Here is a 56,599-nt window from a genome sequence, read left to right as displayed (position 1 = left end):
GTCGGCGTGGACGTCGGAGACGTCCGCCTCGAAGGCGAGCCGCGCCGCGTAGTGGGCGGCGGCCGCGGCCGGGGCCGCCGCGGGGACGCTCAGGACGGCGCTGGTGACGGTAGCGGCGGTGGCGGTGACGTCGGCGGCGGACATGGAGGTGCCTCTTTCTGACGGTGCGGGGTTCCGGGGCCGGGGCTCCGGGTGCTGCTCCGGAGCGGGTTCCGGGGCCGGTGGCCGGTGGCCGTTCCGGTCGCCCGGTCGGCGACGGCTCCAGTCTCGCGGTACGCGCACCCGCCCCACGAGTGGCGTGACCGCCTACGGCCGTCAAGATCCCGCCAGCCCGGCCGCCAGCCCGCGGTGCGCGCTGTCCCGCGCTCACCGCTCACCGCTCCCCGTTCACCGTCTCGCCTCCGTCTCCCCGCGCAGGCGGGCGAGGCCGGTGTCCAGGGCGGCTTCCAGGTGGGTGGTGGCGCCGGTGGCCATCAGGATCAGCACACCGCCCTGGATCCCGGCCAGCAGCGCGGCGGCCTCCCGCTCGGCGTCCAGGGTCGGGGCGGCCGTGCCGTCGTCCTGCAGGTGGCGAACGCCCGCAGCGAGTTGGCGCTGCCACTGGGCGAGTAGTTCGCAGGTGACCGCCCGGGTGGCGTCGGTGGCCCCGCCGAGCTGGGCGAGTGCCGTGTGCAGGGGACAGTTCACGCCCTGGGCGCGGTAGCGGGCGATCACCTTGTCACGCCACCGCCACCAGGCGTCCCAGGAGGTGAGGGAGCCCAGCTCGGGCTGCTGGTCCTCGATCACCCGGGCCGCCTCGTGGCGGGCGACGGCGAGCAGCAGGTCGTCCTTCCCGGCGGGGAAGTAGTGGAAGAGCTGGCTCTTGCTGGTCGCGGTGCGGGCCATCACGTCTTCCAGCCGCACAGCGAACACCCCGTGCTCGCGGATCTGCTCGGCAGCGCCTTCGACGATGCGCTGCCGGGTGGCGGCGCCCTTGCGGGTCAGCGGCACGGTTCTCCTCCGGTGGGGCGGGACGGTGGTTCAGGGCAGCAGGAGCAGTTTGCCGGTGGTGCGGCGGGATTCGAGGTCGGCGTGCGCGCGGGCGGCGTCGGCGAGGGGGTAGCGGCCGGTGATCCGTTGGACCAGCCGCCCGTCCCGGACCAGGTCGAACACCTCGCCGGAGCGCCGCACCAGGGCCTCGCGGGTGGCGACGTGGTGGTGCACGACCGGGTAGCTGAGCAGGATGCTGTTGGGCAGGTCGGTGGGCCGCAGGGTCGGAACGCCCATGAACGGTCCGTAGTAGGCGTGCACGCCGTGCGGGCGCAGCGAGAGCTGGGAGGAGCGGAAGGTGTCCGCGCCGCCGCCGTCGTAGACCACGTCGGCCCCGCGTCCGCCGGTGAGTTCGCGGATCCGGTCCTCGAACCCGGCGCCGGAGTGGACCAGGACGTGGTCGGCCCCGGCCTCCGCCGCCACCACCGCCTTCTCCTCCCGGGAGACCAGGCCGATCACCCGGCCGCCGCGGGCCCTCACCAGTTGGGTGAGCAGCCGACCCACGCCACCGGCCGCCGCGTGCACCACGGCGGTGCTGCCGGGGGTGACCGGGTAGGTCTCGGTGGTCAGGTGGTTGGCGGTCAGGCCCTGCATCAGCAGGCCGCCGGCGACCTCGTCCGACACTCCGTCGGGCACCTTGACCAGCGCCTCCGCCGGGACGGCCAGCAGTTCGGCGTAGCTGCCGGGGTGGTAGAACCAGGCCACCCGGTCCCCGGTGGCCAGGCCGTCGACGCCCGGGCCGAGCTCGGTGACGTACCCCATCCCCTCGACGCCCAGGCCGGTCGGCGCCGCCCAGCCCGGTCCGCCCTGGGCACGGGCGCCGACGTCCATGTAGTTGACCCCGGCCGCGCCCAGCCGCACCAGCACCTCCCCCGGGCCCGGTACGGGGTCGGGCAGTTCGGTCCAGCGCATGGTCTCGGGGCCGCCGTGCTCCTCGATCCGGATCGCGTGCATGGGACAGCCTTCCTGTTCGGGCCCGGTGGCACCCGGGCACGCTCAGCACGCTAGGCAGCGAAAAATGGACCAGCAAGTCCAGAAAAGCGCGCCCAGGTGCGGCTGGCAGCCCCGGGCTGCTCGGCGGGCGCAGCCTGCTCGACGGGCCCGATCTGTTCGGCGGGCTCGGCGGGCTCAGCTTGCTCGGCGGACTTGGGGAGCCCAGCGTGCTCGACGGGCCCGATCTGTTCGGCGGTAGCTTCCACGGCGCGCAACGTACGGAGGAACTCGCGTCCGGCCTCGTGCCGGGTGTGGTCGTGGCGGAGCGCCGGGCGGCCGGTGGGGCCGGCGCCCCACAGCAGGCGTCCGGCCTCGAAGCCGACCTGGGTGCGCCCACCAGCCCGGGTGCGGCTCGTCGCCGTGACCCGCCTCCGGGCGCAGACCACGAACCCGGCGGGTCCGCCGGACTCCAGGACCAGGTGCAGCAGCGGACGGCGGACGGCGGACGGCGGACGGCGGACAGGATCGTGGTATCCGGCCCGTCGCGTGGGCCAGCAGTCGCGCGCGCCCGTCCGGGTCGCGCCCCCGGACGGTCAGCGGGTCGAAACTCTGCTGCAGGTTCATCGCCACCACTTCCCCGAACCAGGCTTCGACTGTCTCCTCCCCTCGTTCCAGGCCGCGCCGCGCAGCAGGAGCGTCATGTGGCTGACGGCGTAGTGCCAGACCCGAAAGCGCCGCCGCACGGTGAACGCCGGTGCGCTACCAGGGATGTGATCACTCGTCTCCCCGTGCTCCTCGCCACCCTCCAGCCGGAGAACCCCCGCACCCTTGCTCGTCCTCTCAGATGCTCCCGGCGCCCCAGCAGGCGTACCCCCGTTCCAGTTCGGCGGCGTACTGCCGCAGGTCGAAGCGGACCTCCTCGATGGCGCCGCCGTCGACCCCGGGGTACATCAGACCGCTCCACACCACGTTCCGCCCCCGCAGCCGGACCCGGATCTCGACCTCGGGCGCGTCGCTCCCGTCCCGCCCCAGCGCGGCCACGTTCACGGTGCGGGCCCGGTCGGTGGGCCAGAGCGGGCCGCCGGGGCGGAGCAGCAGGCCCGGCGGTGCGCCGGCCGCACCGACGTGGCTGCGCGTGATCAGGTCGAGGCCGTCCACGAAGAGGTACGTGTGCACGGCCCCGCACTGCGGCGGCCCCGGGCAGACACCGGTCAGCAGCGTGCTGACCCGGCCCGGTAGCGGGCCCTGCCCTTGCCCCTGTCGCCGCCCGGGACTGCCGGGACTGCCGTCCGCACCCGCCGGGAGGGCGCGCACCGTGCGCGGAGGTCTACGCGGCACCGGGCCTCCCGGGTGCCCCGACCGTCCCGGCCGGCCCGGGTGTCCCGGATCCGTTTCCGGGCTGCGGGGGCGGGGCGGTGACCTGGGCCTGGGCCTGGTGGGCGGACTTCGGGCCGTCCAGGGTCCAGAGGTGCACGACGCCGTCCTGCGCGGACTTGGTGAACCAGGTACCGTCGCCGAGCCCCTGGACGAGGCCGGTCACCGGGAAGGGGTAGTGCACCTGTGCGGTCACCCGGGGTTCGGCGTGGTCCGCGAACTCCGCGAGCCAGTGCCGACCGGTGCCGTGCTCGTCGTCGCTCTCGGCCGTTCCCACGATGGCCGTCTCCTCGTCGAGGAACCCGCCCGTGTAGTCGAAGTAGACCTGTGGTTCCTCCCAGTAGTCGGGAGCGGGGGCGGGATCGGGGGCGGGAGCGGGGTTCGGGGTGGCGTCGGGGTGCGGGGGCAGCAGGTCGGCGGGCAGTGCCGCGCTCACGGCTCCGTCGGAGGTCCGGTGCACGGCGAGGCGGTTCTGGGCGTGCGTCACGGTCAGCAGTCGGTGGCCGGAAGCGCTGACCGCGAGCAGGACGAGATCCTCGTCCTGGAACCGGTCGACCGCGATGCGGGCCCCGCCGTTCCAGCGGCCCCACCGCAGGGGGGTGCCGTCCTGTCCTTCGCCGAGGCTGAGTCCCATCTGCTGCGGGTCGGGATGCGGCACGTGGAACGAGCCGACGGCTGCCGTACCCGTCTCCGTCCGTGCCAGTACCGTGCCGTCGGTGGCGTCGAGGACGAGCCACTCGTCCGTCGATCGGCCCGCCCCCGGGCCGTCCTGCACCAGCGGGCCCCGGACGTGGGCCCACACCAGGGCGCCGTCGGCGGAGAAGGCCACTGATCCGCGGCCCCCGTACCGGTGTTCCCGGCTGCTCAGGTGCTCCCCGTCCGCTTCGTGGCCGTCGCATCCGGCCCAGCAGCGGTGCCGGACCTCCCAGCGGAGCGCCCCGGAAGGGTCTACCGCCCGTAGCGCGTACGGTCCGGCGAAGACGGCGAGGTCACCGGCGGGAGCCACCGCGTACTGGCCGACCCCGCGCGGCCACGGTGTCGGGAACCGGGTCTCCGCGACGACCCGCGCCGGATCGGAGCGGTCCAACTCCCGGACCACCACCTCTGCGTCCCCCCGCTGCACCAGGCGCCGCCGCCCGGCCGTCACTTCCACGGACGGCCCGTCGTCCGGCCTCGCGTAGGGGAAGGGGGCGGCGCAGGTGGCGACCAGACGGGCTGTCACGGTCATGGTGCTGTCACGGTCGTGGTCATGACGGTGTTCCGGAGCGGCGACGGTTTCTTCGGCGCCGTTCCGGGCCCGGGCACCGGCGCCGTCCCCGCCCGGGGCCGCCGGGTTCCCGTCCCCGGCGGCGACCGGGGCGCGGTAGACCAGCAGGTACCGCCAGAACAGGAGCCTCCGCACCCGGGCACCGGGCAGCAGCACGGCAGCCTCCCGCGCCGTCTCCGCGTAGGTCATCGTCGGTGGTTTCACCGGCGCCCGGACCGCACCCGGCCCGACCGGGGCGGTGCCGCGGAGCCGCTCCGTGAGCGCGACGAGGGCGCGCGCGACCGCGTTGACCGGGACGGCGGCCAGGCTCCACAGCCAGTCCGTCCGGGACTTCTCCGGGTAGCAGCCCAGCACGACCAGCACCCCGCCCGGGGCCAGCGACTTCCGCAGCGCCCGGACGGTGTCGAACGGCACGTGGTGGAGGCTGGCCAGACAGGAGACGAAGTCGTAGTGGGCCCTGGGCAGTTCACTCCGGGTCACGTCGGCGTGCCGGAAGTTCGGCGCCCCGTCGCCCGGACCACCGCCCGCCCCGGCGGCGGTCAACTCCCGTGCGGCCTCGATCGCCTCCGCCGAGGGATCGAGCGCGTCCACCTCGATCCCCGACGCGGCCAGTCGCCGGGCGAAGCGGCCCGTCCCGCAACCGACGTCGAGCGCGGTGCGGCAGCCGGACGGGAGCTGGCGCAGCAGGAGGCGGTGGTAGTGGTCGTTGTGGTCGAAGGGCATGGCAGTGACCCTGCCACAGCCCCGCTCCCTCTCCATGGTGGATTCCGCCGTTTCCCCACCACTCCGTCCCCTCCGCCGATCGCCCGTCCGCACCACGCCGTTCACCGTGCCGGGCCGCGTCGTGCTCGGCGACACCGTGCTCGGCAACGCCCTGCTCGGCAGCATCGCACTCAGCAGCATCAGCAGCAGCCGCATCGGGCCCGACCGCGTCTGGGACAGCCGCGCCGGGCCAGGCGGCATCAGGCCCGGCCGCGCACTACGGGAACGGCGGCCGCGCACTCCCGCTCGGCCTTGGCGGCCAGGACGGCCGCAGCCCGCATCACCGCCTGCCTGTCGCGGCCAGGTGATACGGCGCCGGACCTGCCGGACAGGCACACAGCGGTGGCAACGGCCCAGCTCGGCGACGCCCGCGGCCCGGCCGCGCGGGAGGCGATGACGCGGGGCGTCGCCGGCCCGCACCGCTCCGGCGCACGGCAACTCGACGCCGTCCGGCGCGTGTTGGAGTGGCAGGAGCGCGAGAAGGCGTGCCCAGAAGGAGTTTGGACGGCCGAGCCGCACGGGCAGCGGCACGGGCCCACGAGAACTGATCACTTGAGCAAGGATTCGCATGCCCCCAAAGTAACGAGGCGAGCACCGAGCGTCACTCATGCCAAGTACCGTCTTGTTGGTGCACCCAGCCTCACCGAAAAGACGGTAGGAGGCTCCAGAGACAGAGCCCTTGCGATCGGCGAACCTTGGGATCGACGACGCCGGCCAGATGCCGGTGCCGCCCGGACAGGACGACATGACGCCGAGTCAGGAAGTGGAGGAGCCGGTGATGGACGTTCGCGCAGTGCTCAACAGGCCCGGGCTGCGTTGGGGTGCAGCCGTGACGGCGATGGGTGCGGCGGCCTGCTCCTGGTGGGCGCTCGGCCCCGCGCGCTCTCCGTCCACACGACACCGGCGGCTGGAGTCGCCGCCGCGGCCGCAGCCCGGCGAGCGGGTACGGGCCCGGGAGACCGGGCCGGATCCGGGGCAGCAGCCCTCGCGGCCGACACCGCGCCTCGGCCCCGAGGAACGGCTCGCCCCGACCCGTGGCCAGCAGGAGCGGCTCGACCACGTACCGGCCCCCGACAGGTGGGTCGTGGTCGGCGGCTCCTCCGACCGGTGCCGAACCCACCACACCAACTTCACCGCCCCGCAGGCCGCGGATCCGACCGGCCCACCCTTCACCCGCACTACCCATCCGAAGCCGTACCACTCCGCCAGGGGCCGCCACACCCCGCCGTCGGAGGCCCACATACCGGGGGTCTGCGCACCGGGCCGCTAGCTGACCGGGGATGGTTCCGCGACAGCGGTACGGCCGCCAAGCGGGCTGGTAGATTCCCGGACAGGCCGGCTCGCACGTCCCGCGTCCCGCCGCGGCGCGTCACGGTCGGGGAGATCGGGGAGGCACTCTTGGCCGCAGGACGGGTACTCGCCGCGCGCTACCGGCTGGACGAGCTGATCGGCCGTGGCGGCATGGGCCAGGTCTGGCACGGGTGGGACGCGGCGCTGCGACGCCGGGTGGCCGTCAAGCTGCTGCACACCGACCTGCACGACCCGCGCGGCACCGAGCTGTTCCTCAACGAGGCCCGGCTCGCGGCCGGCCTCGGTCACCCCGGCATCGTCACCGTCCACGACCTGGGCCACGAACCGGACGGAACGGCCTACCTGGTAATGGAGTTGCTCACCGGCACCGACCTGGCCGTCCGACTGCGGGCGGACGGCCCACCGCCGCTCGCCGAGGCCGTGGGCTGGACGCTCCAGCTCTGCGACGCGCTCGCGTTCGCTCACGCCGCGCGGGTGGTTCACCGGGACTTGAAGCCCGCCAACCTGTTCCTCGCCCGGAACGGACGGCTGAAGATCCTCGACTTCGGCATCGCCAAGCACCGCGAGGGGCGATCCGACTCGCACAGCCGGGTGATGGGCACCATGGCGTACATGCCGCCGGAGCGCTTCCACGGCCGCTCCGGCGACCACCGCGGAGACCTGTACGCGCTCGGCTGCGTGCTGTTCGAGTTCCTCACAGGGCGCCCACCGTTCGGCGCGGGCGACCCCGTCCCGCTGATGCTGCGTCACCTGTCCGAACCGGCCCGGCCTCCCGGCCACGAAGCCCCCGGCCCGGTCCCTCCGGAACTCGACCGTCTGGTCCTCGACCTGCTCGCCAAGGATCCGGACGAGCGCCCCCGGTCGGCCAGCGAGGTGATCGACCGGCTCCGCCGGCTCTCCGGCTTCCCCGCTCCCGCCCCCGCCCCGGAGGTGCACTTCCCGGCCGACCGGAACACCGTTCGCCTGCTGCCCCAGGCCGATCCAGCCCGGGTCGATCCAGCCCGGGTCGATTCGCCGCCCATCGGCCCACCTCCGGCTGCCCTACCGACAGCCGTGACCGCCCCGTTGCCCGCACCCGCCCCGACCCTCCTGGCGGACACCCTGCCGGCCACCGTCCCGGAACCCGGTCCGCACGCCGAGGAGTCGGTGTACGTCGACTGGATCCGCACCCTGCACGCCGCCGGTCAGCTCCCGTCACCAGAACGGATGCTGGCCCGGCACGGCCGCGGTTACCAGTCCGGCGCCTGGGTCGCCGCGGTGGCCGGGGCCTGGCCGGCCGCGAGCCTCGGCACACTGCTGGCCACCTACGAGAACGCCCGGCTCTCCCGCCTCGCCAACGAGATCGTCCGCAGCATCCCCACCCACCGTGAACCCGCCGAACTCCCCGCCGTCCTGGCCGGACTGCGCGCGGCCGACCAGCAACTCCGGCTCAGCATGCTGACCGCCGCGCTTGAGCCAGGAGCCCCTGGCCCACACATCCCGCCCCCGGCGCCACCAGTGGCATCGTCCCTGACACCACGCCCGGTCGTTCCCGGCACGGCGGGCCGTACCGAGTTGTACGCCAAGCTCGCCCTCCGCACGCGCGCCGTCGAGGCGGAGCGCACCGCACTGCTCGCCCGGCTCGCCCGCGGGGTGCGTACCCTCGCCACCCGGCCCGTGGTGCCGCCGTTCGCGGCAGTGGTCGCGGCGGTGGGCACGCTCACCGCCGCAGGAGACGCGGACGAGGCCGCGTTCCTCGACTGGATCAGGGCGCAACCCTCCGGCCCGGCCCGTTTCCGGGCCGAGTGGCTGCCCACCCTGCACCAGGTCAGGCACTCGGGGATCTCACCGGACGACCTGGTGTCGGCAGTCGCCCGGGCCTGGCCGGCGGCCGAGCTCGGCGCGGTGGTGGCCGCGTTCCACGCCTCCGGACAGTTCGCGGTCGCGGCGCAACTGGTCCGGCTGGCCCCGTCGGTGCGCGCGCCCACGGAGTTCCCCGATCTGGTGACCGGGTTCCGTCGGGCGGGCCAGCACGGTCGGCTGGAGGTCCTGCTCTGGGAAGTCAGCCGGTCGGCCCCGCTGTCCGTGGCGGCCGCCGCAGCGGCTCTCACCCTCGCCAGGGAGCACGACGCCGCGACCGCAGTCCTGCGCCCCCGCTCGATGACACTGGCGGAACACCGGAACCTCCTGCTCAACCGGAGCCCGCACCACTGACCGCACCGCCCCGACCCACCACAACCCGACCCACCCCAGCCCGATTCACCCCAGCCCGACTCGCCCCGCCGGTTCCCCAGCGCGCCCGGTGGTGGACGCTGTCGTCCAGCACAGCCAGCGTCCGTTCGAGTCGAGTCGCCGCTGCTGGGTCTGCGGGTCGCCGCACCCGTCGTTCGAGGCGTACGCGGACGACCCCGGACACCGTTTCCCGGACGGCGGCTCGGTCGCCCCCGGCCCGGACGGCACACTGCTGTGGGCGCACGTGCCGGGGCCGTTGGAGGGCGACGACGCAGCCCCGGCGGACGGTCACGAGCTGTGGCTGGTGCTGGACGCCGCGACCGGGCGGGTACTGGGCCGGGCGGCGACGGAGACCGTGGCCTCGGGGTCTGTCCACCTCGCCGGTCCGGATCCGTCCCGGATGGGGCTGAACATCGGTGTGGGCGAGGAGGGCTCGCCCACCCTGCGGGGGCGGTGGGACGGACGGCAGTTGGTCGTCGAGCGGCGCGCGGAGGAAGAGTTCCTGCTGGCGGTGAACCCGTCCGGACGGCGACTGCTCGAAGTCGACACCGGCCAGTGGTCGCTGCTCCTGCTGGACGCCGACAGCGGGCAGACCCTGGCCCAACTGGACGCCGAAGGCACCGTGCCCCCGCCACCGGACAACGGCAGCAGCGGCAGCAGTGACGCCGGCAACGTCAACGACTGGGTGTACTGGGACTTCGACGCGGCGTTCCTGGACGAGGACACCCTCGTCGTGGGGACGTCCGAGTCCGACCGGAAATCCGGCCGGGCCCGGCACTGGCTGGTCGACGTCCTGACCGATCCGGCCACCGGCCGTCCGTCAGGATTGGCCCTGCGGGGCGAGATCGCCTACCCGACCGACTCCCCCGCCACGGGCCCGGTCCTCACGGCGGGCGGCGGCGCCTGGGCGACGGTCTCGGCGGACGGCGACACGGTGCAGCGGTGGGAGTCGGCCTGACGGGCCTCGCGGCCGGGAGCGGGTCTCGCGGCCGGGGTCAGTCGGCGTCTGCGGCGCCCTGTTCGTAGGCGGCCATGGTGCGGACGAACAGGGTGCGTTCGGCGGGGGTGAGGGGGGCGAACGCGGTGCGCCAGGAGGCGGAGCCGTTGGCGAGCCAGCGTTCGACGGCGGTGCGGGTGGTGGGGTCGGCGGTCAGCGAAACGATGGTGCGCCGCCGGTCGGCCGGGTCGGGGTGGCGTTCCAGGACGCCCTGGCGGGTGAGGTCGCCGATCATCAGGCTGGCGGTGGTGTGGGCGACTTCGAGGCGTTCGGCGAGCGCTCCGACCGGCATCGGTCCGTCGAAGACCAGGTAGGCCAGCAGCGAGAGGTGTCGGGGGGCGAGTTGGAATCCGGCCAGTGCCTCGGGGACGGCGGTCCGCTTGACCCGGGCGGCGACCCGGGGCATCAGCAGCAGCATCGCCCGGACGGCGTCGTCCGCGGACAGTCCGTCTCCGAGGCACTGGCCGGGGCCGTCTCCGGGGCCCCCACCGGGGCTCGCTCCAGGTCCGGACGGGGCGGACGGGCCGGTCATGCGCCCTCCCGGGTCGGTGCGCGTCGAGGTCCGGACCCGCCGTTGCGGGGCCGGACCTCACGGTACCGGACGGCCGGTCAGCGCTCGGGGTGCGGGGCGGACGTGGCGAGCAGGTGTTCCTCCTCGTAGGCGAAGTGCGCCTCCAGGCCGTCGGTGAGCCGGTCGAGTTCGGCGCGCAGCGTGGCGGGGTCGTCGGCGCCGGGGGTGGCGAGGTGGGCTTCGAAGCGGGTGAGGGCCTCGGCGACGGTGCGGTGGTCGGCGCGCAGCCGGGTGAGGGCGGGGGTGAGTTGCGGGTACTGCCGCTGGAAGGCGGTGAACGCGCCTTCCTCCCGGATGTGGTGCATGTCGAGGCCGTGGCAGAAGCTCAGGCAGTGGGCCCGGAGCTGGGCGGCCAGGTCGGGCCCGGACGCGACACCGGCGCCCGTCCCCACTACCGTCCCCGCTCCCGCACCCGCACCCGCACCCGCACCGTCCAACCGGGCGCGCAGGTCGGTGAGTTGGCGGCGCAGGTCCTCGTGGTGGAGCCGGAGCTGTCCGACGATCGCGGCGGGCAGCGCGGGGTCGCCGGAGAGGTCGAGGGGGTGCAGGGCGATGACCGGGATGGTCCGGCCGGCGCGGTCGGCGTACTCGGCGAAGGCGGGCACGCGGCGGGCCTGTTCGGCGTACTGGCGGGCGCGTTCGTCGGGGTCGAGTTCGACGGGGCGGACGGAGTGGGCGACGGTGCCGCCCGCGCCGTCGGGGAGTTCGGCGGTGCCGCCGCCGGCGGCGAGCAGGTTGCGGTACCAGAGCGGGTGCTGCGGGGCGCCGCCGTTGGAGCCGAAGACCAGGTAGCGTCCGGCGTCCTCGCGGTAGGCGAGCGGGGTGGTGCGGGGTTTGCCGGTGCGCCGTCCGGCGGCGGTGAGGAGCAGCAGGTCGGGGAAGCCGTCGACCTGCCCGCCGTTCGCCCTGAACCGTTCGATGACCTGCCGGTTGAAGTCCTCGGCCATGGTGTGCCTCCCCGTTCCGCACGGCCCGTCGCCGGTACCGCGCCCCATAAGCATTTGCAAGCAAATACAATCTAGGCACACCCCGGAACAGCGGTCAACCGCGCCCCGCACCACGCCCCGCCCCGCACCACGCCCCGCGCCGCACCCGGCACCACGGCCAGCCGCCCGCCTGCTCCGCACACGTTCTTCGACTCCTGTACTCACAGGGGTTGACGTGGTCGCGCAGACAGCCCTAACTTCACGTCTTGAAAAAGGTCCAGACCAAAGCCGGCAGGGCTGCTGGCCACCACCATGTTCATCCCCCGTCAGGGGGATGTTCGGCCCTGCCCGGACCACTCCGGACGCTCCCTCAGGCATCGCTTCGCGTTCACTTCATGAACGAGTGAACGTTCTCCCCCACGAGGAGCCGCCTTGATCCGCCCCCGTTCCCGCACGGCCCTGCGCGCCGACTGTCCCCGCACGGCCTCGCGCGCCGCCCGTTCCCGCACGGCCCTGCGCACCGCCGCGGCCGCCGTCGCCCTGCCCGCCACGGTGGCCGGCCTGCTGGTGGCCGGCGCCGGCCCGGCCTCGGCCGCGGCCAACGCCGGGCCGGGCTTCCCGGCGCACTACGCGGCGCCGTACCTGGAGACCTGGAACTCGCCGAACACCCTGGCGGACGCCCGCAACAGCGGCGGGCTGAAGTACGTCACCCTCGCCTTCGTGATCAGCGACGGCAGCTGCAACGCCACGTTCAACGGCAACACCTCGATCACGGACGCCGGTTGGACCAGCGCGATCAACGCGCACCGGGCGGCCGGCGGCGACGTGATCGCCAGCTTCGGCGGCGCCTCCGGCACCGAGCTGGGCCAGGCGTGCACCAGCGTCTCGACGCTCCAGGCCCAGTACAAGCGGGTGGTGGACGCGCTCAACCTGACCAGGATCGACCTGGACATCGAGGGCGGCGCGCTGAACGACACCGCCGCCAACGACCGCCGCAACCAGGCGCTGGCCCAGCTCCAGCAGGCCCAGGCGGCCGCGGGCAAGCGGCTGGACGTCAACTACACGCTGCCGGTCAGCCCTTCGGGGCTCGAATCCAACTCGATCAGCCTGCTGAACAACGCCAAGAGCCGCGGCCTGACCGTCAACGCCGTCAACATCATGACGATGGACTACGGCTCGCCGATGGACATGGGCCAGGCCGCGATCAGCGCCGCCAACGGCCTGCACACCCAGCTGGGCCAGATCTGGACCTCCAAGACCTCCGACCAGCTGTGGGCGATGGAGGGCAACACCCCGATGATCGGGGTCAACGACACCACCTCCGAGGTGTTCTCCACCGCCAACGCGCAGACCCTGGAGTCCTTCGCCGCGTCCAAGGGCATCCAGCTGCTCGCCTTCTGGGCCCTCGGCCGCGACAAGGCGTGCGCCACCAACGGCACCCTCTCCTCCACCTGCAGCGGCACCCCGCAGTCGGCCTACCAGTTCGCGAAGACCTTCAACGCGATCACCGGCGGCTCCACCACCCCGCCCCCGAGCGGCGGCCGCACCGGGCAGATCACCGGCTACGGCGGCAAGTGCGTGGACGTGGCGTCCGCCAGCTCCGCCAACGGCACCGCCGTGCAGCTGTACGACTGCAACGGCACCACCGCCCAGCAGTGGACGGTCGGCACCGACGGCACCATCCGGGCCCTCGGCAAGTGCCTGGACCTGACCTCCGGCGGCACCGCCAACGGCACCCAGGCCCAGCTCTACGACTGCAACGGCACCGCCGCCCAGCAGTGGCAGGCGCAGTCGAACAAGACCCTGGTGAACCCGGCCTCCGGCCGCTGCCTGGACGCCACCGGCCCGTCCTCGGCGAACGGCACCCGGCTGCAGATCTGGGACTGCTTCGCCGGTGCCAACCAGCAGTGGAACCTGCCCGCCTGACCGCCCGTCGGCCCTCGACCTGAGAAAGGAGCCCCCGATGCGCAGCAGTAGAAGAAGGATCCTCCCGCTGACCGCCACGGCCGGCCTGCTCGCCTCCTCCGCGGCGCTGCTCGCCCCCGCCCCGTCCGCGCTGGCCGCCGTCCCGACCGGGGCGACCACCCTGGTGGCGCAGAACTCCGGCAAGTGCGTGGACGCCGCCGCGGCCGCCACCGCCAACGGCACCGCCGTCCAGCAGTACGCGTGCAACGGCACCACCGCCCAGCAGTGGCAGCTGCAGGACCTCGGCAACGGGTACGTCCGGATCAACAACCAGAACGACACGTCGAAGGCGTTGGACGTCGTCGACGTCTCCACCGCCGACGCGGCCAAGGTCCAGCTGTGGACGTACGGCGGCGGCCTGAACCAGCAGTGGCAGGCGGTCGCCGAGGCGGGCGGCGCGTACCACTTCGTCAACCGCAACAGCGGCAAGTGCCTGGACGTGCCGAGCGCCTCCACCGCGGACGCGGTGCAGCTGCAGCAGTACGCCTGCAACGGCAGCGCCGCGCAGTCCTTCACCTTCGGGAGCACCGTCACGAACCCGCCCGGCACGCCCGACTTCGGGCCGAACGTGACCGTCTTCGACCCGTCGACGCCCACCGCGACCATCCAGGCCAAGCTGAACGCGGTCTTCTCGCAGCAGGAGTCCAACCAGTTCGGCACCCAGCGCCAGGCCCTGCTGTTCAAGCCGGGCAGCTACGGCGTGGACGCCAACGTCGGCTTCTACACCCAGGTGGCGGGCCTCGGCCTGTCCCCGGACGACGTCACGATCAACGGCGCGGTGCACGCCGAGGCCGACTGGTTCCAGGGCAACGCGACGCAGAACTTCTGGCGCTCCGCCGAGAACCTGTCGGTCAACCCGACCGGCGGCACCGACCGCTGGGCGGTCTCCCAGGCCGCGCCCTACCGCCGGATGCACGTGCGCGGCAACCTGCAGCTGGACGACGGCGGCTGGTCCTCGGGCGGCTTCATCGCCGACTCGAAGATCGACGGCCAGCTCCGCTCCGGCTCCCAGCAGCAGTGGCTGTCGCGCAACTCGCAGTGGGGCAGCTGGACCGGCTCCAACTGGAACATGGTGTTCGTCGGCGACGTCAACGCGCCCGCCAACTCCTTCCCCAACCCGCCCTACACCACCGTGAACCAGACCCCGGTGGTGCGCGAGAAGCCCTTCCTGTACGTCGACGCGGCGGGCGCCTACAAGGTGTTCGTCCCGGCGCTGCGCTCCAACACCTCCGGCACCACCTGGGCGGGCGGCGCGCAGCAGGGCAGTTCGCTGCCGATCGACCAGTTCTTCATCGTGAAGCCGGGCGCGACCGCGGCCGACATCAACGCGGCGCTGGCCCAGGGCAAGAACCTGCTGTTCACTCCGGGCGTCTACCACCTGAACCAGACCCTGAACGTCAACCGCGCCGACACCGTGGTGCTCGGCCTGGGCCTGGCCACCCTCGTCCCGGACAACGGCATCACCGCGGTGAACGTGGCGGACGTGGACGGCGTCAAGCTGGCCGGCCTGCTGATCGACGCCGGGACGACCAACTCCCCGGTGCTGATGCAGATCGGCGCGGCGGGCTCCTCCGCCAACCACTCGGCCGACCCGACCTCGCTGCACGACGTGTTCTTCCGGATCGGCGGCGCGGGCGTCGGCAAGGCCACCCAGTCGCTGGTGGTCAACTCCAACAACGTGATCGGCGACCACATGTGGCTGTGGCGCGCGGACCACGGCAGCGGGGTCGGCTGGACCAGCAACACCGCCGCCAACGGGCTGGTCGTCAACGGCAACGACGTCACCATGTACGGCCTGTTCGTCGAGCACTACCAGCAGACCCAGGTGATCTGGAACGGCAACAACGGCCGCACGTACTTCTTCCAGAACGAGCTGCCGTACGACCCGCCGAACCAGGCCGCCTGGATGAACGGCTCGACCCGCGGCTACCCGGCCTACAAGGTCGCCGACTCGGTGACCGGCCACGAGGCCTGGGGCCTGGGCTCCTACGCCTACTTCAACGTCAACCCGGCCGTGGTCGAGGAGCACTCCTTCGAGGTCCCGAACCGCTCCGGCGTCCGCTTCCACGACATGGTGACCGTGTCGCTCGGCGGCACCGGCACCATCGCCCACGTCATCAACTCGACCGGCGGACCGTCCAACTCCAGCACCAACGTGGCCAACCTGGTCGCGTACCCGTAGGACCCCGGTAGGCCCGGCCCCCACCGGAAAGCGGCCGCCCCCTCCGTGCGGGAGGGGGCGGCCGTGCGTTCAGCTCCCGGTCGGGGCGGCGTGCGTTCAGCTCCCGGTCGGGGCGGCCGTGCGGTCAGCTCCCGGTCGGGGCGAGCCGCTTGGGCAGTCCGGCCAGGGCGAGCAGCGCGCCGAGGGCGCACAGCACGGCGGTGGTGAGGGCCGCGGTGTGCACGCCGTTCAGGAAGGCGTGGTGGGCGCCCTCGGTGACGGCGGCGCGCAGGTCGGCGGGCATGGTGCCGCTGACGGGGGCGACGCCCATCGCCACCGCGTCCTTGGCGGTGGCCAACTGCCCTGCGGTGTCGGCGGGGACGCCCGCGGCGGTGAGCGCGCCGGGCAGGGTGGAGCCGACCCGGCTGCCGATCAGCGAGACCAGGACGGAGGTGCCGAGCGCGCCGCCGACCTGCAGCGCGGTGGACTGCAGTCCGCTGGCCACCCCGCCGTCGCGCACCGGGGCGCTGCCGACGATGGCGTCCGAGGAGGCCGCCATCACCATGCCGACGCCGAGACCGGTCAGCACGAACGGCGGCCACATCGCCGCGTACGGGGAGTGCGCGTCCCAGCTCAGCAGCCAGAACGCGGCGACGGCCTCCAGCGCCATGCCGAGCGGCATGGTGAAGCGGGGGCCGAGGCGTCCGGTCAGCGCGGCGCCGAGCGGGGCGGCGACCACCGAGGCCAGGCTGAGCGGCAGGGTCCGCACGCCCGCCTGGACGGGGGTCAGACCGCGGACGTTCTGCAGGTACAGCATCAGGAAGAAGATCACGCCGAGCAGCATGAAGAAGTTGACCGCGGTGACCACCGTGCCGATGCCCAGCGCCGGGCTGCGGAACAGCCGCATCGGCAGCAGCGGGTGCGCCACCCGGGTCTCGTGCCGGACGAACAGCGCCAGCAGCACCAGTCCGGCCGCGATCGCGCCGAGCGTGCCGGCCGAACCCCAGCCCCAGCTCTCGCCCTTGACCACGCCGAAGACCAGCGCGACCAGGCCGAGCGCCAGCAGCAGCACGCCGAGCAGGTCGAAACGGTGCCGGCCGGTGGAGTCCTTGCTCTGCGGCAGCACCAGCGCGCCGAAGGCGAGCCCGGCCAGGCCGATCGGCAGGTTGATGAAGAACACCGACTCCCAGCTGACGTGCTCGACCAGCAGCCCGCCGACGATCGGGCCGAGCGCGGTCGAGCAGGACGCGACCATCGCCCACAGGCCCACCGCGGTGCCGAACTGCCGCGGCGGGAAGACCGCGCGCAGCAGGCCCAGCGTGTTGGGGATCAGCAGCGCGGCGCACACGCCCTGCAGGGCGCGGAAGGCGATGACCCCGCCGATCGATCCGACCAGTCCGATCATCACCGAGGCGGCCACGAAGCCCGCGACGCCCGCCAGGTAGAAGGTGCGGCGCCCGAACCGGTCGCCGAGCTTGCCGCCGAGGATCAACAGCGCGGCCATCGCCAGCAGGTAGGAGTTGGTGACCCACTGCAGCCCCGCCGTGGAGGCGTGCAGGTCGCGGCCGATCTCGGGGTTGGCGATCGAGACCACCGAGCCGTCCAGGTTGACCATGAACAGGCCGATCGCGACGGCGACCAGCGTCAGCCACGGATTGGCGCGCAACCCGCCCGCACCGGGAACGGCCGCCGGAGGGGAGTGCGCGGGCAGGACGGGGTGCCCCGCCTGGGAAACGGGCATGGAACTGCCTTGTCTGTACGAGTGACGAGTACGAGGGGAGGGGGAAAGGGGGCGCGCCGGCGGGCGGTCAGCCGACGGGGTCGCTGCTGTCGCCGTCGGCGTACAGCAGCGCGGTGAGCGCCTCCAGCGCGCCGCAGGCCGAGCCGAGCGCGCCGCGCTGGCCGTCGGTCAGGGCGGCGAGCAGCTGGGTCAGGTGCGCTTCCTTGAGCGCCCGCGCCTCGGCGAGGCGGCCCAGGGCGAGGGGCGTCGGGTGCAGGTGGGCGACCCGCTTGTCCGCGGTGTCCGCCCGGCGTTCCAGCAGGCCCTGCTCGGTGAGCTGGGAGACCAGCGCGCTGACGTTGTTCGGCTTCATCTGCAGCACCCGCGCGCTCTCCCGCACCGTGATGCCGGTCCGCTCCTCGACCAGCCACAGCAGGGCGAGCTGCCCCTCGGAGAGCGCCGGGTACGGGAAGTCCCGCGCGAGCCGCCGTTCCAGGGCCCGGTTCAGGGCGGGCAGCAGCGCCACGAGCACGGAGGCCGTGGGGTCCGCGTCGCCGCCGGGGGCGCTGGAGTCGAGCACGGGCTCACTTTAGGTATCCGCAGATACCTATGTCAACATACCCATTACTCGGGGGCCGGGGCCCCGGCCCGCTCGGCCGTGCCGCGCAGCACGCAGAACTCGTTGCCTTCCGGATCCGCCAGCACCACCCAGCCCGTGCCGTCCGCGTTCCGGTGGTCGCCGACCAGGGCCGCGCCGAGGGCCAGCAGCCGTTCCGCCTCCGCGTCGCGCGAGGTCTCCGGGCGCAGGCAGAGGTGGACGCGGTTCTTGCCGCTCTTGGGCTCGGGCACCTGGTTGAAGTACAGCACCAGCCCGTCCGCCAGGGACACCTGCGTCTCCCGGTCCCCCGGCGCGCACTCCGGGTCGACCGGACGGCCCGTCACCGCGCTCCAGAACCGCGCCAGTCCGTAGGCGTCCGCGCAGTCCACCGCCACGTTCTGCACCATCGAAACCATGCCCGCGAGTCTCCCCCACCGACGCGCCGGAAGGCGAACGGGGCACGCCGGACCGGACGCTGGACGGACCGGCATGGGGGCGCCGCCCCGGGGTATCCGGCGCAGGCACGGAACCGGGAGCGGCGGATCGGACGCGTGAAGACGCGTGAAGGGGAGGACTTCGACCGTGGGCAGAGAGCGGACGGCAGCGACGGGCAGCGGGCCGGAGAAGACGGGGACGGTAGAGGCGGGGACGGTAGAGGCGGGGACGGGGACGACGGGCGGGAGCGGCTCCGCCCGGCACTGGAGGCGCTGGAGCACCTGGCGCCCCCGGCCCGCAGCCGCCCCGGCCGTGGCGGAGCGGCCCGGCCCCCGCCCGTTCCTGCACCGGCGCGGGCCGTTGTCGCTGGCCGTCCGGTGGCTGGTCCTGCTGGCCGGGCTGGTGCTGACCGTGGTGTTCGCGGTCGGGCTGGCCCGGGTGACGCTGGTGCCGGAGCCCGGCGCGCGGGACCTGGTGCACCCCAACTTCCACCTCGGCGCCTCACTCCGGGGCTACCTGGACCAGCCCGCCGTCCGGGCCGCGGCCCAGCAGGTCGGCGGGAACCTCCTGCTGGGCATGCCGTTCGGCGTGCTGCTGCCGGTGCTGTTCCCCCGGATGCGCGGCGTCCTGGCCGCGACGGCACTGACCGCGCTGGTGATGGTCACGGTGGAGGCGGCCCAGGGCCTCCTGGTGGAGGGCCGGGCCTTCGACGTGGACGACGTGCTGCTCAACACCCTCGGCGCCCTGCTCGCCCACCTCCTGCTGGGCCGGCGGATCGGCCGCACCCTGCACGAACGGCCCTGACCGCCGGGGCCGGGGTTCAGCGGCGGGCGGCCCAGACCTGGCGTTCGGTGCGCACCGCGAGGTCCTCGCGCAGGGCGATGCTGCCGGGGCCGTCGGCGTCGAGCAGACGGTCCAGGGCGGCGAGGTCGGCGGGGTCGAGCTGCTCGGCGACGGCGGTGCGGATCCGGCGCAGGGTGGCCAGGGCGTAGCGGCCGACCGAGGGGTGCTCGGTGGCGTCGACGTCGACGGTGACGGTGCGTTCGCCGGTGACGGTGAGACCGGCGGCGGTCAGCAGCGGGCCCCAGTCGGCGCCCCGGTGCGGGACGTGCTCGGCGTGCAGGTGGTCGGTCGCGGCGTGGCAGCGCTCCTCCAGGCCGGGCCGTTCGGCGGGGGCGTCGGCGGGCAGGAAGCGCGGGAACCCGGCCAGCTCGACCAGGGCGAACACGCCGCCGTCGCCGAGCAGTTCGCGGACCCGGCCGAGGGCCTGCCCGGGGTCGGCCAGGTGGTGCATCGAGGCGGAGGCCCACACCAGGTCGGGGGTGCCGAGGTCGGGCCAGTGCTCGGCGTCCAGGTCGGCCTGCACGGTGCCGACCCGGTCGTCCAGCCCCAGCGCGGCGGCCTTCTCGCGCAGGCGCAGCAGGTGCCCGGGCGAGGCGTCGACGGCGGTGACCCGGGCGGCGGGGAAGCGGCGCAGCAGGGCGAAGGTGCCGGCCCCGGTGCCGGCCCCGAGGTCGACGATCCGCCGCGGTTCGGCGTCCAGCGGCAGCCAGTCGGTGATGGCGGCGAGGTGCCCGGCCAGCACCTCGGCGTCCAGGTCGAGCACCTCGGCCTGCGCGGCCTCGTCCTCGGCCGGGTGCGGGTGCTGGTGCTGGGCGTGTCCGTCTCCGTGTCCGTGGGTGTGCCCGTGCCCGTGGGCGTCGGCGTCGGCGTCGGCGGGGGCGTCGAAAGGAGCGTGGGCGTGGGTGTGCGGGTGGCTCATGGGCCCACCGTACGGCGGTCATGCGCCTGGAGCACGCACCCTCCCGGAAAGCGCAAGACCTTGCCGTTCCCGCATGCCGCAGGCGCAAGCACGGTCCGTCCAGCGGCCCCGCGCCGCACCCCGCACCCCCGCCGCCCCCGTACCCCCTCGCCCCGCACCCCCGCCGGCCCCGTACCCCCGCGCCCCGCACCGCTCAGCAGTCGCGCGGGCCCGGGTCGGGCAGGTGGCCGCGGCGGGCGTCCCGGTCGAAGATGCCGAGGACCTCGCACGGGCCGCCCTCCGCCCCGAGGGCGTGCGGCATCATCGTGGGGAACTCGGCGGCCTGGTGGGTGGTGAGCCGGATCCGGCGGTGGCCGAGCATCAGGACCGCGGTGCCGGAGAGCACCACCAGCCACTCCCGCCCGGGGTGGGCGCGCATCCGGGCCGGGTTGTCGGGCGGCGGTCCGGTCACCCGCTGGCGCACCACGCTGATCCCCGGGTCGCCCTTGACCGGCCAGCGCATGGTGCCGTGCCGGGCGTCCACCGTCGGGCTGATCACCACGTCCTCGGCGGCGGTCTCCACCAGTTGGTCCAGCGTGGTGTCCAGGGCCTTCGCCAGGGTGACGAGCTGGTCGAGCGCGAGGCGGCGCTGCCCGTTCTCGATCCGGCTCAGCGAGGACTGGCTCAGCCCGGCCCGGGCCGCCAGCTCGTCCAGCGACCAGCCCTGCGCGACCCGCAGCGCCCGGATCCGCTTGCGGACCAGCCCGTCCAGGTCACCGGCGTCTTCCGTCATACCCGGCATCGTAAGCGGGGTCAGAGCAGGTCGGGCCCCGCGTGGTCGAGGACGCGGTCGACGTCGACCAGGCAGGGCACGATCCGCTGGTGGAGGTCGCCGAGCCGGTCCCGGACGGTGACCCGGACGTAGGCGTCCCGGATCACCGCGAGGGCGGGCTCGGTGAACCAGGCGAGCAGGCTGCGCTGCTCCCCGGCGATGACGGCGTTGGAGGTCACCGAGGTGAAGCGGTAGTCCGTGCCGGAGCGCAGCCCGCGCGCGGCCGCGGCGGCGATGATCGCGTCCCGGGTGGTCCATCCGGTGCTGCCGCCCGCCCCGGGCTCCGCAGCGGAAGCGGGATCGACGGAATCGGCCGGGTCGGCCGGGTCGGCCGCGAAGTCGAGGCGGTACTCGACCGCGGTCACCACCACCGCGGCGGAGCCGCCGTTGCACAGGTAGCCGGTCCAGCTGAGCGCCCCGCCGGGCGCGTTGTCGGCCGTGACCCAGCCCGCGGCGCTCAGCATCGGCCGTACGGTGCGGGCGAACTGGGCCCGGGCGACGATCGCACCGACCGCGGCGAGCAGGGCCGCGGTGGCGCTCTGCGCGTCCAGCAGTTGCCAGGACCACGGCCAGGGCCGCCGGTCCGGCTCGGACAGGTTCTGCCGCACCATGGTGTGCACGAACAGCAGGACGGACACCACCGCCAAGCCGTTGAGCACCCAGGCGACGAACGGATTGCGCCGCACCACTCGTTGCCGCAGGTCCATGCGTTCCCCCTCCCCCGCTCCCCCGGAGGCGCCGATTCGAACACCCGGCGCGTCTCCAGCGTCCCCCCGAACGCCCCGCCGCGGAAGGGGGCCGCCCCGGCCGCTCGGCAACGGCGGACGCTCAGCGGCGGCGGTCGAGCAGGTGCCGCACGTCCGGCTTGCGCGGTCCCCGCCGGCGCAGCCGGTTGCCCAGGCCGAGGCCCACCGCCATGACCGCGCACCCGGCCAGGATCAGTGGCGGGTTGCCCAGCCGGATCCCGAGGCCCACCGGTGCCAGCCCGGCCGGCGTCAGGTACTCCCAGCGCGATCCCGACCCGCGCAGGACGATCTCCGCGCACATCAGGAGCGCCAGCAGGCTCAGCACCAGGAGGCCCGCCACGGGCACGCCCTCCGGGTGCGGCAGTGCGATCCGCATCGGTTCCGCCTCCTCCGGGGGGATGCTACTGCCCGTGGTCGTAGACGGTGACGGGCACGCCCCGGTCGGTGAGGCGGGCCGTGATCAGGGGTTCGACGCGTTCCCACTTTCCACCGGCCAGGCCGCAGCCGATCCGGGGCATGTGGACGGAGGCGCCGAGGCGGCGGGCCTCGGGGGCGAGGGCGGCGAGGGCGGTGTCGATGGCCTCGTAGCGGACGGGGACGCCGGTGGAGCGGCCGGTGCGGATGCCGCGCTGGCCGACCAGGTTGGCCACCCACAACTGCGGCCCGACCTGGACGAGTTGCAGGGCGCCGAGGCCGAAGTCGTTGCCGGCCCGCTCGCGGTGCCAGCGGCGGAACGCGGCTTCGGGTTCGGGCCAGCGGCGGGAGAGCGCGAGGACGAAGCCCTTGCCCCAGCCGCCGAGGTCGTTGCAGACGTGCGCGATGATCCGCGGGCCCTTGCCCCGGGGCGCGGTGGCGTCCCCGCGCAGGTAGGTGATCGTTTCGGCCATGCCGGCATCCTGGCAGCCGGCGCCGACAGCGTGCGGAGGATTTCGTCCGGTGCCGCCGGACGCCCGGGGGGACGCGTCCGGCGGCACCGGTGGCGGCACGTCAGTGTGCCGCCGGGTGGGGCTGCGCCGCGCCCGCGGTGGTGAAGGGGAGCACCAGGCGGGAGGGGTGCGCGGCGTCGCGGTGGATCTTGTGGGTGACGGGTCGGCCGACCGGGAGGTGGAAGGCGTCGGGCGGGAGGAGGGCGTTGTGGGCGTCGGCGAGCGGTTCGGCGTTGGAGAGTTCGGCGACGATCCGGTGCCCGGGCAGCAGGGTGGCGGCGAAGGGGTAGAGCCGCAGCACGTACTCCTCGATCGCGCCGGGTTCGACCGGGACCGCCCGGGTGTGCGGGTGGTACGGGTTGCCCTCGGTGGTGCGGGCGGCGTCGAGTTCGCGGTGCGAGGCCTTGAGGTAGCCGCTGGTGAGCAACTGCCGTGCGCCGCCGGGGGCTTCGTCCCAGATCCGGAGGATCAGGTTGGTGTCCTCCTGGTCGATCTCGACGTACAGGTGGGCGGCGCCGGTGCCGATCAGCTCGGTCGGCGCCTCGAACGGCTCGGTGCGCCAACTGACGCTCTGGACGGTGTCGGTGACGGTGAGCGGGGCCTGGTAGAAGCCGTCGGGCGCGGCGTGCTCGCCGCCCATCCGCTCGGGTTCGGCGGAGAGCTTGTGCCGGGGGCGCAGGTAGAGCGGCGCGTGCGCGACGGGCTTGGGCGGCCACTGGGCGCCGGTGACGGTCTCCCGGGTGCCCTCGACGAAGACCCGGACGGCGGGCTCGTCCATGATCCCGTTGTCGACGCCCTTGAGCCAGTACGCGTACCAGCGGAACATCGTGTCGTGCTCCTCGATCCAGGGGCGCGACTGCATGGGCGGGTAGGAGCCGATGTCGAGCTTCTTGGGGCCCTTCAGGACGTCGAAGAGCTCGATGTGGCCGTCGACCGTCCAGCCGCGGCCCTGGTCGATCTGCAGGTAGACCGGGACGTCGGTGTTCGCGGCCAGGTTGACCGGGTTGCGCTCCTCGTACCAGGGGCCGTCGAGGTGGTTCATCACGATGTCGAACCAGAACTCGCGGTTCTTCGGGTACTTCAGGACGTGCACCAGGTTGGGCCAGGCGGCGACGTCCGGGTCGGCGAGGCGCTGTTCGACCAGCCGATTGAGCTCCTCCGGCGAGTACTGCTCGATCATCCGGGACTTGACGTCGGTGTGCGCGATGCCGGAGTCGCCGCCGCGGCCCTCGCGGGCGGCGCGCGGCATGAACCACATGACGCCGCCGTGGTAGGTGGTCTCGTAGAAGTCGAAGTGGCCGCCGCTGACGAAGACCGCCTTCAGGTGCGGGGGGCGTTCGGCGGCGGCGAGGACCTGCATCGAGCCGAAGTAGGAGATGCCGATCATGCCGACGTTGCCGTCGCACCAGGGCTGGGCGGCGACCCACTCGACCACGTCGTACAGGTCCCGGCCCTGCGGGACGCCGCCGGCGTTGTAGTTGCCGATCATCGTCCCCTCGGAGTCGCCGGTGCCGCGCACGTCGCCGATGACGTGCACGTAGCCCTCGCGGACCACCCGGGCGATGTCGCCGGCCTCGATGCAGCCGTCCCACATCGGGCTGGGGCGGCGCTGCGGCGGGGTGGTGAGGGCGAGCGCCTGGAGCTCCTTGCCGTAGGCGCTCATCGCGATCAACGCGGGGCGGGGCGTGTCGCCGGGGGCGTGGTAGGCGTCGGCGGCGAGGTGGACGCCGTCGCGCATCGGCACCCGCAGGTCCTTGCGGACCGCGATGGTCTCCTCGCCCGCCCGGAGGGTCCGGTGGTCGCTCATGGCGTCGCTCCTGTGTGCTGGTGGGGGTCGTGGTGGTAGCCGGAGAGGGAGGTGAGGAACGGCGCGGGCTCCAGCGTCGGGTCCCCGGTGTAGCCGAGGCGCTCGGCGGCGGCGGCGAACGGCGCGTACGGCGAGTCGTCGTCGGGCCGGACGGCGCACAGGCAGGCGGCCTCGGCGACGGCGGCCTCCGCCGCCAGGCTCTGCCCGATCGCCTCGCGGGCCTGCGCCGCGTCCAGCTCGACGCCGTACGGGGTGCCGTCGGCGCGCCGGTACGGGTGGCCGAGGTAGAGCCGGCGCGGGGCCAGCTCGTCGCGCAGGTACGTCAGCGAGGCCCGGTAGCCGGCCGGGTCGGTGTAGCCGGGGAAGCCGTTGGCGGCGCCGTGCACCTGGACGGCGTCGCCGACGAACACGTCGTCCTGGCCGTCGATCCGGTAGGCGACCGAGCCGGCGGTGTGGCCGGGGAGGGCGTGCACCGAGACGGTGGTGCCGCCGCCGAGGTCGAGCGTCTCGCCGCCGCGCACCAGCAGGTCGGGCTCCAGTTCGCCGGAGATGACGGCCCGTCCGGCGGCCGCCACCGCCGCCGCCCCGTCGGGGTCGCGGAGGTGGCGGCCCCGCCCGGCGAGGTACTCGTCGACATGGGCCCGCCGGGAGCGCAGGAAGGGTGCGTCGGCCTCGTGGATCACCACCTTCGCCCGGCCGCCGGTGAGGGCGCGCAGCGCGTGCGCGCCGCCGATGTGGTCGATGTGGCCGTGGGTCAGCAGGATCCACCGGACGTCCTCGATCCGCCGGCCGAGCGCGGCCAGTGCCGGGGCCATGCCCCCGGCGGGCGAGGTGGCGATGCCGGTGTCGACGATCGCCGGTTCGGGGGCGTCGATGAAGAAGCTGTACAGGCCGAACCTGCCCCACGGCGAGACCAGCGGGTGCACGGCCACCGGGGCGCCGGTCACGAGTCCTCCCCCGCCGGGCGGGCGGCCGGGCCCGCGAGGAAGGCGGCGGTCTGCTCGAACACCCGGGCGTACTCGGGCAGGTGGGAGAAGTGCTGGACGAAGCCGTGCCCCGCGCCCCGGTACCGGCTGACGGTCACCGGCACGCCCGCCGCCCGCAGCCGCTCGCCGTACGCCTCGCCCTCGTCGCGCAGCGGGTCGTACTCGGCGGTGACGATCAGGGCGGGCGGCAGGCCGGTGAGGTCGGCGCGGCGCAGCGGGGAGACCTCGGGGTCGGCCGGGTCGGCGCCGCCGTCCAGGAAGAAGGCGTTGAACGGCTTGAGCCCGGCGGTCTCCAGGCCGTAGCCGGTGGCGTTCTCCCGCCGGGAGGGCCAGCGGTCGGTGTCGAAGTCCAGGTCCAGCGACGGGTAGTAGAGCACCTGGTGGGTGACGGCGTCCTTGGCGCGGGCGGCGACGGCGGCGGCGTAGGTGCCGCCGGAACTGTCGCCCGCGACGGCGAGGGTGCGCCCGTCCCAGCCCGGGTCCCGCGCGGCCCAGCGCAGCACGGCGGTGCAGTCGTCCAGCCCGGCGGGGTGCGGGTGCTCGGGGGCGAGCCGGTAGCCGACCGAGACCACCCGCAGGCCGGTCGCGGCGGCCAGCGAACGGGCCACGTGGTCGTGGGTGTCGACGCTCCCGAGGAAGAACGCCCCGCCGTGCAGGTACACCAGCGTCCCGTGCCGCTCGGCCGCGCTCGGCGTGTACACCCGGACGGGGGCGCCGCCGTCCGTCACCCGGTCCTCGACCGCGAACGGCTCGGGCCCGGCCGGCGGCAGGTGCGCCTCCTCGGCGGCCCGCATCGCCACCGGGTCGAGCGGCCCGGGCGGCGGGGCGGGCATGGCCGCGAGGGCTGCGGCGATCTCGGGGTGCAGGGGCATCGGTGGCTCAACTCCTTGCTGGGAACGGGTTGCTTCACGGAGCAGGAAGGGAACAGACGGACAGGCACGGCACCGAACAGGACATTCCCGCGCAGCGGAAACCCGCGCAGCGAAAGCCCGCGCAGCGAAAGCCCGCGCAGCGAAAGCGCTGCTGCCCGTGCCGTCCCGCCCCCGTCAGGGGGTCTGGCGGCCGACGTTGCCCGCGACGGCGCCGGGCTTCTGGCCGGGGAAGACGTCGTCGATCTCCTGTTCGGTCCAGCCCTGGCGGGAGATCCGCTGGAGTTCGTCGGTGACGGGTTTGCGGGTGGCCCGGTAGGCGGCCAGGGCCTCGGGCACCGAGTCCGCGGCGCGCAGGGCGTCGGCGAGGGCGCCGGCGTCCTCGATCGCGGAGTTGGCGCCCTGGCCCTGGTGGTGGAGCATCGAGTGGGCGGCGTCGCCGACCAGGACGACGGAGTCGGTGTGCCAGCGCTCGACGGGGTCGATGTCGTAGACGGCGCGGACGTTGACGGTGCCGAGGTCGAGGTCGCGGGTCATCGCGACGATCCGCTCGTCGAAGCCCTCGACGGTGGCGAGCAGGTCGGCGTGGGTGATCCGGGGCGCCCAGGTGTCGTCGGGGCACAGCGCGGTGATGTCGAAGGAGACCTGGCCGCGGTGGCGCAGCGGCAGCAGGTAGACCTTGGTGCCGCGGCCGATGTACATCCGCAGGTTGTCGTCGGGGCACATGCCGTGGGTGTCGGCGAGGTCGATGACGGCGCGGTAGGCGTGTTCGCCGGAGAACACCGGCTCCTTCGTGCTGAACAGTTCGCGGCGCACCACGGACTTGATGCCGTCCGCGCCGACCACCAGGTCCGCTTCGACGGTGCTGCCGTCGGCGAAGGCGAGCCGGGCCCGGTCGCCGAGGTCGGTGACGGCTTCCAGGCGGCGGCCGAGGTGCAGCATGCCGTCGGGGAGGACGCCGAGCAGGGCGTCGATGAAGTCGCCGCGGTGGATCAGGTGGGTGCGGGTGGGTTCGGCGTAGCTGTCGGTGCCGGGCCACGCCTCTTTGAGCATGGGGGTGGCGGTGGCGTCGAGGATCTCGAAGTAGTCGCTGGGCGAGGAGACGCCGGCGATCGCGTCGAAGATGCCCCACTGCCGGAACCGGTCCATGGTGGCGGGGCGCAGGCCGATGCCGGCGCCGACCTCGCGGATCCGGCTGGCCTGTTCGTAGACGTCGACCTGCGCGCCGAGCAGGCTGAGCGCCTTGGCCGCGGCGGCGCCGCCGTACCCGGCGCCGACGACGGCGATCTTCAGGTTGCTGAGCTGCATGGTGGCGCTTCTCTCTTGCGTCTGGCGGGGGTCACGGCCGGGAGGTCACGGCCGACGGGGGTCGCGGCCGGCGGGATCACGGCCGGCCGGGTCACGGCTGGAGGGTCAGGAAGGCGGCGGGGTTGTCGACGAAGACCGTCCGGATGGCGGCCTCGTCGAGTCCGGCGGCGCGCAGGTCGGGGATCAGGTCGTCGAAGAGGTAGTTGACGGTGTGTCCCTCGACGCCGGGCCAGCCGAGCGGGCTGCAGTTGGCGTCGGCGGAGGCGAGGACCTGGTGGATCCGGCCGTCGCCGATGAAGCGCAGGAAGTGGTCGAGGCGTTCGCGGCGGGGGCGGGCCCAGAACGGCGGATCGGGCAGTTCGGTCTCGTAGCCGAAGGTGTCGAAGCCGATCCGGCCGCCCTGGTCGGCGATCCACACGTCCCGGGTCTTGTCGGCGTTGACGCCGTCGTCGACGTGGCCGAACAGCACGCGGTGCAGCGGGAGCCGCTCCTCCTCGAAGATCGCGATGGCGTTCTCGGCGTCGATCGCCAGGTGGGTGAGGATCGGGGCGCCGGTGGCCCGGGCGGCGCGGGCGGCGGCCCGGTAGATCCGCTTGTCGAGGTCGGTCATCCGGCCGCCGCGGCTGACGCCGACCTTGATGACGCCGGCCCTGGCGCCGGTGCCGCCGATGCCGACGGTGATCTCGTGGACGAACTGGGCGGCCAGGTAGTCGACTTCGGCGTCGGCGAAGTGGGCGAGCGCGGTGTCGCCGCCGACGAAACCGGTGCAGGCGACGATGTGCACGCCGGTCTTGGCGGACAGCGAGCGGTAGTAGTCGGGGTCGCGGCCGTTGCAGATGCCGGTGGCGTCGACGAAGGTGCCGCCGCCGAGTTCGTGGAAGCGGCGCAGTTTGGGGACGGTCTCCTGGTAGCGCTGCTCGGGGGTCTTCCACCAGCGGGTGTCGAGTTCGGAGCCGGGCATGCCGTAGCCGATGTGCTCGTGGACGGCCACCAGCCCCAACTCCTCGGCGGGCACCGGCCCCAGGACGGTATTCACTCGTGACACGGGACGCACCTTTGCTCGTGGTTGCGGAGGAGAAGGAGGAGAAGGAGCGGGAGGGGTTCAGACGGCGCGGACGGTGAGCAGTTCGCGCGGGTTGTCGACCAGCAGGCGGCGCACCCGGGTCCCGTCGAGGCCGCGTTCGCGCAGCAGCGGGACGAAGCCGGTCAGCAGGTGCGCGTAGGGCAGGTCGTTGCCGGGGTGTCCCTTGGCGACGCCGGTGGCGCCGACCGAGAGCAGCACCCGCCCGCCGTGTCCGGCGGCGACCAACTCGGCGACCAGGTCGGCGCGTTCGGCGTCGGTGGGGTGGCCTTCGCCCTCGGTGCCGAGGTGGTCGAGGACGGCGTACGCGCCGCGGCCGGCGACCTCGAAGGCGGCGGCCCGGGCGAGGTCGCGATCGAGGTCGAGGTCGCCGACGGCGATCCGGTCGGCGGGGAGCCCTTCGTCGAGCAGCACGTCGAGGTCGTGCCGGACGTCGGCGCCGTACCGGACGGAGACCGGGACGCCGGTGGCGAGGGCGGCGCGGGCGGCGCCGCGGAACAGGCTCTCGTCGGTGGCGGTCATGCCGGCCCGGGTGGCGGCGGTGGCGACCAGCCCGGCGGGGCCGCGGCGCTCGACCCGCGGGACGACCATGCCTTCGGCGGCTTCCAGGGCGAACAGTTCGGCGAACTTCCCGGCCGGCCAGGGGGTGGGCGGGTTGGTCTGCGGGGTGAGGAAGTAGCCGCCGAGCAGTTCCTCGGGGCCCTGTCCGGTGGAGGCGACCAGGTGGACGCCGGTGGTGCGGGAGAGCGCCTCGTACAGCCGCAGGTCGCGGCCGTGGAACATGCCGGTGCGGTCGACCAGGGTGCCGCCGCCGTGGGTGCGGAACTCGGTGAGCTTGGCGGCGAGGGTCTCGAAGACCTCGGCCCGGTCGATGGTGACGTCCCAGGCGTGCTCGGCGCCGGGGACCACCGACAGCAGGGCCTCGTGGATCGCGACGACGCCCAGTTCCGCGGCCGGTACCGGCCCCAGGACGGTGTTCACGGTAGGGGTGGTGCGGTGGCCCATGCCTGCCTCGTGTGTGCGCTCGGGGGTGCCTGGCACCCGATGGCCCGGTGACCCGATGGCCCGGTGGTTCGTTGTCACGTTAGCCATTTGGTTTACATTGAGTCAATGAAACAGACATCAAGAAAAAATAGCGACCGCCATGTCGCCACCGACTGCTCCGCCCGGGCACGCAAAAGGCCGCGTGAGCAGGGAGAACCCTGCGCACGCGGCCCGTACCGACCGGAGCGAGAACCCGCCGCGCGGGTCAGGTGAGCTGGCGCACCCAGCTGTCGCCGAGCTCCTGGAGCAGCTGCTCGCGGTCGAGCTTCCAGCCGGCCCGCTCCCAGTGCTGGGCGACGTAGTCGAGCTCGGCCATCGCCAGCACGCCCCGGAAGCGGCGCTGGTGCGGGGCGAAGCGGCCGGCCGCGGTGAGGCCGTCCTCGATGTCGCTGATCGCCTCCTCCAGCCAGCGTTCGACCAGGTCGGCGAGTTCGGGGTCGATCGCGGCGGCGTCCCGGCCGATCCGGATCAGCGGCCAGATCACCGGCCAGGACTCGGCGGTCTGCCGGATCCAGGCGTGGATCGCCGCCGGGGTGCCCTCGGCGACGGTGGCCACCAGGCCGAGCGCGGTGGAGCCGTGCTCGGCGGAGGCGGTGCGCTGGAGGGAGTCGTTGAGCTGCTCGGCGATCAGCGCCTTCATCAGGTCGCTGCGGGTGGGGAAGTACGCGTAGAAGGTGACCCGGGTGGTGCCGGCCGCGGTGGCGATGTCGTCGATGGTGGTGGCGGCGTAGCCCTTGGTCCGGAACAGGTCGAGCCCGGACTCCATCAGCAGTCGTCGGGTCATCTGCTTCTGCGCCGCGCGGAGGTTCGCCATGGCCCCCGATCCTAGCGTTCGGCGCCCGTACCCGACGGCAGGTCACCGTACGGCCCGTACAGCGGGACGGGTCAGCCCAGCAGCCGCACCGGGAGGCGTTCGCGCAGCTCGGCCAGGGTCAGGCCGTAGGTCTCCAGGACCCGCACCGCGCCGTCGGGGCCGGTCTCGAAGACGCCGTGGTCGGTGTAGACGGTGTGCACGCAGGCCGCGCCGGTCAGCGGGTAGCCGCACTCCTCGACCAGCTTGGCGGCGCCGTCCCGGGTGAACAGCTTCATCATCACCAGCACCCGCTCGGCGCCGACCGCCAGGTCCATCGCCCCGCCGACGGCGGGGATGGCGTCGGGTTCGCCGGTGTGCCAGTTGGCCAGGTCGCCGCGGCCGGAGACCTGGAACGCGCCGAGCACGCACACGTCCAGGTGGCCGCCGCGCATCATCGCGAAGGAGTCGGCGTGGTGGAAGTAGGCGGCGCCGGGCAGTTCGGTGACCGGCACCTTCCCGGCGTTGGTGAGGTCCGGGTCGACCCGGTCGCCGACCGCGGCCGGGCCCATGCCGAGCATGCCGTTCTCGGTGTGCAGCACGATCCCGGCGTCGGGCGGCAGGTGCTCGGCGATCCGGGTGGGCTGGCCGATGCCGAGGTTGACGTACGAGCCCGGCGGGATGTCCCGGGCGATCCGGGCGGCCAGTTCCTCGGTGCTCAGCGGGCCGCGGTCGGTGTGCTCCCGGACAGCTGTGGCGGTCATCAGCGCGCTCCCTGCACGGTCAGGCGGCGGGCCTCGGCCCGGACCAGCCGGTCGACGAAGATGCCGGGGGTGACCACGCTCTCCGGGTCCAGCTCCCCGGCCGGGACGATCTCGGTGACCTGGGCCACCACGGTGGTGGCGGCGGTGGCCATCACCGGGCCGAAGTTGCGGGCGGTCCTGCGGTAGACCAGGTTGCCCGCGGTGTCGGCGCGGTGCGCGGAGACCAGCGCCAGGTCGCCGCGGATCGGCGCTTCGAGGACGTGCTCGCGGCCGTCGATGATCCGGGTCTCCTTGCCAGCCGCGAGCGGGGTGCCCGCGCCGACCGGGCTGAAGAAGCCGCCGATGCCCGCGCCGCCGGCCCGGATCCGCTCGGCCAGGGTGCCCTGCGGCACCACCTCCAGCTCGACCTTCCCGGCCCGGTAGAGGGCGTCGAACACGTACGAGTCGCTCTGCCGGGGGAAGGAGCAGACCACCTTGCGCACCCGGCCGGCCTTCAGCAGCGCGGCCAGGCCGACGTCGCCGTTGCCCGCGTTGTTGGAGACCACCGTCAGCCCGCCCGCGCCCTGCCGGATCAGCGCGGCGATCAGCTCGAACGGCATGCCCGCGTACCCGAACCCGCCGACCAGGACGGTCGAGCCGTCCGCGACTCCGGCCAGCGCCTCGTCCGCGTCGGCCGCCACCACCGTCGCCGTCACCTGCCCACCTCCGTTTCCTCGAAGACGTCCTCGCATACGTCCTCGCAGACGTTCTCGATCACGACGGCCAGTGCCTGGCCGACGCCGATGCAGATCGCCGCCACGCCCCAGCGGGCGCGCCGCTCGCGCAGCACCCCGGCGAGGGTGCCGAGCAGCCGGCCGCCGGAGGCGCCCAGCGGGTGGCCCAGCGCGATCGCGCCGCCGCGGGTGTTGACCAGTTCGGGGTCGACGCCCCAGGCGTCCACGCAGGCCAGCGCCTGGACGGCGAACGCCTCGTTCAGTTCGACGGCGCCGACGTCCGACCAGCCGATCCCGGCCCGGCGCAGCGCCTGCTCGGCGGCCCGGACCGGCGCGTACCCGAAGTCCTGCGGGGCGACGGCGTGCGCGGCGCGGCCGGCGATCCGGGCCAGCGGGGCGCGGCCGATCCGTTCGGCGGCGGCGGCGCCGCCCAGCAGCAGGGCGGCGGCGCCGTCGCTGAGCGGGGAGGCGTTGCCCGCGGTGATGGTGCCGTCGGGGCGGAAGGCCGGCTTGAGGGCGGCCAGCTTGGCGGTGTCGGTGCCGGGCCGGATGCCCTCGTCCCTGGCCAGTCCGGCGACGGGGAGCACCAGGTGGTCGTAGAAGCCGTCCGCCCAGGCCCGGTCGGCCAGCCGGTGCGAGCGGGCCGCGAACTCGTCCTGGCGCTCGCGCGGGATGCCGAGGCGTTCGCGCAGCTGCTCGTTGCACTCGCCGAGCGAGGCGGTCCACTCCTCGGGCATGGCCGGGTTGACCAGTCGCCAGCCGAGGGTGGTGGAGACGGCGGCGGTGTCGCCCGCGGGGAAGGCCCGGTCGGGCTTGGGCAGCACCCAGGGGGCGCGGGTCATCGACTCGACGCCGCCCGCGAGGACGGTCTCGGCGTCCCCGCACTCGATCGTCCGGGAGGCGGCGATCGCGGCGTCCAGGCCGGAGCCGCACAGCCGGTTGACGGTGGTGGCGGGCACCGAGACGGGCATCCCGGCCAGCAGGGCGGCCATCCGGCCGACGTTGCGGTTGTCCTCGCCCGCGCCGTTGGCGTTGCCCCAGACCACCTCGCCGACCTCGGCCGGGTCCAGCCCGGGGGCGCGCTCCAGCAGGCCGCGGATCGCGGCGGCGGCCAGGTCGTCCGGGCGGACGGCGGCGAGGGCGCCGTTGAAGCGGCCGAACGGGGTGCGGACGGCGTCGTACAGGTAGGCGTCGTTCACCGGACCGGCTCCTGCGGGCGGGCGCCCTCCAGCGGGATCGGGGTGAACATCGGCGGCTCCTGCCCGGGCAGCAGCGCGGTCGGCCCGTAGATCCAGTCGGTGAACGCGTAGTCGTCGACGGCCCGGTCGCGCAGGATCGCGTTGCGCTGCAGCCGGGCCCCGCCGTCCAGGTGCCACAGTTCGCCCCAGGCCCGGGCGGTGCTCTGGACCCGTCGGCAGTGCTCCACCCGGACGTCCTGGTAGGCGGCCAACGCGGCGTCCCACTGCGGGGGTTCGCCCTCGTCGGTGAGCCGGGCGGCGTGCTCGGCGAGCACCCAGCCGTCCTCGATCGCCATGATCGCGCCCTGCGCCATGTACTGCAGCGGCGGGTGCGCGGCGTCGCCGAGCAGCGCGATCCGGCCGTGCACCCAGGTCTCGACCGGGTTCCGGTCCATCATCTGCCACCAGCGGTCGCGCCACATCAGCGGGATGCCGGAGCGGACGGTGTCGCAGGTCGCCTCGAACGCGGCGTCCAGCTCGTCGGGGGTGCCCCAGTCGGGGTCGCCCGCCTTGGCCTTCGGCGACTCGAACACCGCGACCTGGTTGAACATCTCGCCGCCGCGCAGCGCGTACTGCACGAAGTGGCAGCGCGGGCCGACGTACACGGTGACGTCGTGCTCGGCGATCCCGTTGTCCCGGACGCGCTCGATCGGGACGGCGGCCCGGTAGGCGACGTAGTCGGAGCTGACCACCTCGTCGCCGACCAGCTTGCGCCGCGCCACCGAGTGCAGCCCGTCGGCGGCGATCACCAGCGGGGCCCGCTCGGTGCTGCCGTCCTCCAGCACCACCCGGGCGCCGTCGCCGTCCTGCTGGTAGTCGACCACCGTCCGGTCGGTCAGCAGTTCGACCCCGGCCCGCCGGCAGGCCCGCAGGAAGATGCCGTGCAGGTCGCTGCGGTGGATCACCACGTACGGGTAGCCGTAGCGCCGTTCGAGGTCGCGCAGGTCGAGCCGGGTCAGCTCGCGGGCGTCCAGCGCGTCCCGCATCACCATCCCGTCGGGCAGCACGCCCAGCTCGCGGGCCTCGTCCAACAGCCCGTAGTCGGCGAGGATCCGGGTGCAGTTGGGCGCGATCTGCAGCCCCGCCCCGACCTCCCCGAACTCCTTCGCCCGCTCCAGCACGCGCACGCCCAGGCCCTTGCGGGCCAGCGCGAACGCGGCCGCGAGACCGCCGATGCCGCCGCCGACGACGAGCACGTCAGGGGTGGAGGGAGGGTTCATGAGCTGCTTCTTTCCACATCACGGGGAGTCACGTGCACGCCCGGGAGGGGGCGCGGGAGGGCGGGGCCCGGGAGGGCAGGCCCGCCCGGGAGGGGACGCGGGAGGGCGGGGCCCGGGAGGGCGGAGCTCCGGCGTCAGAGCCAGGGGCCGAGGACCGGGGCGCCCTCGATGTGCTGACGGCCGGTCAGGTAGGCGGCCAGCAAAGGGAGTTCGGCCTCGACCACGACCTGCTCGCCGTCGCCGGGGAAGTCCCGTTCGTAGCCGCCGTCCGGGGTCCGCAGCACGAACGCGGTGGCCCGCTTGGCCAGGACGTCCTCGCAGAGGGCGGCCAGGAAGCCGTCCGGGAGGTCGGCGAAGGTGACGCCGGCCGCCAGGTCGACCGCGTGGACGCAGGCTTCGCGGGCGCGCATCCAGGGGAGTTCGGTGGCGGGGACGGTGCGGCCCTGGGCGGTGACGACGGGGGCCTGCCACTGCTCGGGGGTGAGCGCGTCCAGGCCGGCGGTCAGCCGCTCGGCGGATTCCCGTACCCAGGCGGTGAGTTCGGCGGCGGGCAGGGCGCGTCCGCGTTCGATGCCGGCCAGCCGCTGCGCCGCGGAGGCGTACATGGGGGTGGGTTCGCCGGTCGCGGCCCAGTGCACCAGGTTGCCGAGCGCGTCGGCGTTGGCGGCGAGGTGGGCGGCCAGGTGGGCGCGGCTCCAGCCGGGCAGCGGGCTGGGGGCGGCGTACTCGACGGGGCCGAAGCCCTCGGCGGCGGCGAGGAAGAGCCGGGTGCCGCGGGCCGCCCAGTCCAGGGCCCCGGCGGTTGTGCGGGTGCTCACGCGGCGCCGCCGTCCCGGACGACGCGGTTCTCCAGTCGGCCGATGCCCTGCACCTCGGTGACGACCGTCTCGCCGCCGTTCAGGTAGCGGGCGGGCTTGCGGGCGTGGCCGACGCCGCCGGGGGTGCCGGTGGCGATCAGGTCGCCGGGGTTGAGCCGGACGACGGTGGAGACGTACTCGACCAGGGTGACAGGGTCGAACAGCAGGTCGCCGGTGTTGTCGGACTGCATGGTCTCGCCGTCGACGGTGAGCGTGACGTCGAGCGCGGGGCGGACGCCGCCGGGCAGTTCGTCGGGGGTCACCAGGAACGGGCCGACCGGGGTGGTGGAGTCCCAGGTCTTGCCCTGGAGCCACTCGCGGGTGCGGAACTGCCAGTCGCGGCAGGTGATGTCGTTGAGCACGGTGAACCCGGCGATGGCGGCCTCGGCCTGCTCGCCGCGGGCGCGGCGCACCGGCTTGCCGATGACGACGGCGAGTTCGACCTCCCAGTCGAACTCGGCGGTCTCCTCGGGCCGGAGGATGTCGTCCCCGGCTCCGATCAGCGAGTCGGCGAACTTGGCGAACAGGGTGGGGTGTTCGGGCAGGTCGCGGCCCATCTCCTGGATGTGGTTGCGGTAGTTGAGGCCGACGCACACCACCTTGGAGGGCTTGGGCACCACGGGCGCGAACTCGGCGCCGGCCAGCGGGTAGGTCGGGCCGGTCGCGGCGGCGGCGATCGCGGCCCAGTCGTCCTGTTCGAGCAGCGCGCCGAGGTCGGGGTGCCCGAGGTCGACCAGGGTGTCGCCGTCGAGCCGGACGGCGCGGGTGGTGCCGCCGGTGCGGAGGGTGGCGAGCTTCATCGGGTGGTTCCTTCCAGGTGGGTGCGCTGCAGCTGCAGGGCTTCGAAGATCGGGGCGTCGCTGAACCGGAACAGGTCGAGCGCGCCGGAGTCGGAGTCGGTGGCGCCCGCCTCGGAGCGGACCGAGAACGGCTGCCAGGAGGGGACGGTGAACAGGTCGCCGCGGGTGACCGTCCAGGTCCGCTCGCCGACCGTGACGGTGCCGGAGCCGTCGAAGACCTGGTAGACCGAGGAGCCGGTCTCCCGGACGGGCGCGGTCCCGGCGCCGCGGGCGATCCGGTGCACCTCGGCCCGGATGGTGGGCAGCACGTCGCCGGCGGTGGCCGGGTCGGTGAACCGGACGGCGGCGTGGCCGGGCTCGACGGTGCCGCCGAAGCCCTCGGCCTCCAGGGCGAGCTGGTCGGCCAGGGCGCGGTCGGTGTGCTCCCAGCGGTAGGCCAGCAGCGGGCTGCCGGGGCCGGGGCGCCGGGCGGCGACCGGGCGCAGCCCGGGGTGGCCCCAGAGGCGTTCGGCGCGGGAGCGGTCGGGGGTGGTGCGTTCGGCGTCGGAGATCTCGTCCCGGCCGAACTCGAAGAACTGGGCCTCGCTGGTGTACTGGAACGGGATGTCCAGGCCGTCGATCCAGGCCATCGGCTCGCTGGTGGCGTTGTGGTGGGCGTGCCAGTTCCAGCCGGCCTGCGGGAGGAAGTCGCCGCGGCGCATGGCGACGGGGTCGCGGCCGACCACGGTCCACACGCCCTCGCCCTCGACGACGAAGCGGAAGGCGTGCTGGGTGTGGCGGTGCTCGGGGGCGTCCTCGCCGGGCATCAGGTACTGGATGGCGGCCCACAGGGTGGGGGTGGCGAACGGGCGGCCGCCGAGCGCGGGGTTGGCCAGCGCGATGGCCCGGCGTTCGCCGCCGCGGCCGACCGGGACGAGTTCGCCCGCGCGGGCGGCGAGTTCGCGCAGCTTCTGCCAGCGCCACAGGTGCGGGGCGGCCTGCGAGCGGGGGTGGGCGGGCATCAGGTCGCCGATCTCGGTCCACAGCGGGACGAGCAGCTCCTGTTCGAAGCCCCGGTAGAGCTCGTGGAGCGCCGGGGTGACCTCGGGCTGCCCGTCCGCGGCGACGGCCTGGAGCCGGACCGGGGAGCCCGTTGCGGTGTCTGGGGCGGTGGTGGACTCGATCACGGGCTCAGCGTGCCGCGTCCCGCCCAGGAGAACATGTAGATTCTTCAGGGCAGAACGACCGTCGAGAGGCCCCGCCGTGGACAAGCCGCTGAAGACCCCGCCGCCGTACCCGATCGCCAGCGTGGACCACGCGTTGCGGGCCGCGACCATGCTGCAGATGGAGGGCGGGGCGACGGTCTCGCAGGTCGCCGAGCGGCTGGGGGTGGCCCGCTCCACGGCGCACCGGGTCCTCGGGATGCTGGTCTACCGGGACTTCGCGGTGCAGGGCGACGACCGGGTGTACCGGGCCGGGCCGGTGCTGGAGCTGGCCGCGCACTCCCGTTCGCTGGTCTCCCGGCTGCGCCCGGCGGCGCTGCCGCACCTGCGCCGGGCGGTGGACGTGCTGGACGAGACGGTGAACCTGATCGTCCGGACCGGGGACACCGCCCGGTTCATCGCCAGCGTGGAGTCGGCGCAGACGCTGCGGGTGGGCTCGCGCGAGGGCATGGTCTTCCCGGCGCACCGCACCACCGCCGGGCTGCTGCTGCTCGCCGAGCTGACCAGCGAGCAGCTGGAGGAGGTCTACGCGCCCGAGCGCTACCGGGACCGGCCCGGCGAGCGGCCTGACCTGCCGCGGCTGCGGGCCGAGTTGGCGAAGCTGCGGCGCGGCGGCTTCGCGGTCAACCGGGAGCGCTCCGAGCGCGGCCTGACCGCCGTCGGGGTGGTGGTGCGGGACGGGGCGGGCGCGGCGGTGGCCGGGCTGTCGGTGTCGATGCCGAGCGTGCGCTACGACCCGCGCCGGCTGCAGTCGCTGGTGGCGGTGCTGGAGGCGGCGGCGCACGCCCTGGAGGCGGACCTCGCGGAGCAGCCCTGACTCCGCCCCACCCACCGCTACACACGCTACGTTCACTTTCAATCACGCATACATCATTGACGCCACGTAAACCGAGTGCCATTCTCCACGGCATCGCACTCGGTCCGCGGCGCGCCGTCCCCTCCCCCTGGCACGCCGGGCCGAGCCCTCCCCCACCCCCGGCCCGCCCGCTCCCCCGCGGGCCGCCGGACCTTCCCCAGCCAGGGAGACACCAGCAATGACGCTCAAGAACGGGACGCCGTCGTCCCACGGCCCCACCGCGGGGGCTGCCCGGACGCCGGGCTACGCGGGCACACTGGCTGCCGCCTGCGGTGCGGTGTTCACGGCCCAGGTGGCCAACGCGCTGCCGGCCTCGCTGAACGGCCTGTTCCAGCAGGACCTGCACACCCACGGCTCCCAACTGACCTGGATCACCTCGGCGTTCATGATCGCCGTGGTGTGCTTCGAGTTCACCTTCGGCATCCTCGGCGACCTGTTCGGCCGCCGCCGGCTGGTCGCGGCGGGCACCGCGCTGGTCGCGGCCGGCTCGACGGTCGCCGCGCTCGCCCCGAACGTGCAGACCCTCTGGGTCGGCGCCGCGCTCAACGGCCTCGGCGCGGGCGCGATGTTCCCCGGCTCGCTGACCGCGATCACCGCCGTCACCCGCACCGCCCGGCAGCGGGTGCACGCGGTCGCGCTGTGGAGCGGCTTCCTGTCCGCGGGCGCGGCGGTCCCCCCGCTGATCGGCGGCGCGTTCGCCCGGGTCGGCTCCTGGCGCGGCTCGTTCTGGGTGCTGGTCGGCCTGGCGCTGGCCTCGGTGGTGCTGACCCTGCTGCTGCTCGCCGAGTCGAAGTCCGCCGAGGGCCGGAAGTTCGACGTCGCCGGGCAGGTCAGCTTCGCGCTCGGCCTGGTCCTGGTGCTGTACGGCGCCGTGGAGGGCCCCGAGTCGGGCTGGGGCACCGGGCCGGTGGTCGGCGCGTTCGTCGCCGGCGGGCTGCTGCTGGCCGGGTTCGTGGCGGTCGAACTGCGCGCCGAGGCCCCGATCCTGGACCTGCGGCTGTTCCGCAACCGCGCCTACGCGGTCAGCTCGGTCGTCGCGGTGATCGGCATGCTGGCCTTCCTCGGCTCCTGCTTCGCCACCAGCATGTGGCTCGGCCCCGTCCAGCACCAGGACCCGCTGCGGGTCGCGGTGCCGTTCCTGCTGCTGCAGGGCCCGGCGTTCGTGCTGATCCCGGTGGTCTCCCGACTGCTGCACCGCGTCGCCCCGGCCCGGCTGCTGGCGGCGGGCTGCACGCTGATGGCCGTCGGCGCGTTCCTGGCCACCGGGCTGGACGTCACCGACCCCGGGCTGGGCGCGTTCGTCGCGCCGACCCTGCTGATCGGCGTCGGCTTCGCCCTGACCGTCAGCTCGATGACCGCCGTCGCCCTGGACAGCGTCCCGCCCAGGCTCGCCGGCATGGCCAGCGCCACCACCAACATGCTGCGCGACCTCGGTTTCGCGCTCGGCCCGGTGGTGGTCGGCGCGGTCGCCCTCTCGCACGCGGGCTCCGCCTTCGCCGGGAAGCTCCCCGCCTCCGGCCTGCCCGCCGAGCAGCTCGGCGCCGCCACCGCGATCGGACGGGCCGGCGGCCCGATCGCCGTCAACTCGCTGCCCCCGGACGCCCCCGGCGCGGCCGCCCACGCCCTGGCCCTGGACGCCCTCGGCTCCGGCTTCACCACCGCCTTCCTGATCTGCGGCATCGCCGCCACCGCCGCCACCGCCCTCACCCTGGTCGGCATGCTCGGCACCCGCCGGGCCCCCGCCCCCGCCGAGGAGGCCCTCCAGCCGGCCACCGCCTGACCGCCCGCCGCACGACCGCCCGCCTACCTGCCCGACTGCCTCCCGCACGACGAGAGCCGGGGCACCCCTTTCACGGGGGCGCCCCGGCTCGAAGTCGTGGGCGAGGAGGGCGGACGGGCTGGCTTCGTGAGAGGAAAGGGAGAAGGAAGCCCGTCCATGGCCTCGCCGGGGCACCCCGCGAAGGGGCACCCCGTGGGTGAGGAAGGCGGACGGGCTGTGAGTTCGTTAGGCATACGAAAGTGGAGAAGGAAGCCCGTCCATGGCCTCGCCCGCCCCGCACGCTAGCACCCGCGCCGGGCCCCGGGCGCCCGGTTTCCCGCCCCGGCCGCCAGTCGGCCTCGGTGCACAAGCAGCGGTTGTGGCCGACCCTCCCGCAGGTTGTTTGACCTGCGCTGCTCCCCGGCGATTGGCTCCTACTGGTCAACGAGGGGTTGTCCAGTGGGAGCGTGGAGGAGGATGCGGTGAGCAGGAGGAGGCTGGGCCGACCGTTCGGCTGGCTGTGGGCCTCGTACGCGGTGAGCGCGTACGGCTCGGGGCTGGGGTTCGGGGCGCTGCCGCTGATCGCGGTGCTGGTGCTGCACGCCGGGCCCGCGCAGGTGGCGGTGCTGTCGGCGGCGGGCCCGGCGGTGGGGGCGCTGGTCGCGGTGCCGCTGGCGCCGTGGATGGAGGCGCGGCGCAAGCGGCCGGTGATGATCGGCGCGGACCTGGCGCGGTGCGCGGCCATGGCGTCCGTCCCGGCCGCGTACGCCCTCGGGTGGCTGGGTTTCGCCCAACTGCTGGTGGTCACGGCCGTGGTGGCCGCCGCGAAGATCGCCTTCGGCGCGGCGAGCGGCGCGTACCTGAAGTCGCTCGTCCCGGCGGAGCACCTGCTGGTGGCCAACTCCCGCTTCGAGTCGACGAACTGGAGCTCCATCGCGGTCGGCCCGCCGCTCGGCGGGGCGGCGATCGGCCTGTTCGGGCCGGTGGTGACCGTGCTCGCGGACGCGGCGAGCTACCTGCTCTCCGCGCTCGGCATCACCGCGATCCGCGAACCGGAACACGCACCGCACCCCGGGCGGACGGACGACGGGCGACTCCGGGCGGGCGGGCTCCGGGCGGGCGGGCTCCTGGAGGGCTGGCGGCACCTCCTGGGCCACCCCGTACTGCGGCGGCTCTACCTCAACAACCTGCTGGTCTCCGGCCTGATCATGGCCACCGAACCGCTGCTGGCCGTCCTACTGCTGCGCCAACTGGGCTTCCCCGCCTGGCAGTACGGCCTCGCCTTTGCCGCGCCCTGCCTCGGCGGCCTGATCGGCTCCCGCCTGGCGCCCCGCGTCGTCGCCCGCCACGGCCGGCAGCGGGTCTTCCGCGTCGTCGGCACCCTGCGCGTCGTCTGGCTGCCCGGCCTCGCCCTCGTCCGGCCCGGCGTCACCGGGCTGCTCACCGTGATGGCCGTCGAGCTGGCGATCATCGTCCACATGAGCCTGTACACCCCGGTGCTCGCCACCTACCGGCTCGAACACACCCCCGCCCACCTGGTCTCCCGCACCCTGACCGCCTGGTCCGTCGGCCAGCAGGCCACCACCGCCACCCTCACCGCCCTGACCGGCCTGCTCGCCCACTTCACCGGCCCGCGCCCCGTTCTCGCCACCGTCGGCCTCCTCGTCCTGGCCACCCCGCTCCTCCTCCCCCGCACCCCCCGCCAGGACGCACCGCACCCCGCCGCCGACGCCACCGCGCCCACCGTGGCAGCGGGCTGAACGATCCGCCGGGCCGCCCCGCGGCCCGGGCGCCGACCGGGCGGCGCACCTTACATTGAACGCGTTCAAAATTTGCGGCATGATCGACACCGTCGGGCCCAGGGGAGAACGGGGGCCCGCTCCGCCGTGCCCGGGCACGGACAGTCGCAGCAGAGAGGGGGGACCGTGGGAGACATCGGCAGGACCCGCTTGCCGGCCGTCGCGGTCGCGTTGATGTGGTGGTACGAGGGCTTCTGGTGCAAGGTCTTTCCCGGCCGGGCGGACCAGCGGGCCATCGTGGAGGGGCTGCCCCTGCTGCCGGCCGGCGCGGCGGGCGCGCTGCTGGTCTCCATCGGCCTCGCCGAGGTCGCGCTCGGGGCGTGGGTCCTGCTGGGGCACCGCCCGTACGCCGCCGCGGTCGTGCAGACGGTCCTGGTGGTCGGCTTCAACACCGGCGGGCTGCTCGTCGGCGCGCAGCACATCCCCGAGCCCGGCCGGCTGGTGGTCCAGGACCTCGCCTTCCTCGCGCTGATCTGGCTGGTCGCCGCCCGCCGCCCCGCCCCCGGCGCCGCCCCGCGCGGCGGCCCCGCCCGGGAGCTCTGGGCCCGATGACCCCTTCCCCGCTCACCCGTGCCGCCCGCCGCACCACGGGCGCGCCGCCGACGGCCGGCCCCGCCACCGGTACGCCGTGGCAGCAGGGCCGACTGCTCGCCGGACCCGCCGACCGCCCCCGGGTGCTCTTCGGCCGGATGTACGAGGACCCGGCCGTGGAGCTCGCCGTCTTCCCGCCGCCCGGTGCCCGGGTGCTGTGCATCGCCTCCGCCGGGGACACCGCGGCCGCGCTCGCCTCCGCCGGGTACGAGGTCACCGCCGTCGACCTGAACCCGGCCCAACTCGCCTACGCCAGGGCCCGGCTGGAGGACGGCGCGCCCGCCTCGACCGGCACGGCCGAACGGCTGACCGGCCTGGGCCGCACCGCGGCCGCCGCCCTGCTGCCCGGCTGGCGGCCCGCCGCCGTCGCCGACTTCCTGCGCCTCGACGACCCCGCCGAGCAGCGGCGCCGCTGGACGGACGAGCTCGACGGGCCCGGGCTGCGGCTGCTGGCCGCCGCCGCGCTGCGGCCCGCCGGGGCGCTCGCCGCCGTCCTGCGCCCGGGCTTCCGGTGCGCGGTCCCGCGCGGCTTCGACGAGGTGCTGCTGCGCAGGATCGCCCGAACCGTCGCCCGGCACCCCAACGCCGCCAACGACTGGGCCTGGCGGCTGCTGCTCGGCCGTGAACGCCCCGGCGCGGCCGCGACCGCGACCGCGGTCGGCCCCGGACGGGTGCGGCTGGTGCGGGGCGAGGTCGTCGAGCACCTGGAGCGGTGCGCCGCCGGGAGCTACGACGCGGTGACGCTCTCCAACGTGGTCGACGGGCCCGGCCCGCGCTTCGCCCGGCGGCTGCGCGCCGCCGTCGAGCACGCGGTGCGCCCGGGCGGGACGGCGGTGGTGCGCAGCCTGCGCGAGCCGGGCCCGGGCGGGGCCGGCCGCGCCGCCGAGGACCGGTCGATGATCTGGGGCGTGGTGCGGGTCGTCCGCACCGGAACGGACCGAACGGACGGGACGGACCGAACGGACGGGACGAGCGCGATGAACGGAACGGACGGAGCCGAGGCCCGATGAAGCACCTGCTGCAGCGCCACCCCGTCCCGATCCGGACCCGCTTCGCCCACTCGCTGGTCCTCACCTACGCCCTGCCGCCGCGGGTCCTGGAGCCGCTGCTGCCGCCGGGGCTCGCCCTCGACACCTACACCGACCCGGCCGGCACCGAGCACGGGTTCGTCGCCGCGGCGCTGGTGGACACCCGGGACCTGCGGCCCGCCTTCCTGCCCGCCGGCCTCGGCGCCGACCTGCTCCTCACCGGGTACCGGATCTTCACCCGCTTCCCGACGCCCCGGGGGCGGTCCATGCGCGGCCTGAAGATCCTCCGCAGCGACACCGACAGCCGCGTCATGGCCCTCGGCGGTAACCTGCTCACCCGCTACCACTACCGGCTCGCCCGGATCGGCAGCCGGGTCGTCGGCGACACCCTGGAGTTCCGGGTCCTCAGCCGCGACGGCCGGGCCGACCTGCACGTGCGGGCCGACCTCGCGGGTGCCCCCGCGGGCCTGCCCGACGGCAGCCCGTTCGCCTCCGCCAAGGACGCCCGGCGGTTCGCCGGCCCGCTGCCCTACACCTTCGAGCACGAGCCGCAGACCCGGTCGGTGATCGTGGTGAAGGCCGCCCGGGCGCACTGGGAGCCGACCCCGGTGGCCGTCGAGCTGCCCACCCCGCCCACCTTCTTCGCCCACGGCCCGTTCGCCGGGACGACCCCCGTGCTCGCCAACGCCTTCCACGTCGCCGACCTCGACTACGGCTGGGAGGCCGGCCGGCGCCGCGCCGAGAACGGGGCCGAACGGTGAGGCGGCCCCCGGCGCGGCGCCGGAGCGCCGGTACCGCCTCGGAGGAGCCGTACCGCTTCTCCGGGGTGCGGGAAGTCGTCCGCTACAACTGGCCCCTGTACGCGGCGGGTTGCCTCGCCGCCGGAGCGGGCCTCGCGCTCTCGTACCGGCTCCCGGGGCCCGCCGCCGCCTTCGCCCGGGCGGGCGCGGGCGCGGCCGCCGCCCTACTGGCCAGCAGCACGGCCGCCACCTGGTGGGTCTACGACCGCTCGGAACTGCGCACCTTCGACTGGCTGGCGGAGCTGCTGCCGAGCGGCCCGGGCGAGCACCTGGTGCTCTCCTCCGGCCTCGACGAGGCCAGTCGGCCGGTGGCGGCCCGCTGGCCGCGGCACCCCCAGAGCGTGGTGGACCTCTACGACCCCGCCCTGATGACCGAGGGCTCGATCCGCCGGGCCCGCCACCGCGTGCCGCCCGCCCCGCGCACCCGTCCCGGACGGCACGACCGCCTGCCGGCGGCGAGCGGCTCGGCCGACACCGTCCTCGCCGTCTTCGCCGCCCACGAGCTGCGCCGGGCGGACGACCGGGACGAGCTGTTCGCCGAGTGCGCCCGGGTGCTGCGGCCCGGCGGCCGCCTCGTCCTGGTCGAGCACCTGCGGGACGCCGCCAACACCGCGGTGTACGGCCCCGGCGCCCAGCACTTCTTCCCCCGGCGGGCCTGGCTCCGGGCCGCGGCCGGCGCGGACCTGCGCCCGGTCGCGCAACGCCGGATCGGCGGTCTCGTCACCGCCTTCGCCTTCGCCGCCCCGACCGCGACCGCGACCGCGACCGCCCGGACCATCACCATCCCGACCGGAAAGCACCCCGCACCGTGACCCACCTGCTCACCCTGGAAAGCCAACTGCGCCTGGTGGGCGCGGCCCTGATCGCGATGGGCGCGCTGCACATCGTCCTGCCGCGGCTGATCGGCTGGCCCTCGGACCTCGCCGGCACCACCCTGCTGACCCGCCAGGTCTCCTACGCGCACCTCTTCTTCATCGCGCTGACCTGCGTCCTGCTCGGCCTGCTGCCGCTGCTGCTCGCCCCCGACCTGCTCGCCGGGAACCGGCTCGGCACCGCCCTGCTGGCCGCGCAGACGCTCTTCTGGGCCCTGCGCTGGCTCTTCCAGTTCACGGTGTTCTCCCCGGAGCTGTGGCGCGGCGACCGGCTGCGGACCGCCGCCCACCTCGCCCTGTCGGTGCTGTGGACCTGGGTGACGGCGGTGTTCACCTGCGCGCTGGTGGTGGCGCTCCGCGGCTGAACACCCCGGCGGCAGCGGTCTACCGGGCCGGGAAGGCCGCCAGCGCGCGGTCCCACTCGTCGGCCGCGCGGAGCAGGGCCGCGGCGTCCAGGCGCAGTTCCACGACGTACTGGTAGACCTCCTCCCCGTCCTCGTCCCGCCGCCACGGGGGTCGGGCTTCGAGCGAGAGGTGCACCCGGACGGCCATTGCGTCGTCGTCGCGCCCGGCGAGGCTCACGGCCAGGTTCGGTTCGACGAACCAGGTGTCCGGGGAGAGCAGGCCCTCGGCGTCGGGCCCCTTCGGCTGCACCGCACCGGCGGCGGCCGCCCGCAGCCAGCGGGACAGCTCGCGGGCCTCGTGGACCAGCAGGGAGGGGTCGGCGAAGGACCAGCTGCCCCCGGCGGTGGTCACCGACCCGCCGATGACCAGCCAGTTGTCGTCGTACTCGTCCCCGCGGGCGACGGGGAACTGGTAGCGCAGCGGCCGGAGCTCGACGCTGCTCAGGTGGTCGTTCAGAAGCACGGCCACAGGTTGGCACACCCTCCCGCCCCGGCGCCCCGGATTGACCGGCCCGTCCGGCCCTCCCCCGCCCGGGCCGGCCACCGCTCAGGCCGGGACGAGTTCGCGCAGGTTCTCCGGGGTGATCACCCGGGAGCCCTCCGGGAGGTCGTCGGGACGGGCCAGGCCCAGGTAGGTGACCGGGCCATCGGGGGCGGGCCCGTCCCAGGGGAGGAGGCGGGCGCCGTTCGCGACCATCAGGTCGACCAGGTGGCGGACCGTCAGGTGCTGCCGCCGGAGGGCGGCCCGCAGCAGGTCGGCGACGGTGGCCCGGTTGGTCTCGACCTGGTTGGCGTGCGGGAAGCCGCGCAGGTGGAGGTGCAGCCAGCGGGCGTACCACTCGCCGTCCTCGCAGCGTTCGAAGACCAGCGGGAGGGCGACCCGTCCGGCGCCGCGCAGCTCGGACTTCGCCCGGACGGTGCGCGGTTCGAAGGGGAGGCCGCGCTGCGCCTCCTCGCGCAGCATCCAGCCGAAGAAGGACTCCGCGACCTGTTGGAACCCCTCGCCGGCGTACACGTTGACCTCCGGCACGATGTACCTGCCGGGCACCTTCGACAGCCGCAGGTCGATGAACTCCGAGGCGCCGTCGGGCGCTTCGACGATGTCGCCGGAGTGCGCGCCGGCCACGGAGCTGAGCTGGGTGTACGACAGCCAGGTCGGGTTGTCGTACGAGGCGTCGAGCATCAGCGCGGACAGGTCGAAGTCGGTGGCGCGCTCCTGCTGCTTCCAGTACACGAAGAAGCGCAGCAGCTCGCCGCGGACGGGCTGGACGGAGCCGCGCGGCAGCACGCCGATCCCGGCGGCGCTCGCGTTGCCGCTGAGCGGGAGGGCGACGTCGAGGATCTCCGGGTCGACCAGCAGCGGCGGCGGGTCGGCGGGCAGGCGGCGGGCGGTCTCGGCGTCCAGCGCGGCGGCCAGTCGGGCGCGTTCGGCGGCGGGCAGCGGCGGGCGCAGGTCGTCGGCGACGTGGCTGCGGGCGTCCCGGTTGACGAAGACCCGCCGCTCGCCGCCGCTCCGCTCCCGGTTCTCCAGGTGTTCGCGCAGCGAGAGCAGCAGGCGGCCGGACGCGGCGGGCAGGGCGCGTTCGGCGGCGGCGAGCACGGCGGCCCGGTCCGCTTCGGCGGTGGCCGCGCGCAGCAGCCGGTCGAAGGCGCGCAGCAGCTTGCCGGGCGCGGCGGCGGCCAGCAGTTCGGCGGCGGCGCCGGGTTCCCCGGCGGCGAGGAGTTCGTCGACCCGGCCGTCCAGGCCGCGGACGCGCTGTTCGCCGCGGGCGACCGCGAACACCTGAGCGGCGTGCGGCCACTTCGGGTACTCGTGCGGGTGCAGGCGTTCGCCGAGGCGCTTGAACCGCTCGCGGTGGCGCAGCACGTCGGCGAGCTTGCCGGGCGCGGCGGCGACCACCTCGTCCAGCGCGGCCAGCAGGACGCGGCGGGCCGGGCGCGGCAGCGGGCCGAACCTGGTCGGGGCGGCGAGCGTGACGTCGCCGTCGAAGAGCGCGCAGGCGGTGCGCAGCACGTCGGTGACGGTGTCCGCGAGCAGGCCGGCCCCGGCGTGCAGCCGGGCGGCGTTGACGGTGGCCCGGTTCTCCCGGACGGGGATCGCGGCGGGCTGCGGGCCGTCCGCGCAGTGCCGGGCGAGGGTCGCGAGGTCGCGCAGGCCCTCCTCGCCGAGCGGGGTGGTGCTGCCCGCGAGCGCCAGGTAGAGCGCCGCGACCTCGCGTTCGGGGCTGTCGCCGAGGTGCAGCACCGTGAGCCGGTCCCCCGCCCCGGCGAGGAACTCCTCGTGCGCGGACAGCAGGTCCTCGTAATCGTGCCGGTAGGTGCCGTAGCCGGGCAGCGCCAGCAGGTCGGTGCCGGGGCCGTTCGCCGGGTCGGCGGCGCTCCTGCCCGCGCGCAGGGCCTCGACCAGCAGGTCGAACCAGAACTCCGCGGTGTCCGGCACGTTGTGCGGGAAGTCCACGAAGTACGTGTTGTGCCGCACGTGGTCGCCGAGCAGTTCCCGGACGGCCGCCAGCCCGGTCCCGGCCGCCTCCGCGACCCGCGGTTCCGGCAGCGCGGACAGCCTGGCCAGCAGTTCACCGGACAGCTTGAAGCCGACCGACATCAGCGCGGCGTCGAACTGCCGTGCCAGCACGGCACCTTGACCCTCGGACCCCAGCTCCTGGACCTGGACGGGCAGGCGGTGGGTACGGCGGACGACCAGGGCGACGAGATCACGGGACATGCCCCGCATGCTCGCAGACCCCCTCCCCCGCCCGCACCCGGGTTTCCCCTGAGCCCCCGACCACCGCCCCGCCGGATCTTGTGCAACCGACAACTCCCTTTGGTCAAAAGGCCGCTGAGGTCCCCTCAGGGACGAATGGGGGACGTCTCGGGGTGCCCCCGGATGTCGGTGCGGGCCGCCCGTGGCGAAGATCGAAGACGTCCTGTCGCACACGCAGCACCGGGAGACCCCATGACCAGCGCCGGAACCACCCATCGGGCCGCCGCCCTCGCCGCCCCCGTCCTCGCCGGGCTGCTGCTCGCCGTCCTGCCCTCGCCCGCGTCCGCGGCGGTGCCGGTCGCGGGCGGCGGGCCGGACGCCGAGGCGCTGCGGGCTGCGCTCGTCCGGCAGGTCGGAGACCCGGTGGCCGGGACGGTGGCCCGGGTGTCCGTCGACGGGTCGACCTGGCGGGGCGGCCAGGACGACCGGGTGAGCGGGCGGCCGGTCGCACCGAACGCGTCCTTCCGGATCGGCAGCATCAACAAGCCCTTCGTCGCGGTCGTGCTGCTCCAGCTCGCCGCCGAGCAGCGGATCGACCTGGACGGCACCGTCCAGCAGTACCTTCCCGGCGTGCTGCCCGACGCCTTCGGGCCGGTCACCGTCCGGCAGTTGCTCAACCACACCAGCGGCCTGCCGCAGGCCGTCGAGGGCGTTCAGGGCTCCGACCGGGACACCGTGATCGCCCGGCGCTTCGAGGTGCAGACCCTCGACCAGGTGATCGGGTGGACGCTGCGCCCCGCCGACCGGCCGTGGCCGGGGCCGTCCTTCGCGCCGGGCAGCGCCCAGGAGTACAACACCTTCAACTACCGGCTGGCGGACCGGATCATCGAGCAGGTCACCGGGCACTCGTTCCGGACGGAGGTGACCGCCCGGGTGCTGCGCCCGCTGGGCCTGTGGCACACCGAGGTCACGGAGGGCGCGCCGCGGATGCCCGCCCCGCACCTGGTCGGCTACCTCGCCGATGACGCGGGCACCCCGATGGACGTCTCCGAGCAGGGCGGCAACCCGGAGTCGATGGTCTCCACCCCCGCTGACCTGGACCGCTTCCTGCGCGCCCTGCTCGACGGCGAACTGCTGCCGCCGCAGCAGCAGCGCGAGCTGCTCGCCCTGCCCCGCGACGCCGCCGGGCACCCGGTGCCCTCGCTCACCCCCGGCGACTGCCGGTTCGGGCCGGACAAGGGCCTGGCCTGCTACAGCGCCGGGCTGATGGAGATCCCGCTCCGGGACGGCACGGTGGCCTGGGGCAAGACCGGCCACGACCTCGGCTACTCCGACGGGTTCTTCGCCAGCGCGGACCTGAGCCGGCGCCTGGTGTACTCCACCGGAGAATCCGGCATCACCCCGGCCCCCTCCCTCCGGCTCGCCGTGACGGTGTTCGGCCCCTTCGCCGACTGAGCCCAGGAGCCCGGAGCCGCGTCCGCCGCGATCTGACGGAACCTCACTTCGCCTCCGCCACCAGGAAGATGGGGGTTTGCCACCTGCCGCTGCCCGGTCGTACGCTGACCGCCGGTCGCGGGGGCTCGGGGCCCTCCGCTGGCGTGCGCCCGGTCCCGCGCCGCACCGCTGCCGCCGCTCCCCTGGATGACCGATGATCGAAGCCTCCCTCTCCGCCGCGCCGTCCCTGTTCCCCGCGTTCGCCGTGCTCGGCGCGCTGTTCGGGACGGCGGCGTTCCTGCTGGCCCGGCGGCGGGAGCGGCCGCCGCTGGCACCGGCGCTGTTCGCCGTGGCGCTGGCGGGGGAGGTCGCGGTGACGCTGACGCCGACCACCGGCGGTGCGTCCGGGGAGCCCAACTGCACGTTCGGCGGCGGGATCTGGCGCACCGTGCTGGAGCAGCAGGGCCTGCTGAACACCGCGCTGTACGTGCCGCTGGCGGCGCTCGGCGCGTGGGCGTTCCGGCGGCCGCTGTCGGTGCTGGCCGGTTGCGCGGTGCTGTCCGCCGGGACGGAACTGCTGCAGACGCTGCTGGGGACGGGGCGGGCCTGCGACGCCGCCGACTTCGTCGACAACTCCTCGGGCGCGCTGCTCGGCGCCCTGCTGGCCGTGGCCGTGGTGGCGCTGGCGCCGTCCTGGCGCGGGACGTTCGCGCCCGGGCGGGACGCGCTGCGGGCGCTGACCACCGCCGGGAGCGGCCTGGCGGCCGTCGCGCTGGTGGTGTGGCTGTTCGTCCCGGTGTACGACGCCCCGGAGACCGGCTCGCCCTTCCCGAACACGGTGGACACCGCGGGCACGGCGTACCGGCTGATGGACCGGCTGTTCGGGCCGGGCGGTCGGCTGGAGGTCACCTCCACGGTGTTCGACCCGGCGCTCTCCCGCTTCCCGCTGACCGAGGCGGCCGGCGACCGGGGCCGGTTCCGGTTCGAGGCGGTGAGCGGCCGGCTGGTCTCGGTCCAGTTCCCGACCCCGACCCCGGCCCCGACCCCGTCCCCGGACGGCACTGCCGCCTCCCCGTTGCCGGAAGAGCAACTCCTGCGGGCCGCGGGCGAGTTCGCCACCACCTGGTTCCCCGACCTGACCGACGGCACCCGTCCCGCCCTCGCCCCGGCCCCGACCACGACCGGCTCGCCCGTCCCGGCGGGGGCCCGGCTGCTGACCTTCCACCGCCCGGCGAACGGCCTCCCGCCCTCGGGGCACCTGGAGGTCACCGTCTCGGCCTCCGGCCGGGTGCTGTCCGCGACCGCCTACCGCCCGGACGACCGGACCACCGGCTGACGGGCGGCCCGCCCCTGCCGCGGGCGGCCCTACCCCAGGGCCGGGATGACCTCCGCGCCGTACGCGTCGATGACGGCCTCGCGGGCGTCGTGCATCGCGTACACCGCGAACTGGTCGACGCCGAGTTCGCGCAGCGCGCGCAGCTTCTCGACGTGGGCGGCGACCGGGCCGAGCAGGCAGAAGCGGTCGACGACGGCGTCGGGGACGAAGTCGGTGGAGGGGTTCCCGGCCCGGCCGTGGTGGCTGTAGTCGTAGCCGTGCCGGTCCTTGATGTAGGCGGTGAGCTCCTCGGGGACCAGGCCGGAGTGCTCGCCGTACTTGGCGACCAGGTCGGCGACGTGGTTGCCGACCATGCCGCCGAACCAGCGGCACTGCTCGCGGGCGTGGTCGAGGTCGTCGCCGACGTAGGCGGGGGCGGCGACGCAGACGGTGACGGCGGCGGGGTCGCGGCCGGCCTCCTCGGCGGCCCGGCGGACGGCCTTGACCATGTGTTCGGTGAGATAGGGGTCGGCGAGCTGGAGGATGAACCCGTCGGCCTTCCGCCCGGCCAGGGCGAGCGCCTTGGGGCCGTAGGCGGCCATCCAGACCGGCAGCCGGCCGTCCCGGATCCAGGGGATGCGGACCGGGTTGCCGTCGACCTCGGCCTCGCGCCCCTCGGCGAGGTCGCGGATGGCATCGATGGCCTCGCTGAGCCGGGCGAGCGTGTTGGGACGGCGCCCGGCCACCCGCATCGCCGAGTCGCCGCGGCCGATGCCGCACACCGTCCGGTTGCCGTACATGTCGTTGAGGGTGGCGAAGGTGGAGGCGGTGACCTCCCAGGTGCGGGTGCCGGGGTTGGTGACCATCGGGCCGACGTGCAGGCGTTCGGTGTGTTCCAGGATCCGGCTGTGGATGACGAAGGGCTCCTGCCAGAGCACGGCGGAGTCGAAGGTCCAACCGTGGCTGAAGCCGGCCCGTTCGGCGCGGCGCATCAGTTCGACGACCTCGGTGGCCGGCGGGTCGGTCTGCAGGACGAGTCCGAAGTCCACTGCGGGGGGCTCCTCGCGGAAGAGGGGGTGGTCAGAGGTACTGGCAGCTGGAGCGGGGCAGGAAGGCGCCGTGCCCGGGGCGGCCGAGGTAGTCGCCGCGGTCGAGCAGCACCTCCCCCCGGGAGAACACCGTCTCGACCCGTCCGGTGACGGTGCGGCCCTCGTACGCCGAGTAGTCGACGTTCATGTGGTGGGTGGCGGCGGAGAGGGTCTGCACGGCGTGCGGGTCGTAGATCACCAGGTCGGCGTCGGAGCCGGGGGCGATGGTGCCCTTGCGCGGGTGGAGGCCGAACATCCGGGCGGGGGCGGCGCAGGCGAGTTCGATCCAGCGGCGGCGGCTGATCCGGCCCTCGACCACGCCCTGGTGCAGCAGGTCCATCCGGTTCTCGACGCCGGGCAGGCCGTTGGGGATCTTCGAGAAGTCGCCGCGCCCGAGCTCCTTCTGCCCCGTGAAGCAGAACGGGCAGTGGTCGGTGGAGACCACCTGGAGGTCGTCGGTGCGCAGGCCGCGCCAGAGCGCCGCCTGGTGGTCCTTCGGGCGCAGCGGGGTGGAGCAGACGTACTTGGCGCCCTCGAAGCCGGGTGCGGCGAGGTCGTCGGTGGACAGGAAGAGGTACTGCGGGCAGGTCTCGCCGAAGACCGGCAGGCCGAGGTCGCGGGCGGCGGCGATCTCGGCGAGCGCCTCGCGGGCGGAGACGTGCACCACGTACAGCGGCGCCCCGGCGACCCGGGCGAGCTGGACCGCCCGGTGGGTGGCCTCGGCCTCCAGCAGCGCCCGGCGGACCTCGCCGTGGTAGCGCGGGTCGGTCTCGCCCCTGGCCAGCGCCTGTTCGACCAGGACGTCGATGGCGGGGCCGTTCTCGGCGTGCACCATGGTGAGCGCGCCGAGTTCGGCGGCCTGCTGCATGGCGCGCAGGATCTGCCCGTCGTCGGAGTAGAAGACGCCGGGGTAGGCCATGAACAGCTTGAACGAGGTGACGCCCTCGCCGACCAGCCCGGGCATCTCGCGCAGCACCGACTCGTTGACGTCCGAGACGATCATGTGGAAGGCGTAGTCGACGGCGCAGTTGCCGTCGGCCTTGGCGTGCCAGTCGTCGAGCCCGGCGCGCAGCGAGGAGCCGCGGGTCTGGATCGCGAAGTCGACGATGGTGGTGGTGCCGCCCCAGGCGGCGGCCCGGGTGCCGGTGGCGAAGGTGTCGGCGGCACGGGTGCCGCCGAACGGCATCTCCATGTGGGTGTGCGCGTCGACGCCGCCCGGGACGACGTACTTCCCGCTGGCGTCGAACACCTGGTCGGCGCTCCAGTGCTGGCTGCCCGGCAGGGCGAGCGCGACGACCCGGCCGTCCTCGACCAGCACGTCGGCGGGCGTCTCCTCGGCGGCGGTGATCACCAGGCCGCCGGTGATCAGGGTGCGGGCCACCGCGCTCAGCCCTCGGTCAGCGGGCCGTAGGCGTCCGGCCGGCGGTCCCGGTAGAACGCCCACTGCTGGCGGACCTCGTCGATCTGCCCGAGGTCGAGGTCCCGGACGACGAGTTCCTCGCTCTTGTCGGAGGCCACCTCGCCGACGAACTGCCCGCGCGGGTCGACGAAGTAGCTGGTGCCGTAGAAGTCGTCGTCGCCGTACTCCTCGACGCCGACCCGGTTGATCGCCGCGACGAAGTACTCGTTGGCGACCGCGGCGGCGGGCTGCTCCAGCTGCCACAGGTACGCGGAGAGGCCGCGGCTGGTCGCCGACGGGTTGTAGACGATCTCGGCCCCGGCCAGGCCGAGCGCCCGCCAGCCCTCCGGGAAGTGCCGGTCGTAGCAGATGTACACGCCGACCTTGCCGACCGCCGTTTCGAACACCGGCCAGCCGAGGTTCCCGGGCTTGAAGTAGTACTTCTCCCAGAATCCGCGCACCTGGGGAATGTGGTGCTTGCGGTACTTCCCCAGGTAACTGCCGTCGGCGTCGATCACGGCGGCGGTGTTGTAGTAGAAGCCCGGCTTCTCGATCTCGTACACCGGCGCGACGATCACGATGCCCAACTCCTTGGCGAGCGCCCGCATCCGCCGCACCGTCGACCCGTCCGGGACCGGCTCGGCCCACGCGTAGTGCTCGGGTTCCTGCACCTGGCAGAAGTACGGGGCGTTGAACACCTCCTGGAACCCGATGATCCCCGCCCCCTGCCCGGCGGCGTCCCGCGCGGCCCGTTCGGCGGCGTCCAGCATGGATTCCTTGTCACCCGTCCACGCGGTCTGGAACAGGGCGGCCCTGACGACACGACTCATGGCCGTAACTCCTCGACTCGAAGGCGCAAAGGCGCAGCGGGGAAAGCGCGGTAGCGCTGTAGACCGTTGAGACTAGGAGCTTCGCGGCACATGGGTGGGTGCCACGCGGGAGGAGCGGGGGAAATTCGCTTTCCCGCGCATTCCTCCGATTTTCCGCCGCCCGCTCCGCCGAGCCTTTCCCGCCCTTCCGGTCCTTCGGAATGCTTTCGCCGCCCGCTCAGCGCGCGGCGGCGTCGGCGAGGGCCCGCAGGAGCAGCGCGGCGGAGGTGGCGCCCGGGTCCTGGTGGCCGGTGCTGCGCGGGCCGAGGTAGGAGGCGCGGCCGCGGCGGGCCTGCAGGGGGGTGGTGTCGCGGGCGCCGCGTTCGGCGGCGTCGGCGGCCGCGGCGGTGGCCCGGGCCAGGGTGGCACCGGTCTCGGCGGCGGCGCGCAGGGCGTCGACGGCCGGGGCGAGCGCGTCGACCAGCGTCTTGTCGCCCGGTTCGGCCCCGCCCAGCGCCCGGACGGCGGCGAGGCCGGCGGCCAGGGCGTCCGCGCAGGCGGCGGGGTCGGCGTCCGGCGGGAGTTCGGCCCCGGCCGCCCGGAACGCCTGCCCGTACAGCGGGCCGGAGGCGCCGCCGACCTTGGCCGTCAGCGTGCTGCCGACGGTGCGCAGCAGTGCGCCCGGGCTCTCGAAGCCGCCCTCGGGCGGGGCGTCGAGCGCGGCCAGGACGGCGGTGAAGCCCCGGCGGAGGTTGCTGCCGTGGTCGCCGTCGCCGATCGCCGTGTCGAGTGCGGTGAGGTGCCGCTCCGCGTCCTCGACGGCCGCGGCGGCGGTCCGGATCCAGGCTTCGGCGAGGGCGGTGTCGAGGGTCCGGTGCGTCATGGTGCGTCGCTCCTCCTGCCGGTGGGGGGCGGGCCCGTTACGCGCGGACCAGCGCGGGGGTGTCGGCGGGGGCGTCCCACAGTTCCAGCATCAGGCGGTCCGCGGCGGTCAGGGTGAGGGAGAAGCCGGCCGCGTCGAGGCTGGTGACGTAGGAGCCGACCAGGGTGCGGGCGGGGGTGACGCCGTGCTCGGCGAGGCGGGCGGTGACGGCGGCGCACACCACGTACAGCTCGATCAGCGGGGTCGCGCCGAGGCCGTTGACCAGGACGATCGGCCGGTCGCCGGGGCCGGGCCGGTTCCCCTCCAGCACCGCGTCGACCACCGTCGCGGCCAACTCGTTGGCGGGGCGCAGCCGTTCGCGGCGGCGGCCGGGTTCGCCGTGGATGCCGACGCCGACCTCGATCTCGTCCTCGGCGAGGTCGAAGCCGGGGCGGCCGGTCTCCGGGTTGGTCCCGGCGGCGAGCGCGACGGCGAAGGAGCGGGAGGCCGCGACGACCCGCTCCCCCAGCTCCCGGACCTCCTCCAGGGCGGCGCCGCGCTCGGCGAGCGCACCGCAGGTCTTGTGCACCACCACGGTCGCGCCGGTGCCCCGGCGGCCCGCGGCGGAGTCCCGCACGGCGACGTCGTCGTCGACCAGGACGGTGGCCACCCGGTGGCCCTGTTCGGCGGCGAGTTCGGCGGCCAGCCGGAAGTTCAGCACGTCGCCGGTGTAGTTCTTCACCACGAACAGCACGCCCGCGCCGCTGTCGGCGGCCTGCGCGGCGGCCAGGATCCGGTCCGGCGGCGGCGAGGTGAACAGCTCGCCGGGGCAGGCCGCGTCCAGCATGCCCGGGCCCACGAAGCCGATGTGCAGCGGCTCGTGACCGGAACCGCCGCCGGACACCAGCGCCACCTTCGGCCCCGCCGGGCACACCGCCCGGGAGACCACCCGGCGTTCGAAGTCCACCGCGAGCGCGGGGTGGGCGGCGGCGAGCCCGACCAGGGCGTCGTCGACGACGCTCCCCGGGCTGTTGATCAGCTTCTTCACGGCGGGCGTGCTCCTTCGTCCGTGCGCGGCTGACGGGTGCGGCTGACGGGTGCGGCTGACGGGTGCGGTCGACGCTACCCCAGCCCTCCGGCGGTACGGCCGAACCGCGGCCCCGCGCGGCGCGCCCGGCGCCGGGTGCGGCCGCCGGTAGGCTGCGCCGCATGCGCGCTCCGGTCGGTCTGGTCCTGGTCTCCCACAGCGTGCTCCTGGCCCGAGGCGTGCACGAGCTGCTCGCCGAACTGGCGGGCGACGTAACGGTGTTGATCGCGGCGGGCACCGAGGACGGCTCGCTCGGCACCGGCTACGACCCGATCGCCCGCGCGGTGCGCGGCGCCGCGGCGGGCGGCGCGGGCGCCCTGGTGCTGGCCGACCTCGGCAGCTCCGTCCTGACCGCCGCCCTGGTCCTCGCCGACCTGGCCCTGCCGGACACCGCCCTGGCCGACGCCCCGTTCGTCGAGGGCGCGGTGGCCGCCGCCGTCACCGCGGCCGCCGGCGCCCCGCTCCCGGAGGTCCTGGCGGCGGCCGAGCAGGCCCGCGACTTCCGCAAGCGCTAAGAAGCTATCTCATTTGGGCTTGTAAGCTGCTCGCGTGACGATCGTGGAGCGCTTGGTGCCGGACGAGCTGTGGGAGCTGTTCCAGTTGGTGGTGCC

Annotated in this window: 52 protein-coding genes (1 of these 52 cut by a window edge); 16 read left to right on the top strand and 36 right to left on the bottom strand. The window is 74.5% G+C overall.

Translation table 11 applies throughout. The annotated features are described in order from the left end of the window. From ABD345_RS30630 to ABD345_RS30610, 5 genes are all read right to left on the bottom strand, one after another. Nucleotides 1-144, bottom strand: the start of a protein-coding gene (locus tag ABD345_RS30630) for a rhodanese-like domain-containing protein (RefSeq protein ID WP_344556863.1). 354 nt of this gene lie to the left of the window's left edge; the window shows 144 of its 498 coding nt (coding positions 1-144); it begins with the start codon at nt 142-144; its stop codon lies beyond the left edge, outside the window. A 243-nt stretch (nt 145-387) separates the two neighbouring features. Further along, entirely contained in the window at nt 388-990 is a 603-nt protein-coding gene (locus ABD345_RS30625) for a TetR/AcrR family transcriptional regulator (RefSeq protein ID WP_344556861.1), read from the bottom strand. A 30-nt stretch (nt 991-1,020) separates the two neighbouring features. Next, nucleotides 1,021-1,983: a quinone oxidoreductase family protein gene (locus ABD345_RS30620; RefSeq protein ID WP_344556859.1), complete on the bottom strand. Its 963-nt coding sequence runs from the start codon at nt 1,981-1,983 to the stop codon at nt 1,021-1,023. Between the two features lie 819 nt (nt 1,984-2,802). Next, nucleotides 2,803-3,138, bottom strand: a complete 336-nt coding sequence (locus tag ABD345_RS30615; RefSeq protein ID WP_344556857.1) for a hypothetical protein — start codon at nt 3,136-3,138, stop codon at nt 2,803-2,805. A gap of 151 nt (nt 3,139-3,289) precedes the next feature. After that, on the bottom strand, nt 3,290-5,326 hold the full coding sequence (locus ABD345_RS30610; RefSeq protein ID WP_344556855.1) for a methyltransferase domain-containing protein: 2,037 nt from the start codon (nt 5,324-5,326) through the stop codon (nt 3,290-3,292). 1,437 nt (nt 5,327-6,763) lie between these two features. On the opposite strand from ABD345_RS30610, the gene ABD345_RS30605 reads away from it, so the two are divergent. After that, nucleotides 6,764-8,869 carry a serine/threonine-protein kinase gene (locus ABD345_RS30605; RefSeq protein ID WP_344556853.1) on the top strand — a complete coding sequence of 702 codons (2,106 nt, stop codon included), beginning with the start codon at nt 6,764-6,766 and terminating at the stop codon, nt 8,867-8,869. A 91-nt stretch (nt 8,870-8,960) separates the two neighbouring features. Continuing rightward, nucleotides 8,961-9,845 carry a hypothetical protein gene (locus ABD345_RS30600; RefSeq protein WP_344556851.1) on the top strand — a complete coding sequence of 295 codons (885 nt, stop codon included), beginning with the start codon at nt 8,961-8,963 and terminating at the stop codon, nt 9,843-9,845. A gap of 37 nt (nt 9,846-9,882) precedes the next feature. On the opposite strand, the gene ABD345_RS30595 is transcribed toward ABD345_RS30600, so the two are convergent. Both ABD345_RS30595 and ABD345_RS30590 read right to left on the bottom strand, forming a co-directional pair. Beyond that, nucleotides 9,883-10,302 (bottom strand): MarR family winged helix-turn-helix transcriptional regulator, encoded by a 420-nt coding sequence (locus ABD345_RS30595; RefSeq protein WP_344556849.1) that lies wholly within the window; start codon nt 10,300-10,302, stop codon nt 9,883-9,885. Nucleotides 10,303-10,493: 191 nt separating this feature from the next. Next, entirely contained in the window at nt 10,494-11,402 is a 909-nt protein-coding gene (locus ABD345_RS30590; protein WP_344556847.1) for a nitroreductase/quinone reductase family protein, read from the bottom strand. Between the two features lie 438 nt (nt 11,403-11,840). Here ABD345_RS30590 and ABD345_RS30585 point away from each other — a divergent pair, with 438 nt between their 5' ends. Together ABD345_RS30585 and ABD345_RS30580 are read left to right on the top strand one after the other, a co-directional pair. Continuing rightward, nucleotides 11,841-13,307 carry an RICIN domain-containing protein gene (locus ABD345_RS30585; RefSeq protein WP_425556894.1) on the top strand — a complete coding sequence of 489 codons (1,467 nt, stop codon included), beginning with the start codon at nt 11,841-11,843 and terminating at the stop codon, nt 13,305-13,307. A gap of 37 nt (nt 13,308-13,344) precedes the next feature. Then, the gene (locus ABD345_RS30580) at nt 13,345-15,528 is read left to right on the top strand and encodes an RICIN domain-containing protein (protein ID WP_344556845.1); all 2,184 of its coding nucleotides are present in this window, start codon (nt 13,345-13,347) and stop codon (nt 15,526-15,528) included. A gap of 124 nt (nt 15,529-15,652) precedes the next feature. On the opposite strand, the gene ABD345_RS30575 is transcribed toward ABD345_RS30580, so the two are convergent. From ABD345_RS30575 to ABD345_RS30565, 3 genes are all read right to left on the bottom strand, one after another. Then, nucleotides 15,653-17,248: an MFS transporter gene (locus ABD345_RS30575; protein WP_344556844.1), complete on the bottom strand. Its 1,596-nt coding sequence runs from the start codon at nt 17,246-17,248 to the stop codon at nt 15,653-15,655. Nucleotides 17,249-17,315: 67 nt separating this feature from the next. Continuing rightward, entirely contained in the window at nt 17,316-17,807 is a 492-nt protein-coding gene (locus tag ABD345_RS30570; protein ID WP_344556843.1) for a MarR family winged helix-turn-helix transcriptional regulator, read from the bottom strand. A gap of 44 nt (nt 17,808-17,851) precedes the next feature. Continuing rightward, nucleotides 17,852-18,241: a VOC family protein gene (locus ABD345_RS30565; protein WP_344556842.1), complete on the bottom strand. Its 390-nt coding sequence runs from the start codon at nt 18,239-18,241 to the stop codon at nt 17,852-17,854. A 331-nt stretch (nt 18,242-18,572) separates the two neighbouring features. On the opposite strand from ABD345_RS30565, the gene ABD345_RS30560 reads away from it, so the two are divergent. Beyond that, nucleotides 18,573-19,064, top strand: coding sequence for a VanZ family protein (locus ABD345_RS30560; RefSeq protein WP_344556841.1), 492 nt, complete (start codon nt 18,573-18,575; stop codon nt 19,062-19,064). Between the two features lie 16 nt (nt 19,065-19,080). Here ABD345_RS30560 and ABD345_RS30555 read toward each other — a convergent pair whose 3' ends face one another. The 19 genes from ABD345_RS30555 to ABD345_RS30465 form a co-directional block, all read right to left on the bottom strand. Next, entirely contained in the window at nt 19,081-20,022 is a 942-nt protein-coding gene (locus ABD345_RS30555; protein WP_344556840.1) for a class I SAM-dependent methyltransferase, read from the bottom strand. A gap of 193 nt (nt 20,023-20,215) precedes the next feature. Then, complete coding sequence (locus ABD345_RS30550) at nt 20,216-20,794, bottom strand: helix-turn-helix domain-containing protein (protein WP_344556839.1); 579 nt, start codon at nt 20,792-20,794, stop codon at nt 20,216-20,218. A gap of 20 nt (nt 20,795-20,814) precedes the next feature. Continuing rightward, nucleotides 20,815-21,540, bottom strand: a complete 726-nt coding sequence (locus tag ABD345_RS30545) for a hypothetical protein (protein WP_344556838.1) — start codon at nt 21,538-21,540, stop codon at nt 20,815-20,817. Between the two features lie 121 nt (nt 21,541-21,661). Next, nucleotides 21,662-21,955, bottom strand: coding sequence for a hypothetical protein (locus ABD345_RS30540; protein WP_344556836.1), 294 nt, complete (start codon nt 21,953-21,955; stop codon nt 21,662-21,664). Nucleotides 21,956-21,980: 25 nt separating this feature from the next. Next, the gene (locus tag ABD345_RS30535) at nt 21,981-22,466 is read right to left on the bottom strand and encodes a macro domain-containing protein (protein WP_344556835.1); all 486 of its coding nucleotides are present in this window, start codon (nt 22,464-22,466) and stop codon (nt 21,981-21,983) included. Nucleotides 22,467-22,566: 100 nt separating this feature from the next. Next, nucleotides 22,567-24,312, bottom strand: a complete 1,746-nt coding sequence (locus ABD345_RS30530) for a CocE/NonD family hydrolase (RefSeq protein WP_344556834.1) — start codon at nt 24,310-24,312, stop codon at nt 22,567-22,569. Continuing rightward, the gene (locus tag ABD345_RS30525) at nt 24,309-25,259 is read right to left on the bottom strand and encodes an MBL fold metallo-hydrolase (protein WP_344556832.1); all 951 of its coding nucleotides are present in this window, start codon (nt 25,257-25,259) and stop codon (nt 24,309-24,311) included. The genes ABD345_RS30530 and ABD345_RS30525 overlap by 4 nt, the downstream gene beginning before the upstream one ends. Further along, nucleotides 25,256-26,170, bottom strand: coding sequence for an alpha/beta hydrolase (locus ABD345_RS30520; protein WP_344556830.1), 915 nt, complete (start codon nt 26,168-26,170; stop codon nt 25,256-25,258). Before ABD345_RS30520 ends, ABD345_RS30525 begins: the two co-directional genes overlap by 4 nt. A gap of 174 nt (nt 26,171-26,344) precedes the next feature. Then, entirely contained in the window at nt 26,345-27,475 is a 1,131-nt protein-coding gene (locus tag ABD345_RS30515; RefSeq protein ID WP_344556828.1) for an FAD-dependent oxidoreductase, read from the bottom strand. A 91-nt stretch (nt 27,476-27,566) separates the two neighbouring features. After that, nucleotides 27,567-28,520 (bottom strand): phosphotriesterase family protein, encoded by a 954-nt coding sequence (locus tag ABD345_RS30510; RefSeq protein ID WP_344556826.1) that lies wholly within the window; start codon nt 28,518-28,520, stop codon nt 27,567-27,569. A 57-nt stretch (nt 28,521-28,577) separates the two neighbouring features. Continuing rightward, nucleotides 28,578-29,537, bottom strand: coding sequence for a phosphotriesterase family protein (locus ABD345_RS30505; RefSeq protein WP_344556824.1), 960 nt, complete (start codon nt 29,535-29,537; stop codon nt 28,578-28,580). Between the two features lie 268 nt (nt 29,538-29,805). Further along, nucleotides 29,806-30,414 (bottom strand): TetR/AcrR family transcriptional regulator, encoded by a 609-nt coding sequence (locus tag ABD345_RS30500; protein ID WP_344556822.1) that lies wholly within the window; start codon nt 30,412-30,414, stop codon nt 29,806-29,808. Nucleotides 30,415-30,485: 71 nt separating this feature from the next. Continuing rightward, on the bottom strand, nt 30,486-31,154 hold the full coding sequence (locus ABD345_RS30495; protein ID WP_344556820.1) for a 3-oxoacid CoA-transferase subunit B: 669 nt from the start codon (nt 31,152-31,154) through the stop codon (nt 30,486-30,488). Next, nucleotides 31,154-31,849: a 3-oxoacid CoA-transferase subunit A gene (locus ABD345_RS30490; protein ID WP_344556819.1), complete on the bottom strand. Its 696-nt coding sequence runs from the start codon at nt 31,847-31,849 to the stop codon at nt 31,154-31,156. The genes ABD345_RS30495 and ABD345_RS30490 overlap by 1 nt, the downstream gene beginning before the upstream one ends. Next, nucleotides 31,846-33,066, bottom strand: coding sequence for a thiolase family protein (locus ABD345_RS30485; RefSeq protein ID WP_344556818.1), 1,221 nt, complete (start codon nt 33,064-33,066; stop codon nt 31,846-31,848). The genes ABD345_RS30490 and ABD345_RS30485 overlap by 4 nt, the downstream gene beginning before the upstream one ends. Then, nucleotides 33,063-34,325 (bottom strand): FAD-dependent monooxygenase, encoded by a 1,263-nt coding sequence (locus tag ABD345_RS30480; RefSeq protein WP_344556817.1) that lies wholly within the window; start codon nt 34,323-34,325, stop codon nt 33,063-33,065. The genes ABD345_RS30485 and ABD345_RS30480 overlap by 4 nt, the downstream gene beginning before the upstream one ends. 134 nt (nt 34,326-34,459) lie before the next feature. Next, nucleotides 34,460-35,143: a maleylpyruvate isomerase family mycothiol-dependent enzyme gene (locus tag ABD345_RS30475; protein WP_344556815.1), complete on the bottom strand. Its 684-nt coding sequence runs from the start codon at nt 35,141-35,143 to the stop codon at nt 34,460-34,462. Then, nucleotides 35,140-35,982 (bottom strand): fumarylacetoacetate hydrolase family protein, encoded by an 843-nt coding sequence (locus ABD345_RS30470; protein WP_344556813.1) that lies wholly within the window; start codon nt 35,980-35,982, stop codon nt 35,140-35,142. Before ABD345_RS30470 ends, ABD345_RS30475 begins: the two co-directional genes overlap by 4 nt. Next, nucleotides 35,979-37,148, bottom strand: a complete 1,170-nt coding sequence (locus tag ABD345_RS30465) for a cupin domain-containing protein (RefSeq protein WP_344556811.1) — start codon at nt 37,146-37,148, stop codon at nt 35,979-35,981. Before ABD345_RS30465 ends, ABD345_RS30470 begins: the two co-directional genes overlap by 4 nt. A 76-nt stretch (nt 37,149-37,224) precedes the next feature. Between ABD345_RS30465 and ABD345_RS30460 the strand changes: the two genes are divergently transcribed. The 8 genes from ABD345_RS30460 to ABD345_RS30425 all read left to right on the top strand — a co-directional run bounded on the left by ABD345_RS30460 (nt 37,225) and on the right by ABD345_RS30425 (nt 45,254). Beyond that, nucleotides 37,225-38,001, top strand: coding sequence for an IclR family transcriptional regulator (locus ABD345_RS30460; protein ID WP_344556809.1), 777 nt, complete (start codon nt 37,225-37,227; stop codon nt 37,999-38,001). A gap of 217 nt (nt 38,002-38,218) precedes the next feature. Further along, nucleotides 38,219-39,820 (top strand): MFS transporter, encoded by a 1,602-nt coding sequence (locus ABD345_RS30455; protein WP_344556807.1) that lies wholly within the window; start codon nt 38,219-38,221, stop codon nt 39,818-39,820. 461 nt (nt 39,821-40,281) lie between these two features. Continuing rightward, nucleotides 40,282-41,559 (top strand): MFS transporter, encoded by a 1,278-nt coding sequence (locus tag ABD345_RS30450; RefSeq protein WP_344556805.1) that lies wholly within the window; start codon nt 40,282-40,284, stop codon nt 41,557-41,559. A 165-nt stretch (nt 41,560-41,724) separates the two neighbouring features. Further along, on the top strand, nt 41,725-42,150 hold the full coding sequence (locus ABD345_RS30445) for a DoxX-like family protein (protein ID WP_344556803.1): 426 nt from the start codon (nt 41,725-41,727) through the stop codon (nt 42,148-42,150). After that, a complete protein-coding gene (locus tag ABD345_RS30440) occupies nt 42,147-43,199 on the top strand; it encodes a DUF3419 family protein (RefSeq protein WP_344556801.1) in 1,053 nt (350 codons plus the stop codon). Before ABD345_RS30445 ends, ABD345_RS30440 begins: the two co-directional genes overlap by 4 nt. After that, nucleotides 43,196-43,978, top strand: coding sequence for a DUF2071 domain-containing protein (locus ABD345_RS30435; RefSeq protein ID WP_344556799.1), 783 nt, complete (start codon nt 43,196-43,198; stop codon nt 43,976-43,978). Before ABD345_RS30440 ends, ABD345_RS30435 begins: the two co-directional genes overlap by 4 nt. Nucleotides 43,979-44,043: 65 nt before the next feature. Further along, entirely contained in the window at nt 44,044-44,829 is a 786-nt protein-coding gene (locus ABD345_RS30430; protein WP_344556797.1) for a class I SAM-dependent methyltransferase, read from the top strand. Next, nucleotides 44,826-45,254 carry a hypothetical protein gene (locus tag ABD345_RS30425; protein ID WP_344556795.1) on the top strand — a complete coding sequence of 143 codons (429 nt, stop codon included), beginning with the start codon at nt 44,826-44,828 and terminating at the stop codon, nt 45,252-45,254. The genes ABD345_RS30430 and ABD345_RS30425 overlap by 4 nt, the downstream gene beginning before the upstream one ends. A gap of 19 nt (nt 45,255-45,273) precedes the next feature. On the opposite strand, the gene ABD345_RS30420 is transcribed toward ABD345_RS30425, so the two are convergent. Together ABD345_RS30420 and ABD345_RS30415 are read right to left on the bottom strand one after the other, a co-directional pair. Next, a complete protein-coding gene (locus tag ABD345_RS30420; RefSeq protein ID WP_344556793.1) occupies nt 45,274-45,756 on the bottom strand; it encodes a WapI family immunity protein in 483 nt (160 codons plus the stop codon). A gap of 84 nt (nt 45,757-45,840) precedes the next feature. Continuing rightward, a complete protein-coding gene (locus tag ABD345_RS30415) occupies nt 45,841-48,015 on the bottom strand; it encodes a TerD family protein (RefSeq protein WP_344556791.1) in 2,175 nt (724 codons plus the stop codon). Between the two features lie 231 nt (nt 48,016-48,246). Between ABD345_RS30415 and ABD345_RS30410 the strand changes: the two genes are divergently transcribed. Then, on the top strand, nt 48,247-49,449 hold the full coding sequence (locus ABD345_RS30410; RefSeq protein WP_344556789.1) for a serine hydrolase domain-containing protein: 1,203 nt from the start codon (nt 48,247-48,249) through the stop codon (nt 49,447-49,449). Nucleotides 49,450-49,642: 193 nt separating this feature from the next. Further along, on the top strand, nt 49,643-50,764 hold the full coding sequence (locus ABD345_RS30405) for a VanZ family protein (protein WP_344556785.1): 1,122 nt from the start codon (nt 49,643-49,645) through the stop codon (nt 50,762-50,764). Nucleotides 50,765-50,793: 29 nt separating this feature from the next. Here ABD345_RS30405 and ABD345_RS30400 read toward each other — a convergent pair whose 3' ends face one another. The 5 genes from ABD345_RS30400 to dhaK all read right to left on the bottom strand — a co-directional run bounded on the left by ABD345_RS30400 (nt 50,794) and on the right by dhaK (nt 55,949). After that, nucleotides 50,794-51,792 carry a TIGR03842 family LLM class F420-dependent oxidoreductase gene (locus ABD345_RS30400; RefSeq protein WP_344556783.1) on the bottom strand — a complete coding sequence of 333 codons (999 nt, stop codon included), beginning with the start codon at nt 51,790-51,792 and terminating at the stop codon, nt 50,794-50,796. A gap of 31 nt (nt 51,793-51,823) precedes the next feature. After that, nucleotides 51,824-53,212: a dihydropyrimidinase gene (gene hydA, locus ABD345_RS30395; RefSeq protein WP_344556781.1), complete on the bottom strand. Its 1,389-nt coding sequence runs from the start codon at nt 53,210-53,212 to the stop codon at nt 51,824-51,826. Between the two features lie 5 nt (nt 53,213-53,217). Beyond that, entirely contained in the window at nt 53,218-54,060 is an 843-nt protein-coding gene (locus tag ABD345_RS30390) for a nitrilase-related carbon-nitrogen hydrolase (protein ID WP_344556779.1), read from the bottom strand. 217 nt (nt 54,061-54,277) lie between these two features. Then, nucleotides 54,278-54,922: a dihydroxyacetone kinase subunit DhaL gene (dhaL, locus tag ABD345_RS30385; protein WP_344556777.1), complete on the bottom strand. Its 645-nt coding sequence runs from the start codon at nt 54,920-54,922 to the stop codon at nt 54,278-54,280. 37 nt (nt 54,923-54,959) lie between these two features. After that, complete coding sequence (gene dhaK / locus ABD345_RS30380; protein WP_344556775.1) at nt 54,960-55,949, bottom strand: dihydroxyacetone kinase subunit DhaK; 990 nt, start codon at nt 55,947-55,949, stop codon at nt 54,960-54,962. A gap of 161 nt (nt 55,950-56,110) precedes the next feature. Here dhaK and dhaM point away from each other — a divergent pair, with 161 nt between their 5' ends. Further along, nucleotides 56,111-56,503, top strand: coding sequence for a dihydroxyacetone kinase phosphoryl donor subunit DhaM (gene dhaM / locus ABD345_RS30375; protein WP_344556773.1), 393 nt, complete (start codon nt 56,111-56,113; stop codon nt 56,501-56,503). The last annotated feature ends 96 nt before the right edge of the window (nt 56,504-56,599 follow it).

This window comes from Kitasatospora saccharophila (genome assembly GCF_039529925.1).
Taxonomy (GTDB): Bacteria; Actinomycetota; Actinomycetes; order Streptomycetales; family Streptomycetaceae; genus Kitasatospora; species Kitasatospora saccharophila.
This window is presented reverse-complemented; position numbering and strand designations above follow the sequence as displayed.

What these genes read in the sequence shown, in the direction of transcription:
- ABD345_RS30620 (WP_344556859.1), bottom strand. Translation starts at nt 1,983, where the DNA reads ATGCACGCGATCCGGATCGAGGAGCACGGCGGCCCCGAGACCATGCGC.
- ABD345_RS30610 (WP_344556855.1), bottom strand. Translation starts at nt 5,326, where the DNA reads ATGCCCTTCGACCACAACGACCACTACCACCGCCTCCTGCTGCGCCAG.
- ABD345_RS30595 (WP_344556849.1), bottom strand. Translation starts at nt 10,302, where the DNA reads ATGCTGCTGCTGATGCCCCGGGTCGCCGCCCGGGTCAAGCGGACCGCC.
- ABD345_RS30590 (WP_344556847.1), bottom strand. Translation starts at nt 11,402, where the DNA reads ATGGCCGAGGACTTCAACCGGCAGGTCATCGAACGGTTCAGGGCGAAC.
- ABD345_RS30580 (WP_344556845.1), top strand. Translation starts at nt 13,345, where the DNA reads ATGCGCAGCAGTAGAAGAAGGATCCTCCCGCTGACCGCCACGGCCGGC.
- ABD345_RS30575 (WP_344556844.1), bottom strand. Translation starts at nt 17,248, where the DNA reads ATGCCCGTTTCCCAGGCGGGGCACCCCGTCCTGCCCGCGCACTCCCCT.
- ABD345_RS30565 (WP_344556842.1), bottom strand. Translation starts at nt 18,241, where the DNA reads ATGGTTTCGATGGTGCAGAACGTGGCGGTGGACTGCGCGGACGCCTAC.
- ABD345_RS30555 (WP_344556840.1), bottom strand. Translation starts at nt 20,022, where the DNA reads ATGAGCCACCCGCACACCCACGCCCACGCTCCTTTCGACGCCCCCGCC.
- ABD345_RS30550 (WP_344556839.1), bottom strand. Translation starts at nt 20,794, where the DNA reads ATGACGGAAGACGCCGGTGACCTGGACGGGCTGGTCCGCAAGCGGATC.
- ABD345_RS30545 (WP_344556838.1), bottom strand. Translation starts at nt 21,540, where the DNA reads ATGGACCTGCGGCAACGAGTGGTGCGGCGCAATCCGTTCGTCGCCTGG.
- ABD345_RS30540 (WP_344556836.1), bottom strand. Translation starts at nt 21,955, where the DNA reads ATGCGGATCGCACTGCCGCACCCGGAGGGCGTGCCCGTGGCGGGCCTC.
- ABD345_RS30535 (WP_344556835.1), bottom strand. Translation starts at nt 22,466, where the DNA reads ATGGCCGAAACGATCACCTACCTGCGCGGGGACGCCACCGCGCCCCGG.
- ABD345_RS30530 (WP_344556834.1), bottom strand. Translation starts at nt 24,312, where the DNA reads ATGAGCGACCACCGGACCCTCCGGGCGGGCGAGGAGACCATCGCGGTC.
- ABD345_RS30520 (WP_344556830.1), bottom strand. Translation starts at nt 26,170, where the DNA reads ATGCCCCTGCACCCCGAGATCGCCGCAGCCCTCGCGGCCATGCCCGCC.
- ABD345_RS30515 (WP_344556828.1), bottom strand. Translation starts at nt 27,475, where the DNA reads ATGCAGCTCAGCAACCTGAAGATCGCCGTCGTCGGCGCCGGGTACGGC.
- ABD345_RS30500 (WP_344556822.1), bottom strand. Translation starts at nt 30,414, where the DNA reads ATGGCGAACCTCCGCGCGGCGCAGAAGCAGATGACCCGACGACTGCTG.
- ABD345_RS30495 (WP_344556820.1), bottom strand. Translation starts at nt 31,154, where the DNA reads ATGACCGCCACAGCTGTCCGGGAGCACACCGACCGCGGCCCGCTGAGC.
- ABD345_RS30480 (WP_344556817.1), bottom strand. Translation starts at nt 34,325, where the DNA reads ATGAACCCTCCCTCCACCCCTGACGTGCTCGTCGTCGGCGGCGGCATC.
- ABD345_RS30470 (WP_344556813.1), bottom strand. Translation starts at nt 35,982, where the DNA reads ATGAAGCTCGCCACCCTCCGCACCGGCGGCACCACCCGCGCCGTCCGG.
- ABD345_RS30455 (WP_344556807.1), top strand. Translation starts at nt 38,219, where the DNA reads ATGACGCTCAAGAACGGGACGCCGTCGTCCCACGGCCCCACCGCGGGG.
- ABD345_RS30440 (WP_344556801.1), top strand. Translation starts at nt 42,147, where the DNA reads ATGACCCCTTCCCCGCTCACCCGTGCCGCCCGCCGCACCACGGGCGCG.
- ABD345_RS30435 (WP_344556799.1), top strand. Translation starts at nt 43,196, where the DNA reads ATGAAGCACCTGCTGCAGCGCCACCCCGTCCCGATCCGGACCCGCTTC.
- ABD345_RS30415 (WP_344556791.1), bottom strand. Translation starts at nt 48,015, where the DNA reads ATGTCCCGTGATCTCGTCGCCCTGGTCGTCCGCCGTACCCACCGCCTG.
- ABD345_RS30410 (WP_344556789.1), top strand. Translation starts at nt 48,247, where the DNA reads ATGACCAGCGCCGGAACCACCCATCGGGCCGCCGCCCTCGCCGCCCCC.
- ABD345_RS30405 (WP_344556785.1), top strand. Translation starts at nt 49,643, where the DNA reads ATGATCGAAGCCTCCCTCTCCGCCGCGCCGTCCCTGTTCCCCGCGTTC.
- ABD345_RS30390 (WP_344556779.1), bottom strand. Translation starts at nt 54,060, where the DNA reads ATGAGTCGTGTCGTCAGGGCCGCCCTGTTCCAGACCGCGTGGACGGGT.
- dhaL (WP_344556777.1), bottom strand. Translation starts at nt 54,922, where the DNA reads ATGACGCACCGGACCCTCGACACCGCCCTCGCCGAAGCCTGGATCCGG.
- dhaM (WP_344556773.1), top strand. Translation starts at nt 56,111, where the DNA reads ATGCGCGCTCCGGTCGGTCTGGTCCTGGTCTCCCACAGCGTGCTCCTG.